Annotated in this window: 52 protein-coding genes, 2 tRNA genes and 4 pseudogenes (2 of these 58 only partly in view); 22 read left to right on the top strand and 36 right to left on the bottom strand. The window is 75.1% G+C overall.

What is annotated here, in order from left to right:
- Both AB0910_RS15950 and AB0910_RS15945 read left to right on the top strand, forming a co-directional pair.
- Window positions 1-97 carry the final stretch of a CDGSH iron-sulfur domain-containing protein gene (locus tag AB0910_RS15950; RefSeq protein ID WP_366745183.1) on the top strand. Its footprint begins 158 nt before the window's first position, so 97 of the gene's 255 nt are visible here — the last part of the coding sequence; the start codon falls outside the window, past its left edge; its stop codon occupies window positions 95-97.
- The gene (locus AB0910_RS15945) at window positions 94-1,110 is read left to right on the top strand and encodes an iron-containing redox enzyme family protein (RefSeq protein WP_366745182.1); all 1,017 of its coding nucleotides are present in this window, start codon (window positions 94-96) and stop codon (window positions 1,108-1,110) included. Before AB0910_RS15950 ends, AB0910_RS15945 begins: the two co-directional genes overlap by 4 nt.
- A gap of 87 nt (window positions 1,111-1,197) precedes the next feature.
- Here the strand turns inward: AB0910_RS15945 and AB0910_RS15940 are convergent, their stop codons facing one another.
- The 3 genes from AB0910_RS15940 to AB0910_RS15930 all read right to left on the bottom strand — a co-directional run bounded on the left by AB0910_RS15940 (window position 1,198) and on the right by AB0910_RS15930 (window position 3,810).
- The gene (locus AB0910_RS15940) at window positions 1,198-2,817 is read right to left on the bottom strand and encodes an NAD(P)/FAD-dependent oxidoreductase (protein ID WP_366745181.1); all 1,620 of its coding nucleotides are present in this window, start codon (window positions 2,815-2,817) and stop codon (window positions 1,198-1,200) included.
- A gap of 61 nt (window positions 2,818-2,878) precedes the next feature.
- Window positions 2,879-3,334, bottom strand: coding sequence for an SRPBCC family protein (locus tag AB0910_RS15935; protein ID WP_366745180.1), 456 nt, complete (start codon window positions 3,332-3,334; stop codon window positions 2,879-2,881).
- A 104-nt stretch (window positions 3,335-3,438) separates the two neighbouring features.
- The gene (locus tag AB0910_RS15930; RefSeq protein WP_366745179.1) at window positions 3,439-3,810 is read right to left on the bottom strand and encodes a VOC family protein; all 372 of its coding nucleotides are present in this window, start codon (window positions 3,808-3,810) and stop codon (window positions 3,439-3,441) included.
- Window positions 3,811-3,888: 78 nt separating this feature from the next.
- On the opposite strand from AB0910_RS15930, the gene AB0910_RS15925 reads away from it, so the two are divergent.
- Window positions 3,889-4,350, top strand: coding sequence for a MarR family transcriptional regulator (locus AB0910_RS15925; protein ID WP_366745178.1), 462 nt, complete (start codon window positions 3,889-3,891; stop codon window positions 4,348-4,350).
- An 85-nt stretch (window positions 4,351-4,435) separates the two neighbouring features.
- Here the strand turns inward: AB0910_RS15925 and AB0910_RS15920 are convergent, their stop codons facing one another.
- The 10 genes from AB0910_RS15920 to AB0910_RS15875 all read right to left on the bottom strand — a co-directional run bounded on the left by AB0910_RS15920 (window position 4,436) and on the right by AB0910_RS15875 (window position 13,626).
- The gene (locus AB0910_RS15920) at window positions 4,436-4,609 is read right to left on the bottom strand and encodes a DUF6126 family protein (protein ID WP_366745177.1); all 174 of its coding nucleotides are present in this window, start codon (window positions 4,607-4,609) and stop codon (window positions 4,436-4,438) included.
- 59 nt (window positions 4,610-4,668) lie between these two features.
- Window positions 4,669-6,171, bottom strand: a complete 1,503-nt coding sequence (locus AB0910_RS15915; RefSeq protein WP_366745176.1) for an NADH-quinone oxidoreductase subunit C — start codon at window positions 6,169-6,171, stop codon at window positions 4,669-4,671.
- Window positions 6,172-6,173: 2 nt separating this feature from the next.
- Complete coding sequence (locus AB0910_RS15910; RefSeq protein ID WP_366745175.1) at window positions 6,174-7,667, bottom strand: proton-conducting transporter membrane subunit; 1,494 nt, start codon at window positions 7,665-7,667, stop codon at window positions 6,174-6,176.
- Window positions 7,667-8,326 (bottom strand): hypothetical protein, encoded by a 660-nt coding sequence (locus AB0910_RS15905; protein WP_366745174.1) that lies wholly within the window; start codon window positions 8,324-8,326, stop codon window positions 7,667-7,669. Before AB0910_RS15905 ends, AB0910_RS15910 begins: the two co-directional genes overlap by 1 nt.
- 2 nt (window positions 8,327-8,328) lie before the next feature.
- A complete protein-coding gene (locus AB0910_RS15900) occupies window positions 8,329-9,282 on the bottom strand; it encodes an NADH-quinone oxidoreductase subunit H (RefSeq protein WP_366745173.1) in 954 nt (317 codons plus the stop codon).
- A complete protein-coding gene (locus tag AB0910_RS15895; protein WP_366745172.1) occupies window positions 9,279-11,297 on the bottom strand; it encodes a proton-conducting transporter membrane subunit in 2,019 nt (672 codons plus the stop codon). The genes AB0910_RS15900 and AB0910_RS15895 overlap by 4 nt, the downstream gene beginning before the upstream one ends.
- The gene (locus tag AB0910_RS15890) at window positions 11,294-11,791 is read right to left on the bottom strand and encodes an oxidoreductase (RefSeq protein ID WP_366745171.1); all 498 of its coding nucleotides are present in this window, start codon (window positions 11,789-11,791) and stop codon (window positions 11,294-11,296) included. The genes AB0910_RS15895 and AB0910_RS15890 overlap by 4 nt, the downstream gene beginning before the upstream one ends.
- A 58-nt stretch (window positions 11,792-11,849) precedes the next feature.
- A complete protein-coding gene (locus AB0910_RS15885) occupies window positions 11,850-12,200 on the bottom strand; it encodes a metalloregulator ArsR/SmtB family transcription factor (RefSeq protein ID WP_366745232.1) in 351 nt (116 codons plus the stop codon).
- A gap of 14 nt (window positions 12,201-12,214) precedes the next feature.
- Entirely contained in the window at window positions 12,215-12,412 is a 198-nt protein-coding gene (locus tag AB0910_RS15880; protein ID WP_366745170.1) for a hypothetical protein, read from the bottom strand.
- Between the two features lie 176 nt (window positions 12,413-12,588).
- Window positions 12,589-13,626 (bottom strand): LacI family DNA-binding transcriptional regulator, encoded by a 1,038-nt coding sequence (locus tag AB0910_RS15875; protein WP_366745169.1) that lies wholly within the window; start codon window positions 13,624-13,626, stop codon window positions 12,589-12,591.
- Between the two features lie 370 nt (window positions 13,627-13,996).
- On the opposite strand from AB0910_RS15875, the gene AB0910_RS15870 reads away from it, so the two are divergent.
- The 4 genes from AB0910_RS15870 to AB0910_RS15855 all read left to right on the top strand — a co-directional run bounded on the left by AB0910_RS15870 (window position 13,997) and on the right by AB0910_RS15855 (window position 18,924).
- Window positions 13,997-15,325 (top strand): extracellular solute-binding protein, encoded by a 1,329-nt coding sequence (locus AB0910_RS15870; RefSeq protein ID WP_366745168.1) that lies wholly within the window; start codon window positions 13,997-13,999, stop codon window positions 15,323-15,325.
- Window positions 15,326-15,507: 182 nt separating this feature from the next.
- Window positions 15,508-16,506 (top strand): sugar ABC transporter permease, encoded by a 999-nt coding sequence (locus AB0910_RS15865; RefSeq protein ID WP_366745167.1) that lies wholly within the window; start codon window positions 15,508-15,510, stop codon window positions 16,504-16,506.
- A gap of 14 nt (window positions 16,507-16,520) precedes the next feature.
- A complete protein-coding gene (locus tag AB0910_RS15860) occupies window positions 16,521-17,399 on the top strand; it encodes a carbohydrate ABC transporter permease (RefSeq protein ID WP_366745166.1) in 879 nt (292 codons plus the stop codon).
- A 64-nt stretch (window positions 17,400-17,463) separates the two neighbouring features.
- Window positions 17,464-18,924, top strand: a complete 1,461-nt coding sequence (locus AB0910_RS15855; RefSeq protein ID WP_366745165.1) for a GH1 family beta-glucosidase — start codon at window positions 17,464-17,466, stop codon at window positions 18,922-18,924.
- 219 nt (window positions 18,925-19,143) lie between these two features.
- Here the strand turns inward: AB0910_RS15855 and AB0910_RS15850 are convergent, their stop codons facing one another.
- On the bottom strand, window positions 19,144-20,634 hold the full coding sequence (locus AB0910_RS15850) for a HAMP domain-containing sensor histidine kinase (protein WP_366745164.1): 1,491 nt from the start codon (window positions 20,632-20,634) through the stop codon (window positions 19,144-19,146).
- Entirely contained in the window at window positions 20,631-21,341 is a 711-nt protein-coding gene (locus AB0910_RS15845; RefSeq protein WP_366745163.1) for a response regulator transcription factor, read from the bottom strand. Before AB0910_RS15845 ends, AB0910_RS15850 begins: the two co-directional genes overlap by 4 nt.
- Window positions 21,342-21,403: 62 nt before the next feature.
- Between AB0910_RS15845 and AB0910_RS15840 the strand changes: the two genes are divergently transcribed.
- A complete protein-coding gene (locus AB0910_RS15840) occupies window positions 21,404-21,931 on the top strand; it encodes a hypothetical protein (protein WP_366745162.1) in 528 nt (175 codons plus the stop codon).
- 14 nt (window positions 21,932-21,945) lie between these two features.
- On the opposite strand, the gene AB0910_RS15835 is transcribed toward AB0910_RS15840, so the two are convergent.
- Window positions 21,946-22,821 carry a fused MFS/spermidine synthase gene (locus tag AB0910_RS15835; protein WP_366745161.1) on the bottom strand — a complete coding sequence of 292 codons (876 nt, stop codon included), beginning with the start codon at window positions 22,819-22,821 and terminating at the stop codon, window positions 21,946-21,948.
- Window positions 22,822-22,957: 136 nt separating this feature from the next.
- Window positions 22,958-23,290, bottom strand: coding sequence for a hypothetical protein (locus AB0910_RS15830; RefSeq protein ID WP_366745231.1), 333 nt, complete (start codon window positions 23,288-23,290; stop codon window positions 22,958-22,960).
- 344 nt (window positions 23,291-23,634) lie between these two features.
- On the opposite strand from AB0910_RS15830, the gene AB0910_RS15825 reads away from it, so the two are divergent.
- The gene (locus AB0910_RS15825) at window positions 23,635-25,008 is read left to right on the top strand and encodes a tetratricopeptide repeat protein (protein ID WP_366745160.1); all 1,374 of its coding nucleotides are present in this window, start codon (window positions 23,635-23,637) and stop codon (window positions 25,006-25,008) included.
- Window positions 25,009-25,020: 12 nt separating this feature from the next.
- Here the strand turns inward: AB0910_RS15825 and AB0910_RS15820 are convergent, their stop codons facing one another.
- The 4 genes and pseudogenes from AB0910_RS15820 to AB0910_RS15805 form a co-directional block, all read right to left on the bottom strand.
- Window positions 25,021-26,400: an AAA domain-containing protein gene (locus AB0910_RS15820; RefSeq protein WP_366745159.1), complete on the bottom strand. Its 1,380-nt coding sequence runs from the start codon at window positions 26,398-26,400 to the stop codon at window positions 25,021-25,023.
- A 229-nt stretch (window positions 26,401-26,629) separates the two neighbouring features.
- Window positions 26,630-28,207, bottom strand: a pseudogene (locus AB0910_RS15815) (hypothetical protein); the annotation flags it as partial.
- Entirely contained in the window at window positions 28,207-29,427 is a 1,221-nt protein-coding gene (locus AB0910_RS15810; RefSeq protein WP_366745158.1) for a hypothetical protein, read from the bottom strand. The pseudogene AB0910_RS15815 and the gene AB0910_RS15810, both read right to left, overlap by 1 nt.
- Window positions 29,324-30,247 carry a phosphatase PAP2 family protein gene (locus AB0910_RS15805; protein WP_366745157.1) on the bottom strand — a complete coding sequence of 308 codons (924 nt, stop codon included), beginning with the start codon at window positions 30,245-30,247 and terminating at the stop codon, window positions 29,324-29,326. Before AB0910_RS15805 ends, AB0910_RS15810 begins: the two co-directional genes overlap by 104 nt.
- 297 nt (window positions 30,248-30,544) lie before the next feature.
- Between AB0910_RS15805 and AB0910_RS15800 the strand changes: the two genes are divergently transcribed.
- The 4 genes and pseudogenes from AB0910_RS15800 (at window position 30,545) to AB0910_RS15785 (ending at window position 32,622) form a co-directional block, all read left to right on the top strand.
- A complete protein-coding gene (locus AB0910_RS15800) occupies window positions 30,545-31,141 on the top strand; it encodes a histidine phosphatase family protein (protein ID WP_366745156.1) in 597 nt (198 codons plus the stop codon).
- 172 nt (window positions 31,142-31,313) lie between these two features.
- Window positions 31,314-31,664 carry a hypothetical protein gene (locus tag AB0910_RS15795; protein ID WP_366745155.1) on the top strand — a complete coding sequence of 117 codons (351 nt, stop codon included), beginning with the start codon at window positions 31,314-31,316 and terminating at the stop codon, window positions 31,662-31,664.
- Between the two features lie 197 nt (window positions 31,665-31,861).
- Window positions 31,862-32,558: pseudogene (locus AB0910_RS15790) on the top strand (bifunctional DNA primase/polymerase).
- Window positions 32,549-32,622: transfer RNA gene (locus AB0910_RS15785), tRNA-Lys, on the top strand. Before AB0910_RS15790 ends, AB0910_RS15785 begins: the two are co-directional and overlap by 10 nt.
- A gap of 73 nt (window positions 32,623-32,695) precedes the next feature.
- Here AB0910_RS15785 and AB0910_RS15780 read toward each other — a convergent pair.
- Window positions 32,696-33,874: a M6 family metalloprotease domain-containing protein gene (locus AB0910_RS15780; RefSeq protein WP_366745230.1), complete on the bottom strand. Its 1,179-nt coding sequence runs from the start codon at window positions 33,872-33,874 to the stop codon at window positions 32,696-32,698.
- Window positions 33,875-34,386: 512 nt separating this feature from the next.
- Here AB0910_RS15780 and AB0910_RS15775 point away from each other — a divergent pair.
- Complete coding sequence (locus AB0910_RS15775; protein ID WP_366745154.1) at window positions 34,387-36,360, top strand: bifunctional diguanylate cyclase/phosphodiesterase; 1,974 nt, start codon at window positions 34,387-34,389, stop codon at window positions 36,358-36,360.
- Window positions 36,361-36,404: 44 nt separating this feature from the next.
- Here the strand turns inward: AB0910_RS15775 and AB0910_RS15770 are convergent, their stop codons facing one another.
- Window positions 36,405-36,806 carry a MerR family transcriptional regulator gene (locus tag AB0910_RS15770; RefSeq protein ID WP_366745153.1) on the bottom strand — a complete coding sequence of 134 codons (402 nt, stop codon included), beginning with the start codon at window positions 36,804-36,806 and terminating at the stop codon, window positions 36,405-36,407.
- 88 nt (window positions 36,807-36,894) lie between these two features.
- Between AB0910_RS15770 and AB0910_RS15765 the strand changes: the two genes are divergently transcribed.
- Window positions 36,895-37,878, top strand: a complete 984-nt coding sequence (locus tag AB0910_RS15765) for an aldo/keto reductase (RefSeq protein WP_366745152.1) — start codon at window positions 36,895-36,897, stop codon at window positions 37,876-37,878.
- A 26-nt stretch (window positions 37,879-37,904) separates the two neighbouring features.
- Here AB0910_RS15765 and AB0910_RS15760 read toward each other — a convergent pair whose 3' ends face one another.
- Window positions 37,905-38,993, bottom strand: a complete 1,089-nt coding sequence (locus tag AB0910_RS15760) for an esterase-like activity of phytase family protein (RefSeq protein ID WP_366745229.1) — start codon at window positions 38,991-38,993, stop codon at window positions 37,905-37,907.
- Between the two features lie 219 nt (window positions 38,994-39,212).
- The gene (locus AB0910_RS15755; protein WP_366745151.1) at window positions 39,213-40,307 is read right to left on the bottom strand and encodes an LLM class flavin-dependent oxidoreductase; all 1,095 of its coding nucleotides are present in this window, start codon (window positions 40,305-40,307) and stop codon (window positions 39,213-39,215) included.
- Between the two features lie 346 nt (window positions 40,308-40,653).
- On the opposite strand from AB0910_RS15755, the gene ehuB reads away from it, so the two are divergent.
- From ehuB to AB0910_RS15725, 6 genes are all read left to right on the top strand, one after another.
- Window positions 40,654-41,556 carry an ectoine/hydroxyectoine ABC transporter substrate-binding protein EhuB gene (gene ehuB / locus AB0910_RS15750; RefSeq protein ID WP_366745150.1) on the top strand — a complete coding sequence of 301 codons (903 nt, stop codon included), beginning with the start codon at window positions 40,654-40,656 and terminating at the stop codon, window positions 41,554-41,556.
- 22 nt (window positions 41,557-41,578) lie between these two features.
- Window positions 41,579-42,325 (top strand): ectoine/hydroxyectoine ABC transporter permease subunit EhuC, encoded by a 747-nt coding sequence (gene ehuC / locus AB0910_RS15745; protein WP_366745149.1) that lies wholly within the window; start codon window positions 41,579-41,581, stop codon window positions 42,323-42,325.
- On the top strand, window positions 42,322-42,966 hold the full coding sequence (ehuD, locus tag AB0910_RS15740) for an ectoine/hydroxyectoine ABC transporter permease subunit EhuD (protein WP_366745148.1): 645 nt from the start codon (window positions 42,322-42,324) through the stop codon (window positions 42,964-42,966). The genes ehuC and ehuD overlap by 4 nt, the downstream gene beginning before the upstream one ends.
- The gene (gene ehuA / locus AB0910_RS15735; RefSeq protein ID WP_366745147.1) at window positions 42,956-43,807 is read left to right on the top strand and encodes an ectoine/hydroxyectoine ABC transporter ATP-binding protein EhuA; all 852 of its coding nucleotides are present in this window, start codon (window positions 42,956-42,958) and stop codon (window positions 43,805-43,807) included. The genes ehuD and ehuA overlap by 11 nt, the downstream gene beginning before the upstream one ends.
- Before the next feature lie 205 nt (window positions 43,808-44,012).
- Window positions 44,013-44,777, top strand: a complete 765-nt coding sequence (locus AB0910_RS15730) for an IclR family transcriptional regulator C-terminal domain-containing protein (RefSeq protein WP_366745146.1) — start codon at window positions 44,013-44,015, stop codon at window positions 44,775-44,777.
- Window positions 44,778-44,837: 60 nt separating this feature from the next.
- Window positions 44,838-44,911, top strand: a tRNA-Lys gene (locus AB0910_RS15725).
- Window positions 44,912-44,969: 58 nt separating this feature from the next.
- Here the strand turns inward: AB0910_RS15725 and AB0910_RS15720 are convergent.
- From AB0910_RS15720 to AB0910_RS15690, 7 genes are all read right to left on the bottom strand, one after another.
- Window positions 44,970-46,730, bottom strand: a complete 1,761-nt coding sequence (locus AB0910_RS15720) for an SPFH domain-containing protein (protein ID WP_366745145.1) — start codon at window positions 46,728-46,730, stop codon at window positions 44,970-44,972.
- A gap of 11 nt (window positions 46,731-46,741) precedes the next feature.
- The gene (locus tag AB0910_RS15715) at window positions 46,742-48,058 is read right to left on the bottom strand and encodes a peptidoglycan-binding protein (RefSeq protein WP_366745144.1); all 1,317 of its coding nucleotides are present in this window, start codon (window positions 48,056-48,058) and stop codon (window positions 46,742-46,744) included.
- Between the two features lie 344 nt (window positions 48,059-48,402).
- Window positions 48,403-49,152 carry a class F sortase gene (locus AB0910_RS15710; protein WP_366745143.1) on the bottom strand — a complete coding sequence of 250 codons (750 nt, stop codon included), beginning with the start codon at window positions 49,150-49,152 and terminating at the stop codon, window positions 48,403-48,405.
- 10 nt (window positions 49,153-49,162) lie between these two features.
- Entirely contained in the window at window positions 49,163-49,747 is a 585-nt protein-coding gene (locus AB0910_RS15705; RefSeq protein WP_366745142.1) for a hypothetical protein, read from the bottom strand.
- Between the two features lie 119 nt (window positions 49,748-49,866).
- The gene (locus tag AB0910_RS15700) at window positions 49,867-50,646 is read right to left on the bottom strand and encodes an HAD-IIA family hydrolase (protein WP_366745141.1); all 780 of its coding nucleotides are present in this window, start codon (window positions 50,644-50,646) and stop codon (window positions 49,867-49,869) included.
- A 230-nt stretch (window positions 50,647-50,876) separates the two neighbouring features.
- The gene (locus AB0910_RS15695) at window positions 50,877-51,116 is read right to left on the bottom strand and encodes a ferredoxin (protein WP_366745140.1); all 240 of its coding nucleotides are present in this window, start codon (window positions 51,114-51,116) and stop codon (window positions 50,877-50,879) included.
- Complete coding sequence (locus AB0910_RS15690) at window positions 51,113-52,333, bottom strand: cytochrome P450 (protein ID WP_366745139.1); 1,221 nt, start codon at window positions 52,331-52,333, stop codon at window positions 51,113-51,115. Before AB0910_RS15690 ends, AB0910_RS15695 begins: the two co-directional genes overlap by 4 nt.
- A gap of 194 nt (window positions 52,334-52,527) precedes the next feature.
- Here AB0910_RS15690 and AB0910_RS15685 point away from each other — a divergent pair, with 194 nt between their 5' ends.
- A complete protein-coding gene (locus tag AB0910_RS15685) occupies window positions 52,528-53,109 on the top strand; it encodes a TetR family transcriptional regulator (RefSeq protein ID WP_366745138.1) in 582 nt (193 codons plus the stop codon).
- Between the two features lie 91 nt (window positions 53,110-53,200).
- On the opposite strand, the pseudogene AB0910_RS15680 reads toward AB0910_RS15685, so the two are convergent.
- The 4 genes and pseudogenes from AB0910_RS15680 to AB0910_RS15665 form a co-directional block, all read right to left on the bottom strand.
- Window positions 53,201-53,479, bottom strand: a pseudogene (locus AB0910_RS15680) (FAD-dependent oxidoreductase); the annotation flags it as partial.
- A pseudogene (locus AB0910_RS15675) lies at window positions 53,478-53,735 on the bottom strand (GntR family transcriptional regulator); the annotation flags it as partial. The pseudogenes AB0910_RS15675 and AB0910_RS15680, both read right to left, overlap by 2 nt.
- Before the next feature lie 41 nt (window positions 53,736-53,776).
- The gene (locus AB0910_RS15670) at window positions 53,777-54,673 is read right to left on the bottom strand and encodes a hypothetical protein (protein ID WP_366745137.1); all 897 of its coding nucleotides are present in this window, start codon (window positions 54,671-54,673) and stop codon (window positions 53,777-53,779) included.
- A gap of 126 nt (window positions 54,674-54,799) precedes the next feature.
- Window positions 54,800-55,166, bottom strand: partial view of a TetR/AcrR family transcriptional regulator gene (locus AB0910_RS15665; RefSeq protein WP_366745136.1) — the 3' portion only. Its footprint extends 356 nt past the window's final position; only the last 367 of its 723 coding nucleotides appear in the window; its start codon lies beyond the right edge, outside the window — the gene reads right to left on this strand; it ends in the stop codon at window positions 54,800-54,802.

The following is a 55,166-nucleotide window of genomic DNA, read 5'->3' as shown; positions in this document are numbered from 1 at the left end:
CCCGTGGTGCGACACCAGCCACCGCCGCCGCGCCCGGCGGCCGGGCGGCGGGCAGCGGGACGGCCGGGAGCAGGCCGCGGACGGCGGCGCGGCGTGACCGCCCCGTACGCGGCGGGTGCGCCGCGGCTGCCCGAGCCGAGAGGGCCGCTGTCGGCCGCGGTGACCGGGCTGCTGGCGCGGGGCGGCGAGCTGCCTCGGGACGGCTGCGCGGGGGCCGCGGCCGCCGACCCGTACGGCGAGGACCTCCAGCTCGCCCTGTACGTGCTCTACGAGCTGCACTACCGGGGCTTCGCGGGCGTCGACGACGCGTACGAGTGGGCGCCGGAGCCGCTGCGGCTGCGCGCCGCCATGGAGCGGGTCTTCCTCGACGCGCTGCGGGACGGGGCGGCCCAGCGGCTGCCCGCCTCCTCGGTGGAGGAGGCGATGGCGGAGCTGCTGGTGGAGCCGGTCGGGGACGACGGGACCAGTGTCAGCCACCATCTGGCCCGTGCGGGCACGCTCGACCAGCTGCGCGAGCACGCGGCGCTGCGGTCCGTCTACCACCTCAAGGAGGCCGACCCGCACCTGTGGGCGATCCCCCGCCTGCGGGGCCGGGCGAAGGCCGGGATGGTGGCGGTCGAGTACGACGAGTACGGTGCGGGCCGCGCGGACGAGATGCACCAGTGCCTGTTCGCCGACCTGATGGCCGACCTCGGGCTCGACACCGCGTACGGGCGCTATCTGGACGCGTGCCCGGCCGAGATGCTCGCCGTGGCCAACCTGATGTCCCTGCTGGGGCTGCACCGGGCGCTGCGGGGTGCGCTCGTGGGCCACTACGCGACCATCGAGGTCACCTCCTCCCCCGGTTCGCGCCGCCTCGCGCAGGCGATGCGGCGGGTGGGCGCGGGCCCCGCCGCGGTGCGCTTCCACGACGAGCACGTGGAGGCCGACGCGGTGCACGAGCAGCTGATGCGGCACGAGGTGGTCGGCGGCCTGCTCGCCGAGGAACCCGACCTGGAGAAGGACGTGCTCCTCGGCGTCGGCGCCACGCTCCTGCTGGAGGACCGCTTCTCCGCCCTGCTCCTCGGCGCGTGGCGCGCGGGCCGCAGCGCGCTGCGGGTGCCGCTGTAGCGGCGGGTGGGCTGCCGTGGGCGGAGGCCGCCGCCGTGCGGCCCGCTCGGTGCGGCCCGCCGGGTTCGGCCCCTCAGCACGGTCCGCTCAGTGCGGGCCACGGCTCCTGCCGCCGAGGCGGCGCTGCGCGCCCGACAGTACGCGGCGACCCAACGCCCGCGCGTGCAGGGCGGCTTGGGCCGCGTTGGCACCCGGCGCTCCGTGCACACCGCCGCCGGGGTGCGCGGAGGCCGAGGCGAGGTAGAGGCCGGGCACCGGGGTCTCGGGGCGGCCCGCGCCCGGGACGGGGCGGAAGACGAGCTGCTGGTGGAGGTTGGTGGTGCCGCCGTTGATGGCGCCGCCGTGCAGATTCGGGTCGAGCTCCTGGAGCGTGTGCGGGGTGAGGACGCGGCGCGCCCCGATGCGGCGGCGGAAGCCCGGCGCGTACCGCTCGACCTGTTCCTCCACCCGGTCGGCCATGGCGTCCGCCTCCCGCTCGTCCCACGCGCCGGTCACTCCTGCGCCCCCCGCGTCGCCGGTGATGCGGTGGGGGACGTGGGTGTACGCCCAGGCGGATTCGGTGCCGCGCGGGGAGCGCGCCGGGTCGGCCGTGGTCATCTGCCCCATGAGGGCGAAGGGGCGGTCGGGCACCTGCTTCATCGCGATCTGGGCGGCGAAGCGCGTGAGTTCGTCCACGCCTTCGGCCAGGTGCACGGTGCCCGCGCCCGCCGCGGGTGGCGCGCTCCACGGCACCGGCGCGTCGAGCGCCCAGTCGACCTTGAAGGTCGCGAAGTCCCACTGGAAGCGCCGCAGGTCGGCGAAAATACCGGGTGGCACATGGGCCCGGTCGAGCAGACGCGTGTACAGGTCGGGCGCGCTGACGTCCGCGAGCACGGCCCTGCGGGCGGGCACGGCGTCGCCGTCGGCGGTCCGCACGCCCACCGCGCGGCCCCCGCGCACCACCACCTCCGCGACGGGCGCCGCGCGGTGCAGCACGCCACCGCGCCGTACGAACCTGCGGACCAGCGCCTCGATCAGCGCGCTCGACCCGCCCGCCGGCACGGGGAAGCCGTGGGTCTGGCCCAGCATGGACATGAGCCAGCCGAAGCCGCCGCTGCCCGCGGCCTCCGGGGAGAGGTCCGCGTGCAGCGCGTTGCCCGCGAGCAGCAGCCGCCCGCCCTCCCCCTCGAACTCCTCCTCGCCGAAGCGGCGGGTGGGCAGCAGCATCCGCCGGGCGAAGCGCAGGCCGCCCGCGGCACGCAGCCGCGCCGCCAGCCTGGCCCCGGCCAGTACCGGCGGGAACGGGGCGAAGAGGGTGGCCATGAGGTCGTGTTCCAGGCCGTCCCACAGCTCGCACAGCGCGAGCCAGGCGTCGCCGTCGCCCGGCGCGAACGACGCGAGCGCCTCCGCGGTGACCCGGCGGTCCCGGTCGAGCACGGCGCACCGGCCGTCGAGGAGCGGGTGCGCGAGGACGTGCGGGGCGTGGCGCCAGCCGAGCCCCTCGCGTTCCAGGCCGAGCGCGGCGATCACCGGCGACGCGGCGGCCAGCGGGTAGAAGGCGCTGAACACGTCGCTGACGTAGTCGGGGTGGACGCCGCGGTCGCTGCGCACGGCGCCGCCCGGCTGGTCGCGCGCCTCGAAGATCTCGACGCTCCACCCGGCGTCCACCAGCAGGTTTCCCGCCACGAGGCCGTTGGGGCCCGCGCCGATGACAACGGCGTCCGTCATGTACGCCTCCTTGCCGTGTGCCGTGCGCTGCTCGCCGTACGCCCTGGGTGGCGACCCGGTTTCAGGCGTCGGCACCGCGGCGTACGGGCTCGGCCTCCGCGGCGCAGCCGAGCCTGTTCAGCATGTGGCGGTGCCTGAGCTGCACGAACCGGTCCACCAGACCGTTGTGGGCGCGTCCGCCGATGCCGCGCAGCGGGTGCTCGTCGAGGATGAGCAGGGTCCCGTCGCCCCAGTCGCGGATGTCGAAGGCGATGCGCGCGGTGCCGAGCGGACCGGCGTGCGCCTCCAGTTCGAGGATGCCGGGCGGCTCGTGGCGGCGCACGACGGTCGTGCCCTGGAACTCCTTGGTGCCGAGGCGCACCGTGTAGTGGAGGCTCGACCCGGTCTCGGGCCAGTCGCCGCCCGCCGGGGCGGACGACGCGGTCCCGACGACCCACTCGCCGAAGCGGCAGGGGTCGCTCAGGACGGCCCACACCGCGTCGCGCCCGCGGTCGATGTAGTGGTGGCGCAGTGCCATGCCGACTCCCGGATTCGTGAGGCTGGAGCGCCGGGTGCCCGTTTCGCGGCACGGCACACCCGGTGCGCGGCGGAGCCGGGCCCCGGGTGGAAGGGGGCGGGCCCTCAGCCCGCCTGGTGCGCGGTGAGCGCGTAGCCCTCGGGTCCCGCGAAGGAGAACATCGCGCCGAACGGGCTCTGGGTGACCGGGGTGAGGATCTCCACGCCGTTGGCGCTGAGCTGCTCGTGGAGGGCGTGTGCGTCGGGGGTGGAGAACCAGAGGGCGACGCCGAGCCCGGGGCGCCCCGCGTCCAGGTCGGTGCCGGGGAGCGGCTCGCGCACGGCCATCGGGCAGGGCTTGGTGTCGAAGACGACCGCGCCGGGCGGCGCGGCGGGGGTGCGGCGCAGGCCGAGGTTCTTCTCGCAGAACTCGGCGGCGGCCGCCACGTCGCGCACCTGGAGTGCGATGAAGTCGGGGCCGTCGATGGCGATGGGCATGGGGTCCTCCGCAGTTCAATGTCAGGACTTTGACATCTCCAACCTAGGACCGCCGCACGGAGATGTCAAAATATGGACATGCCAGAGAACGCAGGGCCCCCGCCGCCCCACCCCGCGCAGGACGTGTTCGGCCACCTCGGGTACCAGCTCAAACGCGCGCACGCCGCCCTTCGCGCGGCCATGGACCAGGCGCTGCGCGCGCACGGCCTGACCGTGCCGCAGTACTCCTGCCTCGAAGTGCTCGCCGCCCGGCCCGGCCTGTCCAACGCCGACCTCGCGCGCGCCACCTTCGTCAGCCGCCAGTCCATGAACGTCGTGCTGCGCGGCCTCCAGGACGCGGGGCTGCTCACGCGCCCCGCCACCGTGGAGACGGGGCGCGCGCGCCCTGCCACCCTCACGGGCGAGGGGCGCCGCCGCCTGCGCGCGGCCCAGGAGGCCGTCTACGCGATCGAGGCGCGCCTCGTCGGCGCCCTGCCCGAGGACAGCGTCCCCGGCCTGCTCGCGGACCTCGACCGGATGGCGCGTGCGCTCGCGGACTGACAGACGGCGCGGCCGCCGCGCGGAGGCGGCGGCGCCACCGCGGAACCACGAGAACCGGCGAGGCGCAGGGCCCGGCCCGCACGGGCTACTTGTGGGCGTGGCCGCCCACGTAGAAGAGCAGCCAGATGAAGCCGGCGAAGAGGTGGGTCACGCCGATGTAGAGGAACAGCCGCAGCAGGACGCCGCGTTCCTTCCACCGCTCCAGGTCGAACTCCTGGCGGCGCTTCTCCTTGCGGGCCGTGCGGCCGGCTCTGGTCATGGGGCTCCTCGCTGTCCTGTCCGCTCCGACGCCGGTGCGCCGCGCGGGAGGGCCGCCGGTCACAGGTCGTTGCCCGCGTAGGAGAGGTTGAAGCTCTTGTTGGTGAGGGGGAAGTCGGGGACGATCGTGTCGGCCAGCGCGACGGGCAGCGCGGGCCAGTTGAAGAAGGACGGGTCGACGGGCTTGACGCGCGTCAGCAGCCCGTCGGCGCCGAGTTCGACCCGGGTGGCGATCGTGCCGCGCCAGCCCTCCACCAGGCCGACGCCCGAGGCCCCGGGCCCGGTCGGCGCCCCGAGCGGCACAGTGGCGTCGCCCGTCCGCAGCCCCGCCGCCAGGTGCCGGGCGAGCACGACAGAGGCGGCGGCCTCCTCCGCGCGCACCCGGAAGCGTGCGAGTACGTCCCCGGTGAGGTGGACGGGGACGGACAGGGCGTCGCCGAGGTCGTGGAAGGGGTGAGAGAGGCGGGCGTCCGTGTCGAGGCCGCTCGCGCGGGCCACGTAGCCGAGGCAGCCGAGGTCGCGCGCGGCGGTGGGGGTGAGGCGCGCGGTGCCGGTGAAGCGGTCGCGGACCGTGGTGTGGCGCAGGGCGAGCGAGACGACCTCGGCGATGTCGGCGCCGACGGCCTCCAGGTCGGCGCCGTCCGGCAGCCGCCTGAGCCGCGCGCCGCCCGGCACGACACCGCCGCGCAGCAGCCGGTGCCCCGTCACGGAGTCGTTCAGGCGCAGGAGTTGCTCGCGGATGCGCAGGGCGTGCGCGTTGAGCACACCGTGCCCGACGTCGTTGCAGAGGGCGCCGATGTCGGTGACGTGGTTGTAGAGGCGTTCGAGTTCGAGGAGGAACGCCCGTGCGCGCTGGGCGCGTTCGGGTACGGCGGTGGCGGTGGCCTCCTCCACGGCGAGGCAGTACGCGAGGGCGTGCCCGACGGCCGTGTCCCCGCTGATCCGCTCGGCGAGGGGCAGGCCGCGCTCCGGTGTGCGGCCCTGGAAGAGGCGCTCGATGCCCTTGTGCACGTACCAGAGGCGGGCCTTGAGCTTGACGATGGTCTCGCCGACGACGGAGAAGCGGAAGTGGCCTGGCTCGATGAGCCCGGCGTGGACGGGGCCCACGGGGATCTCGTACACGCCGTCGCCCTCCACTTCGAGGAAGGGGAAGGGGCCCTCGGGCTCGGCGAAGGCGGGCGGGGGCGGCGCGTCGGGCCGCATCGGGTACCAGCCGCGCGGCCAGTGGTCGTGGCGTACCAGGCGGCGGGGCAGCGGATGGCCGACCGGTGTCACACCGTGCAGGTCGTGCATCTCCCGCTCGAAGCGGCCTGCGGGAAACGAGATCCCGGCCAGCGTGGGCAGGTGGGGCGCCTCGGGGTCGAGTCGCACATGGAGTTCCGTGCGGCCGCCGGCGGCGTCGTCGGCGAACAGGTGGACGACGCGCAGCGCGTCGGCGTCGTGGTGGGCGGCGACGAGGGCCAACCGGTGCCCCTGGCCGAGCAGTTCGCCCGCCCGGAAGACCAGCTTGTCGGCGCCGACGTCCTCGGAGGTCCTGATGTCCTGAAGGGGTGCGGGACGCATGCTCAGTGACCTCCGACGAGTGCGGCGGCGCGGTGGAGCAGGCCGGTCAGCGGCCCGGTGGTGACGCCGAGCGCCGCCGCGGCGGTCAGCCCGAGCACCAGGGGCGCGGCGGCGGCCGCCCCGATGCGGGCGGGGATCGCGGGCGTGCCGGGGCCCTGCGGGAGGGGGCCGAGCACCATCCGCCCGGTGCGCAGCGCGAGCGCCGCGAAGGCGACCAGCACGAGGAGCAGCGCGAGCGCGGTCGCCCAGGCCATGCCGCCGGCGAACCCGGCTCTGACGATGCCGAGTTCGGAGGCGAACAGGCTGAAAGGCGGCATGCCGAGCAGCGCGAGCACGGCCACGCCGAGCGCGGCGCCCACCGCGGGGGCGCGGGCCAGCAGGGCGCGCACCCGGCCGATGCGGGTGGTGCCGCGGAGCTGGAGCACATGGCCGGCCGAGCAGAACGCCACGGACTTGGCGAGGCCGTGGCCCGCGATGTGCAGCAGCACCGCGGTGATCGCGAGCGGGCTGCCCACCGCGGTCCCGAGGGCGATCAGGCCCATGTGCTCCATGCTGGAGTAGGCGAGCATCCGCTTGTAGTCGCGCTGGGCCTGGAGGAGGCACGCGGCGAGCGCGAGGGTGAGCAGGGCGGTGCCGCCGAGCACGAGCCGCACGAAGCCGGTGCCGAGCGCCGCGTCCGCGATCACCTTGTAGCGCAGGACGGCGGAGAAGGCGACGGACAGCAGGACCCCCGACATCAGTGCGGAGACGGGCGCGGGCGCCTGGCTGTGCGCGTCGGGCAGCCACGCGTGCAGCGGTACGAGGCCCGCTTTGGTGCCGAAGCCCAGCAGGACGAGGCCGATGCCGAGGCGGGTGACGCCGGGGTCGAGCCGGTCCGCGTGGGCGGCGAGCGTCGGCCAGTCGAGCGCCGCCGACTCGGAGAGGCCCGCCTGCCGGGCCGCGTAGAAGACCAGCACCGTGCCGAGCAGCGCCAGGGCGATCCCGGCCGAGCAGATCACCGTGTACTTCCAGGCCGCCTCGACGGACGCGCGGGTACGGCGGTGGCCGACGAGGAAGGCGGTGACGACGGTGGTGGCCTCCACCGCCACCCACAGGACGCCCAGGTTCTCCGCGAGGACGGCGGCGCTCATCGCGGCGACGAAGAGGTGGACGAGCTGCCAGTAGCGGCGCACGTCGCGCTCCTGCGCGCGGCCCGCGGCGCGCTCCGCCGCGAGGTGGGGCGGACCGGCGGCGCAGGCCAGGGTGGCGACGGCGCCCACCACGAGCAGCAGCCACACGGCGAGCGCGTCGGCGCGCAGCAGGTGCCCGTACGCGGTGGGCGCCGCGCCCCCGGGCCGCGCGGCGAGCAGCGCGCCGCAGGCCAGGACGGTGAGCGGCGAGAGCAGGCCGAGCCGTCCCGTGACCGGGCGGCGCGCGGGCAGCAGGTGGGCGCACGCGGTGAGCAGCGGCACCGCTACGGGCAGGGTGAGCAGCAGGTCGTCGGTGGTGCGTGTCATCAGTCCCGCAGCTCCCGCAGGTCGTCGATGTCGGTGCCGCCGAACGCGAGGCGCATCCGTCCGGTGAGCAGGTGCAGGACCAGCACGGCGAGCAGCAGGTCGAAGGAGATGCCGAGTTCGACGATGAGCGGCACCCCGGAGGTCGCGAGGAACGCGGTCATGGTGATGCCGTTGTCGAGGCTGAGGAACCCGACGGTCTGGGCCGCCGCGCGCCTGCGGGTGACCAGGGTGAAGAAGCCGATCAGGACGACGGCGAGGCCGACGGGCAGGGCCCTGGTCGCGGGGGTCGGGTCGAGCGCCACGAGCGGCCGGGCCGCGGCGTAGGCGAGCAGGGTGAGCACGGCGGCGGCCAGCAGGGACGCGGCCACGTTCACCAGGGGCCTGCCCTCCCTGCGCTGGCCGCCCGCGGCGAGCGCCCGCCACAGCAGCCGGGGCAGCACGACGGCGCGCAGCACACCGACGCCGAGGGCGACCACGACGAGGTCGGTGCGGTGGGCGTGCACGCCGAGCACCGCGCCGACCGCGGCGAGCGCCACGCCCTGGAGGGCGAACACCTTGACGATGGCGCCCAGTTGGCGGAACCACAGCACGAGGACCGCAGCCAGCAGGAAGCATCCGCAGGCCAGGTCGAGGAGTTGGGTGTACAGGGCGGTGGGCACGGTCACTCTCCGCTCAGGAAGTAGGAGGCGGCGACCGCGAGGAGCGCGAGGAGGAAGGACCCGGCGAGGAGTTCGGGCACCCGGAACAGGCGCACCTTCGCCCAGAACACCTCGGCGGCGGCGAGCGCGCCGCCGAGCACGGCCACCTTGGCGGCGAACAGCACGAGGCCGAGCGCCACGGCGAGCAGTCCCGTGCCGGTCGCGGTCCCCCAGGGCGCGGCGAGCGAGGCGACGATGCCGAGCAGGACGGTCAGCCGCATCTGCGCGCCGAGTTCGACGAGCGCCAGGTCGGGGCCCGCGTACTCCAGCACCATCGCCTCGTGGACCATGGTCAGTTCGAGGTGGGTGGCCGGGTTGTCGACGGGGAGCCTGCCGGCCTCGGCGAGCACCACCACCGCGAGGGCGACCACGGCGAGCAGGCTGGAGGGCGAGGCGACGCCGGCCGGGTCGTGGATGCGGCCGGCCACGATGCGGGCGAGGTTGGTGGAGCCGGTGCTGACCGAGAGGGCGAGCACCGAGAGCAGGATCGTCGGCTCGACCAGCGCCGCGACGGTCATCTCCCGCGACGCCCCCATGCCGCCGAAGGCGGTGCCGGTGTCGAGGCCCGCGAGGGCGAGGGAGACCGTGCCGAGGGCCAGCAGCCCGACCACGACGAGCAGGTCGGCGCTGCCGCTGAGCGGGGTGGCCGTGGAGGCGAGCGGCACCAGCGCGGCGATGACCACCGCTGTGGTGACGAGCAGCAGCGGCGCCACCCGGAAGGCGGGCCCCGAACCCTCCGCCGTGATGGGCTCCTTGCGCAGCAGCTTGCGCGCGTCGCGCCAGGGCTGGGTGATGCCCGCACCGGCCCGCCCTTCGAGTACGGCGCGCACCTGGCGCATCAGGCCGGTCAGCAGCGGGGCGCCGCCGACGACCAGCACGACCTGCGCGGCCACGGCGGCCCAGCCCGCGGCGCTCACCGGGCCACCGCCAGGGCGGCGAGCAGCACCACGAGGCCGAGGAAGCCGTAGCCGAGGTAGACGTGGGCACTGCCCGGCGCCAGTCTCCTCGCCCGCTGCCCGGTGCGTTCGAGGGCCGTGAACACCGGCGTGTACAAGCGGTGTTCGACCCGGTCGGGGACCCGGGTCGCGTAGCGGGCGCGCGCCACCAGGTAGCGCGACTCCTCGACATGGGTGATGTCGAGGTCGTGCTCGGGCGCGAGCACGTCGTCGAAGACCCGCTGGAGCGGCTCGGCGAACGACGTCGCCGTGTACGCCATGCGGGGCGTGGGCGCGCCGCCCCCGCAGTCCCACACGGCGGCGGCCCTGCGGCGGCGCCGCCCCGCGAGCCGGGCGAGCGCCGACACCGCGAGGACGCCCGCGGCGAGCGCCGCCGCCACCCACAACGGCGAGAAGAGGGCGGGGAAGTGGGCGAGGCGCAGCCGCAGCGGGTCCTGCGCGAACGCCCGGCCGCCGCCGAGCCCTGCGGCCGAAGCCGCCCGCGCCAGCGGCCCCGCGAGCAGCTGCGGTACGAGCGCGAGCGCCACGCACCACAGGCCGAGCAGCCCCATCCCCGCGAGCATCGCGGGCGGTGCCTCGGCGGCCCGCCGCGCCCCCTCGCTGCGCGGCCTGGCGAAGAAACCGACGCCGAGCGCCTTGACGAAGACCGCGGCGGCGAGCCCGGCCGACAGGGCGACGGCCGCCACCGCGACGGGCAGCAGGACCGCCGTGGACACGCCGGGCACGGAGAGCCCGTGGATCAGCGACTGGAACAGCAGCCACTCGCTGACGAAGCCGCCGCCCGGCGGCAGCGCCACCGCGCCGAGCGCGGCGAGCGCGAACAGCCCTGCCGTCACCGGCATCCGGGCGCGCAGCCCGCCCAGCAGGTCGAGGTCGCGCAGGCCGGTCGCCTTCAGCACGCTGCCCGCCGCGCAGAACAACAGGGCCTTGAAAGCGGAGTGGTTGACCACGTGCAGCAGGGCGGCGGCCAGCGCGAGCGACGCGAGGGCGGGCCTGCCGCTCGCCGCGAAGAGGCCGGCGGCGCCGGTGCCGACCAGGACGAGCCCCATGTTCTCCGCGGTCGAGTACGCGAGCAGCCGCTTCAGGTCGTGCGACACCGCGGCCTGGAGGATGCCGTACACCGCGGACAGCGCGCCCACGGCGAGGGTGAGCAGCCACCACCAGCGGGGGCCGCCGCCCAGCAGGTCGAAGCCGACCCGCAGCAGGCCGTAGACGCCGAGGTTGACCATGGCCGCGCTCATCAGCGCGGAGACGTTGCTCGGCGCCTCCGGGTGGGCGCGGGGCAGCCAGGCGTGCAGCGGCGCCATGCCCGCCTTGGAGCCGAACGCCACGAGCGCCAGCAGGAAGACCGTGTCGCGCACGGCGGGCGACAGGGACGCGCCGGCCGCGCGCAGGTCGGCGAAGCTCTCGCCGCCCGCGTGCGCGGCGAACAGCGAGAGCGCCACGAGCAGCGCCACCAGGCCGAGATGGGTCATCACCGCGTACCACTGCCCGGCGACGGCGACCTCGGGGCGCCGCCGGTGCTCGGCGAGCACCAGCAGCAGCGAGGTGAGCGCCATCAGCTCCCACAGCGCGAGGAACGCCGACACGCTCGCCGCCGCGGGCACCAGTACCAGGGTCGCCGCGAACACCGGCAGCGCGGCCTGCGCGCCGCGGGCCTCGCCGCCGTGCCCCGCGTACCCGATTCCGTACAGCGAGACCGCGCACACCACCACGCCTGCGACGGCCATGAAGAGACCGGACAGCGCGTCCACGCCGAGGTGTACGCCGACCGGCGGCAGCACGCCCGGCAGGGACAGCGACCACCGGGCGCCGCCGAGCGCCGCGCCGCCCGCGACCGTGCCCGCGGCGCCGACGAGCACGCCGCACCAGCCGGCCGCGGCCACCCGGGCCCGCTCGGGCAGGAAGGCGCCGCCGGCCGCGCCGGCCGCGGCGAGCGCGGCCCCCGCGCCGAGCGCGGGACCGATCACGCTCACCGGCCCGTCACCGACCGCAGGGCCGCGACGATGTCCTCGGGGCGCGGCGGGCAGCCGGGCACCCGCACGTCCACGGGCACGACGTCGCCGACCGCGCCCTCGACCCCGTAGGCGCCCGCGAACTCGCCCTGGTCCAAGGCGCAGTCGCCGAGCGCGACCACCAGGCGCGGCTCGGGCATCGCGGCGACCGTGGTGCGCAGCGCCGCGGCCATGTTGCGGGTGACGGGCCCGGTGACCAGGGCCACGTCGGCGTGGCGCGGCGAGGCGACGAGCCGCGCGCCGTAGCGCTCGGCGTCGTGGACGGGCCCGAAGGCGTTGCCGATCTCGATCTCGCAGCCGTTGCAGGACCCGGCGTCCACGCACCGCACCTGGGCCGAGCCGCCGAGTTCGGCGGCCCGCTCGCGCACCTCGGGGGGCAGCGCGTCGGCAGGGGGCGGGGGCGGCGCGGGCTCCGCCGTCCTCCCGGTGGCACGGATCTTCCGCAGCAGCGACATCGGTCGTCCTCAGGGGCTCTCGTGTGGTTCGTGCCGGGCCCGCGCGCCCCCGGCACCGTCAGCGTTCCGGGACCGTCGCGCGGTCGGCGTCCCGCAGTTCCGCGAGCAGGTCCTGCTGCCCGGCCAGCATCTCGGTGAGTATCCGGCGGGCGGCCCTGAGCAGGTCGGCGACGTCGGGACCGGCCAGCGCGTACACCACGGTGTCGCCCTCGCGCGCCGACGTCACGATGCCCGACCTGCGCAACACGGCGAGCTGCTGCGACAGGTTCGAGCGCTCCACCTCGATCTCGGCGAGCAGTTCGCGCACGGGGCGCGGCCCGTCCTGGAGCAGTTCGAGCACCCGGATGCGGACCGGATGCCCCAGCATCCGGAAGAACTCCGCCTTGGCCTGGTACAGCGGAACCGGCACCGCGCTCAACCCCTTCACTCGTCCACCTCGGACACGTCGCGCTCATCATCCCGGGGGACGTCGATCCCGCGCTTCCAGGCCGCGCGCACGGCATCCTCAAGATCGTCCATCGCGGGACCCACCGCGGCCGAGCCACCGGCGGCGAGCGCGTCGCGCACCGAACGCCGCGCGGCGCGCACCCGCGCCACCACACTGCGTGTGTCCTCGTCCACGCGCCCGACCTCCCTGTCGGCCGGCCCTGTACGCGGCCGCGGGGACGCCGGTGCCCCGGTGCGGCCGGGAGCATCATGCCGTCGATTGAAGAATTTTTCAATTCGTGGATACGGGAGGGGGCGGCCGGGCGCGCCGGGACGCCCGGGGCGGCGCACACCTGCCCGCCGCCGTCACCTCACGACGACTCGCGCACCACCAGCTCGGTGGCGAGGGCGACATGGCGGTGGGGCAGGCCGGGGTGGGCGATCTCGTCGAGCAGCATGTGCGCCATCGTGCGGCCCATCTCCTCGATCGGCTGGCGCACGCTGGTCATCGGCGGGTCCGTGTGCCGGGCCACGATCGAGTCGTCGAAGCCGACCACCGCCACGTCCCGCGGCACCCGCAGCCCCGCCTCGCGCAGCACCTGCAGCGCGCCGGCGGCCATCACGTCGGAAGCGGCGAACACGGCGTCGAGGCCCGGTCTGCGTTCAAGGAGTTCACGCATGGCGAGCGCCCCGCCCTCCTCGGTGAAGTCGGCGTGCGCGACCAGCGCCTCGTCGGGCCGCGCGGCGCCGTGGGCGGCCCGGTAGCCGTCGAGGCGGGCGCGCGCGACCTCCATGTCGAGCGGCCCGGTGATCGTCGCGACGGCGCGCCGCCCGCGGCCGAGCAGGTGCTCGACGGCGGCGCGCGCGCCCGAGGCGTTGTCCGCGTGCACATAGCTGAGCGGCTCGCGGTCGGAGCGCCTGCCGCCGAGCACGGCGGGCAGGTCGAGGGTCTCCAGCAAGGTGGGCAGCGGGTCGTCCTCGTGCACGGACACCAGCAGCACCCCGTCCACCCGCTGCGCGGAGAGGTAGGCGGCGAGCCGCTCCCGCTCCTTCGCGGTCCGCACGAGGATCAGCAGCAGCTGCATGTCCGTGTCGGCGAGGCCCGCGGTGACCCCCCTGATGGTGTCCGAGAAGTAGGGTTCGGCGACCAGCCGGGTCTCGGCCTCGGGTATGACGAGGGCCACCGCGTCCGTTCGACTTGTGACGAGAGTGCGCGCCGCCCTGTTCGGTACGTACCCCAGCTCGGCGATCGCCTTCTCCACCGCGGCCCGCGCCTTGGCGCTGACCCCCACGGAGCCGTTCACGACCCGGGACACGGTGCCCCTGCCGACCCCCGCGCGCGCCGCCACGGCCTCAAGGGTGGGGCGGGCAGGACCCCTGGCCTCGGGGTCCTTCTCGGCTCGGCTCATCGTTCACCTTCCAGCTCTGTGCGCGCCCCGTACGGGCGGGACGGCCTCATTGTGACCACGGCCCGACGGCCATGGTCCACCTCGTGCGCCCGGCCCGCCCGGCGGCGCCCGGCGGCCCGCAGGACACACTCCCGCAACGGAACCGACTTCACGTATTGACAGGTCGCCCCTCGGGGCGTGAGTCTTCGAGCAGCATCGGATTGGGAGCGCTCCCAATCCGTCTCAGGACACCACCGTACGCCGGGCACGGCACGCGCCGATCCGCACCGGCCCCGCCGCCGGCCGCGCGCCGGCCACCGCACCGGCCAAGCGCCGGCCACCGCCGGACCCCGCAACCGGGTCCTTCGTCCCGGAACCAAGGAGTAGTGGAATGCGCATCACCCGCACTGTCGGCAGCCGCCGAGGCAGAAGGGGCGCGGCGGCCGCCACGACCGCGGTACTCGCCGCCTCCGCGCTGCTGCTGACGGGCTGCAGCAGCGGCACCAGCGACGGCGGCTCGGACGCGGCGAACGGGCAGATCACGCTGACCGTCGCGGACTACGGCCAGTTCGGCTACAAGGAAGCCGGGCTGTTCGCCCAGTACCACAAGCTCCACCCGGACATCACGGTCAAGGAGGACGTCACCGCCGACGAGACCGTCTACTACCCGAAGCTCCTGCAGGAGCTGAACTCGGGCAGCGGCCTCGCGGACGTGACGGGCATCGAGGTCGGGCGCATCAAGGAGGTCGTCGACACCAAGGCGGACTCCTTCGTCGACCTGGCCAGGACCATCAAGCCCTCGGACTGGGTGAGTTGGAAGGAGGCCCAGGCCACGACGCCGGGCGGCCAGGTGATCGGCGCCGGCACGGACATCGGCCCGATGTCGCTGTGCTACAACCGCGACCTGTTCGCCAAGGCGGGCCTGCCCACGGACCGCGACAAGGTCGCGCAACTGGTCGCGGGCGGCTGGGAGGACTACCTGAAGCTGGGCGAGCAGTACCAGAAGAAGGCGCCGTCCGGCACGTACTTCATGGACTCGGCGAGCGCCATGTACAACGCGGTCGTCAGCTCCAGCCCCCAGCAGTACTACGACAAGGACGGCAAGGCGGTCTACAAGACGAGCGCCAGCGTCAAGGAGGGCTGGAACCTCGCAGCCGAGGCCGCGAGCAAGAAACTGAGCCAGGGCCTCGCCCAGTTCAACGACCCGTGGGTGGCCGCGCTGCGCAAGGGCACCGTGGCGACGGTGGTGTGCCCCGCGTGGATGGCGGGCCAGATCTCCACCAACGCGGGCCCGTCGTTCAAGGGCAAGTGGGACATCGCCAAGGCGCCGGGCGCGGCGGCGGCCAACTGGGGCGGCTCCTTCCTCGCGGTGCCCAAGAGCGGCAAGCACGTCAAGGAGGCGACCCAGCTGGTCAAGTGGCTGACGGCGCCCGCTCAGCAGGCCGCCACCTTCAAGGCCATCGGGGTGTTCCCGTCCAACCAGGGCGCGTACACGCTGCCCGCCGTGCAGAACGCGACGCTGCCTTACTTCAACAACGCGCCGATCGGCACGATCTACGCGCAGGAGGCGGCCTCGATCCCGGCGGCGGTGCTCGGCCCGAAGGACGGCGTCATCAAGGACACCATCTCCAACGAGATCAACAACATGGAGCAGCGCGGCACCAAGCCGGCCGACGCGTGGGCGGCGGCGACGAAGACCATCGACAAGGTCATCGGCTGACTGTGCGGGCCGGGGACCGGTGCGGGGCCCGGCGCCTCGGGGCCCCGCACCGGTCCCCGGCCCCCTCCCCCGCCGGGAAGCCGGGCCCGGGGCCCGCCGGGCAGGGCAGCGGACCGCCAGGACCCGGCCCCGCGAGACAGGGCAGACGCGGACCCCACAGGACAAGGAAGAGGACTCCGACCGTGGCCACTTCGACACCCACAAGGGACGCGCACGTCCCGCCGCCCCGCGGGGCCGCAGCTCCGCCGCCTGCCGCAGGCCGCGGGTCCTGGCGCAGCCGGCTGTGGCGCTTCGACGACAAGGCGTCGCCGTACGCCTACATCGCCCCGTTCTTCCTCGTCTTCGGCGCCTTCGGCCTCTTCCCGCTCGTCTACACCGGCTGGATCGCCCTGCACCGCGTGGAGATGACGGGGCTCGACCAGATGGAGTGGGTCGGCTGGGCCAACTTCGGCACCATCCTGCACGACAGCGAGTTCTGGACCGCGGTCGGCAACACCTTCGCCATCGGTGTGATCTCGACCGTGCCGCAGCTGCTGATGGCGCTCGGACTCGCGCACCTGCTCAACTACCGCCTGCGCGCGAGCACGTTCTTCCGCACGCTCATCCTCACCCCGTACGCGACCTCGGTGGCGTCGGCGGCGCTGGTGTTCGCGCTGGTCTTCCGCGCCGACGGCGGCATCCTCAACTGGCTGCTGCACTTCATCGGGCTCGGCCACACCAACTGGGCCAACGGGCACTGGACTTCGAAGATCGCCATCTCCGCCATCGTGATCTGGCGGTGGACTGGCTACAACACCCTGATCTATCTGGCCGCGATGCAGGCCGTGCCGACCGACCTGTACGAGGCGGCCTCGATCGACGGCGCCAACCGCTGGCAGCAGTTCCGCAAGGTGACGATCCCCTCGCTGCGGCCCACGATCCTGTTCACCATCGTGATCTCGACCATCGGCTCCATGCAGCTGTTCGGCGAGCCGCTGCTGCTCGAAGGCGGCACCGTGGGCGCCACCGGAGGCAACGAGAACCAGTACGAGACGCTCAGTGTGTACCTCTACAACTACGGCTGGAAGCTGGGCCACTTGGGGCCGGCGGCCGCCGTCGCCTGGGCGATGCTCGCCCTGTTGCTGATCATCGCAGGGATCAACCTGCTCGTCGGCCGCCTCGTCCGCAAGTCCGCCGCCTGAGGGAGCGCTCCGCCATGACCACCACAAGCCCCGCACCCCGCGCGGAGCGCGGCAGGCTCCGCGTCGGCGCGGGACGCCAGCTGCACGCGGGACCCTTCACCTACGCCGCGCTCGTCGTCGCCGGCATCCTGTCGATCCTGCCGCTGTACTGGACGCTCGTCGCCGCGTCCCACACGCAGAACGAGGTGCTCGCGCTCACCCCGCCGCTGCTGCCCGGCGGGCGGCTGTTCCACAACATCGCGACCGCCTGGCAGCAGGCCAACCTCGGCAAGGCGATCGTCAACAGCGTCGTCGTCTCCGGCTGCATCACCGCAGCCACCCTCTTCTTCTGCACACTGGCGGGGTACGCCTTCGCCAAGATGCGCTTCCGGGGCCGGGGTTGGCTGATGACCGCGGTCATCGCCACCCTGACGATCCCGCCGCAGCTCAGTGTCGTGCCGCTGTTCATGATGATGTCCGACATCGGCTGGGGCGGGCACCTGGAGTCGGTGATCTTCCCGACGCTGGTGAGCGCGTTCGGTGTGTTCTTCATGCGCCAGTACCTGCTGGAGGCGCTGCCGTACGAGCTGGTCGAGGCGGCGAAGGTGGACGGCGCCAACAACTTCCGCATCGTGCGCAGCATCGTGCTGCCGGTCGCGCGGCCCGCGATGATGGTGCTCGGGATGCTCACCTTCGTGCAGGCGTGGAACGACTTCTTCTGGCCCTACCTCGCGCTCAGCCAGCAGAACCCCACCCTCCAGGTCGCACTCGGCCAGCTCAGCGCCTCGTACACCCCCGACCAGTCGATCGTGATGGCGGGCGCGCTGATCAGCGCGCTGCCGCTGCTCGCGGTGTTCGTGGTGTTCGGCAAGCAGATCGTCGGCGGCATCATGTCCGGCGCCGTGAAGGGATGAGCGCCGGGCGCCCCGCCCCTCCAGGTCCCCCCGCCCGTACGCACACTCATGGGAGCGCTCCCGAATGACCGCACTCCAGCCCGAGACCGGCGCCCGCACCACCGCATCCCCCGCCACCGCACCCGCCGGCTTCCCCACCGGTTTCACCTGGGGCGCGGCGACCGCCGCCTACCAGGTGGAGGGGGCCGCGGCGGAGGACGGCAGGACGCCCTCCATCTGGGACACCTTCGCCCACACGCCGGGCCGGGTACTGGGCGGCGACACCGGCGACACCGCCGCCGACCACTACCACCGCTACCGCGACGACGTCCGGCTGATGAGCGAACTGGGCCTGACCGCCTACCGGTTCTCCGTCTCCTGGCCCCGGGTGCAGCCCACCGGGCGGGGGCCCGCGGTGCAGCGAGGACTCGACTTCTACCGCCGCCTGACGGACGAGCTGCTCACGGCGGGTATCACCCCGGTCGCCACGCTCTACCACTGGGACCTGCCGCAGGACCTGGAGGACGCGGGCGGCTGGCCGCACCGGCCCACCGCCGAGCGGTTCGCCGACTACGCGGCGCTGGTCGCCGAGGCGCTGGGCGACCGGGTCCCGCTGTGGACGACGCTCAACGAGCCGTGGTGCTCGGCCTTCCTCGGCTACGGCTCGGGTGTGCACGCGCCGGGCCGCACCGACCCCGCGGTCGCCCTGCGCGCCGCGCACCACCTGAACCTCGCGCACGGCAGGGCGGTCGAGGTGCTGCGCGCCGCGCTGCCGACGGACGCGCGGATCTCCGTCACGCTCAACCTGCACCAGGTGCGCCCGCTGGGCGAGGGGCCCGGGGACGCGGAGGCCGCCCGGCGCATCGACGCCGTGGGCAACCGGATCTTCACGGGACCGATGCTGGCGGGCGCCTACCCGCAGGATCTGCTGGCCGACACCGCACGCCTGGTGGACTGGGCCGCCCTCGTGCGCCCCGGCGACCTGGAGACCAGCTCCCGGCCGATCGACCTGCTCGGCGTCAACTACTACACCCCGACCGTCGTTTCGGCCCCCGTGCCGGGCGGAGCCGCCGCCCGCACGCACGGCGGCCACGGCGCGAGCGACCACTCCCCCTGGCCGGGCGCCGAGGACGTCGTCTTCCACCTGCCCGAGGGGCGCGACCGCACGGCGATGGACTGGGCGATCGACCCGGACGGCCTGTACGAGCTGCTGGTCGGCCTGCACCGCGACCACCCGGACCTGCCGCTGATGGTGACGGAGAACGGCGCGGCCTTCGACGACCGCGTCGGCGCCGACGGCCGGGTGGACGACCCCGGGCGCATCGCCTATCTGGCGGGTCATCTCGCCGCCGTACAGCGGGCGTTGGCGGCCGGAGCCGATGTGCGCGGGTACTTCCTGTGGTCGCTGCTCGACAACTTCGAGTGGGCGTACGGCTACAGCAAGCGCTTCGGCGTCGTGTACGTCGACTACGCGACCCAGCGGCGTATCCCGAAGGCGAGCGCGCGCTGGTACGCGGAGGTCATCAGGGCGAACGCGCTGCCGTGAGGCGGAGGCCCCCGCGCCGTGCGGCCCGGGGTGGACCGGGGTCCGGCCGGGCGCCGGGCCGGCCGGTGGGGCGGTCGGCTGCGGCGCCCGCACGGCCGGACCCGGTCCGGTCCCGTGGGGGGACACTCAGCACGCTAACCGCTCACGCCCGGCGGTGGCGGTGGTTCCGTTTTCTCGGTGCCACCTTTAGGACCCCGTTAAGGAATCGATCGGAACCGCTTAAGTGAATGACCGCGTCCGATCGCCGCGATTCCGCCGATGACCGCTTCGGCGCCCCAACCCCCGGGCGCCCCAGCCTCGGACGTCCAGGCTCCGGACGCCCCACTTCCGGGGGCCCGACCCCCGGCCGCCACCGGTACCCCGGCCGCCGGCCACCGCTCCCCCACCGCGCTGCGGGGCGCCGACGCCGAGCCAGATCCGTATCTCCGCGCCGCCGAGCACCGAGCGGCCGATCCGCACGTCGCCGCCGGTGGACGCGGCGACCCGGTGCGCGATGTCGAGGCCGAGGCCGGTGGAACCCGGCCTGCCGCCGCTGTTGCCGCGGGCGAGCGCGGCCCCCGGATCGTCGATGCCGGGGCCCGCGTCGGAGACCAGCACGATCACCGCGTCCCTGGCCTGGTGCACGTCGACGGCGAACGCCGTGCCCTCGGGCGTGTGCCGGAACACGTTGCCGAGCAACGCATCCAGCGCTGCGGCGAGTTCGGGCCGCGCCACCTGCACGCGCGCGGGCGTCCCGACGCCCGCGACGCGGACCGCGCGGTTCTCGTCCTCGGCGAGCGCCGACCAGAAGTCCATGCGCTCGCGCACCACTTCGCTCACGTCGCAGCCGGTCACCGTGCCGGGCGCGCCGGTGCGCGGCTTCGCGGCGCGGGCGGTGCGGATGACGGTGTCGACCTCGCGTTCAAGCCGGGCCACGGCCTCCCGGGTGTGCTCCGCCGCCGGACCGTCCCCGAGCGAGGCGGCGTTGAGCCGCAGCACGGTCAGCGGCGTGCGCAGCCGGTGCGACAGGTCGGCCGCGAACTCCCTTTCGGCGTCCAGCAGTTGCACGACCTGGTCCGCCATGGCGTTGAACGCGGCGGCGGCCGAGCGCAGTTCGGGCGGCCCCTCCTCGGGCACCCGGGTGCCGAGCGCGCCCTGTCCGAGGGCCTGCGCCGCGTCCGCGAGCCGCCGCGCAGGACCCACCGTACGGCGGCCGAGCCGGTCGGCGAAGACCACGGAACCCGCGACCAGCGCGCAGCCCACGCCCGCGAGGACCAGCCACGCGGTGGCCACGCCCCGGGCCACGTCGGCCTCCGGCACGTACACCTCCACCACGGCGGTCACGCCGGAGCCGAGCGCCGTCGGCTGGAGCAGCGCGAAGCCGCCGCGCACCGCGGAGATGGAGGCGCGGCCGACCCGCTCCACCGTGCGGATGTCGGCGGCGCCGGCCCGGCGCTCACCGAGGTCGAGGGCGGCCGCGCCCCCTCCCGCGGGCACGTGCACGGCCATCCGGCCGTCGGAGCCCGCCTGCGTGGAGAGCATCGCGCGCTCCAGCATGGACCGGTCCGTGGTGATGGCGAGGGCGGGCCCGATGGTCGCCGCCTGCCGCTCCGCGTTGGTGAACACCCGGTCGCGCGCCATCTCCTTGACGACGAGCCCGAGCGGCACGGCGAACGCGACGACGACCATCACGCTCACCGCGAGCACCACCTTGGCCAGCGCCCACCTCATCGGGCGAGGGGCCCGGCGCTCGGCGGCTCCAGCTTCACCCCGACGCCGCGCAGGGTGTGCAGATAGCGTGGGCGCGCCGCCGTCTCGCCGAGCTTGCGCCGCAGCCAGGACAGGTGGACGTCGATGGTCTGGTCGTCGCCGTACGACTGCTGCCACACCTCGGCGAGCAGCTCCCTGCGCGGCACCACCACGCCAGGCCGCCCGGCGAGGAACGCCAGCAGGTCGAACTCGCGCCGGGTCAGGTCGAGTGCGGTGCCGTCCAGGGTGGCGTGGCGGCGCAGCGGGTCGATGGCGAGGCCGCCGACCTCGATCAGGGCGCCCGGCGCCCCGCCGTCCGCCGGGCCGAGGCGGGAGCGGCGCAGCACCGCGGCCATCCGCGCGGACAGCACCTCCACGGAGAACGGCTTGGTGAGGTAGTCGTCGGCGCCCGCGTTGAGCAGCCGGACGATCTCGCTCTCCTCGTCGCGCGCGGTGGCGACGATCACCGGCACCTCGGTGATGCCGCGCAGCATCTTCAGCGCCTCCGAGCCGTCGAGGTCGGGCAGCCCGAGGTCGAGGATCACCACGTCGAAGGCGAAGTGCGCCACTTCGCGCAGGGCTTCGAGCGCGGTGCCCACGCTGCGTACGGTGTGGGACGCCTCGGTCAGATGCCGGATCAGTGCGGAACGCACAAACTGGTCATCCTCGACCACGAGCACTCGTGCCATGGGCCGCACCGTACGCCATCCGGGTGAGCCGGGTGCCGGGCCGGTGGTGCACCATGGCGGTGATGCGCCAGGCACTCGTACCCGTCGTCGCGTGGTCGCTCGCCACCGGGGCCGCGGTCACGCTCTCGTGGTGGGGCGTCCACTCGGTGATGGCGGGCACCGCGTACGATCCCCCGCGCGCCGTGCCGCTCACCGCGGCGGGCCCCACCGCCGTGTCCACGCCGCCGCCCCTGGTCCCCGCGACCCGGCGCCCCGAGCCCTCCTCGCCCCCGCCCGCCCCGACGCCGTCCGCGACGCGTTCCGCCCCGTCCCCTTCGCCGCCGGCTCCCACCGGTGCGCCCGCTTCGAGCCCCGCCCCTGCGCACGCGGCGCGGCTGCGGAGCTACGAGATCACCGGCGGCCGCGCCGTCTTCTCCGTGACCGACACCTCGGCGTCCCTGGTCTCCGCCACCCCCGAGGCGGGCTGGCAGGTGCAGACCTGGTCCCAGCCCGAGTGGGTCCGCGTCACCTTCACCCGGGGCACCCAGGAGTCCTCGGTCTTCTACACCTGGAACGGCCACGCCCCGACGGTCCAGTTCGACGCGCGCTAGCGGGACCGCGGCGCTCAGTCGAAGGTGCCGGGCGGCGGGAACGGGGAGGGCCTGGCGTCGGTGTCGCGCACGACGGCGGCGCCGCCGGCGAAGTCGGTGAGGGAGGGGCCGTGTGCCACCCGGCCGGCGTGCGGGTCGGTGGCGACGCGGCGGGTCAGCTCCGCCACGGGCAGCGGGGCACAGGCCGCGAGCAGGACCGCGTTGCCGAAGCGGCGGCCGCGCAGGACGGCGGGGTCGGCGGCGAGCGCCAGGTGCGGGAAGACCGTCGCCGCCGTGGCGACCTGGCGGCGCAGGTGGGCGAGGGGCGGGCCGTCCGCGACATTGGCCGCGTACCAGCCGCCCGGCGCGAGCACCCGCCGCGCCTCGGCGAGGAATTCGGCGCTCGTGAGGTGCGCGGGGGTGCGGGCGCCCGCGAAGACGTCGGCGATGACGAGGTCGGCCCAGCCGTCCCGTACGGCGGCGAGTCCCGCGCGCGCGTCCGCGGTGCGCACCCGGACGCGGGCCGCCGGGTCGAGCGGCAGATGGGCGCGGACGAACGCGACCAGCGCGCCGTCCGCCTCGATGACCTGCTGGGTGGAGCGCGGCCTGGTCGCCGCGGTGTAGCGGGCGAGGGTGAAGGCACCGCCGCCCAGGTGCAGCACCCGCAGCGGCTGCCTCGGGGGCGCCAGCAGGTCCACGGCGTGGCCGAGCCTGCGCTGGTAGGCGAAGTCGAGGTGGCCGGGGTCGGCGAGGTCGACATGGGACTGCGGCGCGCCGTCGAGCAGCAGCGTCGCCGCGCGCGGCCGCTCCCGGTCGGGCACGAGTTCGGCCGTGCCGCCGCCGACCGCCTCCCGCACGGCGAGCGCCCCCGGGGCCCCCGCGCGCCCGCCCCTGCGTGACTGTCTGCCCATGCCCCCATTGTCGCCGGACGGGAGACGGGCGACCGCGGGGGCCCGGTCCGTGGGCCGCGCCGACCCGGCCGGGGCCCGCGCGGCCCGGTCCGTGGGCCTCCTGCGGGCCGGGCCCCGGGACCGGCGGGCGGCGTGCTCAGCTGCGGCTGTCCGCCGCCTCGATGGTGCGGGCCGCCTCGTCAAGAGCGCGGCGCAGGCGGGCCGGGTCGGTGACGGGGGCGCCGCTCGCCGCGCCCGGCGGGAGCAGCCAGCCGGTGCCGACGACCGGCGGGTCCGAGGGGAGCTTGATGCCCCGGCCGTCCGTCTCCGTACAGGCGCTGCCCGGCACGTCCCAGCCCTCGGCGGTGCCCGGCGGCACGAGGAAACCCAGGGTGTCGCAGGGCGCGTCGTGGATGACCGGGCCGACGGCGGGCTCCCCGCCCCTGCGCAGGATGTCCACCGCTTCGAGGCCCTGCCGCGCGGGGACCATGACGAGGTCGCACGGCGCCGCGGCGTCCCCCTCCCCTGCCGTCCCCGCCCGGCGCCCGCCGGTCCCGCGAAGCTCCTGGCTGGCTTCCATGCCGAACTCCACCTCCACCTCGGACAAGGCAGACCTCCTCGTCTCGTCCACGCGCGAGTCGTCGAGCGGGACACGCCGCACGTGTCCTGTGGGTTCAACGCGCGAGGGCGTCAACGGCTACGGCGGCACGCCGCCGCAAAGGATGGCACTTCATGGCAGATCGCGGGTGAGATATCCGGTTTGCAGCCAAACGCTGTGTGCGCGCTCCGTCACAGCGGGTACGTTCTTGCCCCGTACGAAGAGAGGGTTCGGCCATGTCGACGTCACCGGCGGTTCCCAACGCGGCGTTCCGCGCGCTGCGCGGCTCGCGCTCCCCCGCGGAGTTCGCCGCGGCCGTGCGCAGGGCCGCGCGGGAGATCGGTGAACAGGTCGCCTGCGACGCGCGCTACGTCGGCCGCGTGGAGTCGGGCGAGATCCGCTGCCCCAACTACGCGTACGAGCGGGTCTTCCTCCACATGTTCCCCGGGAAGTCCCTGGGGGACCTGGGCTTTACCGCGCGCGAGGCGGTACGCGGCCGTGGCGCGCGCGAGTCCGCCGCGGCCCCGGCCCCGCCCGAGCCGCCCGACATGCCCGACCATCCGCCGACCACCACCCGCCGACCGGACGAGGAGAGCGACATGCTGCGCCGTGTGTTCATGACGAGCGGCAGCGCCGGTGTGGCGTGCGCGACCCTCGGCGTGCCCGTCCCGCGCCGGGGCGCGCACGCGGGCGCGGGCCGGGCCGGCGAGCCCGAGGTCCGCGCGGTCGAGGAGGAGGTGCGGCGCATCCGCCTGCTGGACGACAGGCACGGCGCCGACGGGCTGTTCAGGCGGGCCACCGAGCCGCTGCGCGCCGCGTACGCGCTGCTCGACTCCGGCCGGGTCTCCCAACAGGCGCTCTGCGCGCGGCTGCACGCAGGCGCGGGTGAACTCGCCGTCTCCGTGGGATGGCTGGCGCACGACTCGGGCCGCTTCGAGCAGGCGCGGTCGCACTACGCGGAGGCGCTGGCCACCGCGCGCGTGGCGGACGACCCCGCGCTGGAGGCGCACGCCTTCTGCAACACGGCGTTCCTCGCGGACGACGCGGGCAAGCACCGGGAGGCCGTACGGGCGGCCCAGGCGGGGCTGCGGGCCGCGCGGCGGCTGCCGTCGCCGCGGCTGCGCTCGCTGCTGCACCTGCGGGAGGCGGCAGGCTGGGCGGGGCTCGGCGACCGCGCGGCGGCGACGGCGGGACTCGGCCGGGCGCACGACCTGTTCGCGCGCGGCCCCTCGGACGACGACCCGGAGTGGATGTCCTTCTTCGGCGAACCGGAACTCGCCTGGCAGGAGGCCCGCTGTCACGCGGCGCTCGGCGACTGGCCGCGCGCGGCCCGCCACGCCTACCGGGCGACGGCGCTCCAGGACGGGCACTTCGCCCGCAACCTCGCGCTGTACCGGGTCGAACTGGCGCTGTGCCTGGCCAAGTCGGGCTCGCCCGACGAGGCGGCCGCCGCCGGGCACGCGGCGCTCGACCTGCTCGACCAGGTCACCTCCTCCCGTATCCGGGGGATAGTGACGACGACGGCCCGGGTGATGCTGCCGCAGCGGCGCGCGCGGGGCGTGCAGGACTTCCTGGCGCGCTCGGGCGCGGGCACCGGCCGCCCCCTGTGAGGTGCACGCCGCTCAGCCGGGCACCCGGTGCTCGGCGAGGTGGGCGAGGACCGCGTGGTTGGCCTCCCAGCCGTCGGGAAACTTCACCGTGACCCCCAACTGGACGGGCTCCGTGGACGGATGGTCGTCGAGCAGTTCGGCGACGCCCGCCCTGCACACCACGACGCACGCGTGGCGGTGGCGGGACGCGAGGACGCACAGGCGGCCGGTCTCCAGATGGAAGGCGGTGGCGTCGGGGCGCCCCGACAGCGGGTGCAGCACCACCGTCACGTCGAACTCGCGGCCCTGGAGGCGGTTGGCGGTGTCGACGGCGACGCCCCGCACGCCGAGCTCCGCGAGGGCGGCGCGGACCGCCGCTGCCTGGTCGCGGTGCGCGGTGCCGACCGCGACCCGGTCGGCCGTCACCGGCACGGGCCCCTCGGCCCGTTCGCTGGTGGCGGCGCACCCCCGGTCGAGCAGCCTGCGCACGATCCCCGCGACGGCCCGCACCGCCTCGGGGTCCGTGCGCGGCGTGCGCCGTGCGGGCAGTTCGAGCAGGCCCCAGCCCGACGCGGCCGCCTCGTCCAGCACCCGGTCGGCGCCCGAGCCGTCGGATGCCGTGGCGAAGGAGAGCGTGCGGTCGCCCGGCCCGGTGCCGCTGCGGAACGGGGTGTACGGGTAGAACGCGCCGGACACCAGCGGCGCGGCCGAGGCGGGCAGCCGCCAGGACACCGGCAGCCGGTGCTGCGGCAGGTCCGGGTTGTGCGCGAGGAGCGTGGAGACGGCGCTCGCCGAGGGGTCGTACGAGAGCCCCGCCCACTGCTCGGCGCCGACCACGCTGAACGGGTCGAGCTGGCCGGGGTCGCCGACGAACAGCGCGCGCTCGAACAGTCCCGCGACGGCGAGCAGTGCGTCCGAGCGCATCTGGTACGCCTCGTCGACGATGGCGTGCCCCCACGGCTCGACGCCCTGCACGTGCGCCCACTTCGCGGCCGTCGAGACGACGACGTCGAGCCCGGCCAGGTCGGCGGCGCGGGAGGACGTGCGGACGCTCTCCAGGGCGTCGAGCGCGGGGTCGTACGGGTCGGAGTCGCTGCTGTGCAGCCGGCCGACCGGCAGGTCTGGGTCCTTCTCCGCGAGCCGCAGCACCAGGTCGTCGACCTGGGCGTTGGTCTGCGCGACCACCATCAGCGGCCGTCCCGCGGCGGCCAGTTCGCGGGCGGCCCGCACGACGAGCGTGGACTTGCCCGCGCCGGGCGGCGAGTCCACGACGACGCCGCGGCGGGTGCCGTGCAGGGTGTCGCGCAGGATCGCCCCGGTGGCCAGGGCCGCCGCCCTGCCGGGGTCCTCGCCCGGGTCGGCGACCGGCCCCGCGCTCCCCGGGTGCGGGGCCTGCCCCGCGCGGCCGGTCATCCGGCGCGTCCGTCGCGGCGCGCGGCCTGGCGCGGTCCTCCGCGGGCGCGGCGCGCGGCCGGCCGGGCGTGCGGCCGGCCGCCGCGTCGCACGGGAAGTCGACGTCTCACAGGAAGTCCTCCTCGGTGACCGGGTCGGGCTCGGGCGGCGTCCTGCGGGCGGCGTCCTCGGCAGCGCCGGACTCCGCCGCGGCGCCGGTGCCGGGGAGCGCCGGCCGCGCGGCGCCCTCCGGCGGGCCGCCGTGGGTCCACGGCGTGTCCTCGGGGTCCGGCAGCTTCGGGCCGCCGCGCACGTCGTGCTCGAACAGGGTCCACGCGATCACGTCGCCCTTCTCCGGCACCGAGCCCTCGGCGGGCGTCTTCGCACGCCCCATGCGGTCGGTGACGCGCAGCACCACCGTGCCGCGCGGGTCGCCGCGGCCCCCGTCGTCGGCGCCGCCGCCCGGCTCGGTCCCGTACCCCGCGAACACCGCGGTCTGCGCCTTGCCGTCGAGCGAGCGGAACACCTTGGCGCGCTCGCCGAGCTGCGGCGCGTCGTCCGTCCTGAGCGTCACCAGCGGGCGGGGTGCGGGGCGCTTGCCCTCGCTGTACTCCAGGACGACGTCCACCACCTCGCCGACGAACGCCTGCCCTGCGAGCCGGTGCGCGGCGAGCACCAGCGGGTCGTCGAGCGCCTCCGCGGCCTCCAGCTGGGCCTGGGCGGTCTCCCGCGCGGCGAGCTTGCGCGCCGCGGTCACCGCGTCGTCCGTGCGCGGCTGGGGCGGCTCACCGGCCCGCACCCGGTCCCGGTGGCCGGTGTACGACCAGCGGTCCCTGGTCCAGCGGTCGGCGACCCTGGAGCCCTCGGGCAGCTCGCCCAGCAGGTCGATGCCGCGCCACACGGCGTCCCAGGTGGGCCGCAGCACCTCGGCGAGCGCCCGCCTGATGTCGCGCTCGGCCGCCGTGGCCCTGGCGAGCTGCTCCTCCGCGTACGCGCCGTCCTGCGCCGCCTCGTGCGCCCTGCGGGCCAGGTCGTAGCGCTCGACGGCCGGGGCGAGCACGCGGTTGTCGAACGCCGGGTCGGTCGCGGGTCCCGCGGGCGGGCAGAGCAGCTGTCCTTGCGCGTCCCTGCCGGTCTCGGCGCGCAGCGCGGCCTCGGCCCCGGTGAGCCCTGCGGGCGGTTCGAGCCAGGCGAGGAGGGCGCCGAGGTGCTGGTCCTCCAGGTGGGACTGGCCGGTGGCCCAGTGGCGGCCGAGGAGGTCCGTCATGGCGAGCAGCAGGCAGGAGCCGGGGACGCGGGCCCGCTCCCCGTAGTGGGTGAGCCAGCGGCCGAGCAGCGGGACACGGGGCGGCGCGGGGTGGGCCGCGCCCGGGTCGTCCTCCGCGGTGCGCCGGAAGCGCATGGACCTGCCGAGCAGCCGCAGGAACTCGACGCCCGGCCCGTTCGGCACGATCAGCTGCGGCGCTTGTGCGCACAGCTCGACCTCGACCTTGACGCGCTTGCCGGTCTCCGGGTCGGTCTCGCCGCGCTCCGCGGGCTCCACGTCGTCCGCGTATGCCTCGATGACGGGCAGGACCGCGTCCGCGAGCTCGGCGAGGAAGGCGAACCGCAGGTCGCGGTCGCGCGGCTGGGCCACCGTCAGCAGCCGGGGCGCGTCCCTGTCGGTGCCGACGAGCGCGCCGAGCGGCGCCCCGGCCTCGCCCGCCGTGGTCAGGGGTACGAGGACGAGCGGGCGGTGCGCGAGGTGGCGGTGGCGGACGGTCGTGAGCGGCGCCGCCCTCCCGGTGTCGACGGCTTCGAGCCGTGCCAGCGTGCCGATCAGGGACATCAGGCACCTCCGGCGGCGGGCGCGTCCGCGCCGCGCCGGGTCCCGGCGAGCGCCTGCGTCCGCAGGGCCGCGGCCCTGCGCAGCGCGGCGACCGCGGGGTCGGCGGGGTCGCCCGCCTCGCCGCGCGCCGCGGCGAGGACCGCGCCGACGGTGGTGAGGCCGCCGAGGTCGCCCCGCACGCTCCGGCCGAGGGACTCCACGAGGCCCGCGCCGCGCGCCCGCTGCCTGCAGTGGAACGCCAGCTCGCAGGCGGCGAGGCACTCCGGCGCGTACGCGGCGGGCAGCGCCTCGACCGCGGCGGACAGCTCCTCGCCCGAGCGTCCCGACACGTCGAAGGACGCGCCCTCGGGCAGCGCGTCGGCGATGTCCTCGATCCGGGTGAGCCGGTCAAGCTGGCGGCGCGTCACCGCGAGCTGCTTGCGCACGTCCACGACGGACCCGGTGGGCAGGTTGGAGAAGTCCTTCGGGCACACGAGCAGCGCGCGGTCACCGGTCCGCGCGCCCTCGGTGCGCAGCGCGACGCGCTCAAGCGCGAGCACGTAGACCGCGGACTGGCGGGCGGCGGCGCCGACCTTCGCGGCGTCGGCAGAGCCGTCGATCACCGGGAACGACTTGATCTCGACCACCGTCCAGCGCCCGCCCGGGTCCACCACGACGGCGTCCGGCTCCAGACAGGCGGGCGAGCCCGCCACATCGAGCGCGAGCAGCGGATGGTCGAGCAGGGTCCATGCGCCCTCGTCCGCCGCCGCCCGGGTGGCCTCGCGCAGCGCGAGCGCCGTGCGCGCGACCCGGCCCTCGGGCCCCGCTGCCGCGAGGTCGGGCACCCGCGCGGCCTCGCCGTCCGCCGCCTCTCCCGGCGCGCCGAGGTGCTCCCGTACGAGCGCGAGCAGGGGGCGCCCGCCGTCCCCCTTGACCCGCGCCTCGAACGCGTTGCCCCGGGCGAACGCGAACTGCGACTGGCCGAACGGCGCGGGCGAGCCCAGCGCGTCGGCGAGCGCGCCCTTGTCCACGCCCGCGCCGTCGAGCAGCGCGCGGCGCCTGCAGCCGGGGTTGGCGGCGAGGGCGGCGAGCGCGCGTGCGTCGAGGGGGCGCGCGGCCACGCCGGGGCCGCGCAGCTCAGCGAGCCGGTGCCGCAGTGCCGTCGGTTTCGGCCCGTGCGCCGCGCTGCGCGCCTGCGGAGGTACTGCCGGTGCGGGTCCGCTGCCCTGGGAATCGCTCACCCGGCGAAGTCTCGCACCCGCCACGGACAATCGTGCCGCCCCGGCCCCCGGGGCGGGTCGTGAGACGGGCGAAGGCCGTCCGCAGCGGGTCGGTGAGCAGCGCGCCGACGGCCATCACGAAGACCCCGGCGACGGCGTCGAGCAGGTAGTGGTTGGCGGTGCCGACGACGACGAGCGTGATGACGACCGGATAGGCGGCGCCGAGCCACCGTACGGCCGGGGTCTTCGCGTGCCGCCACAGGACGGCGCCGCACCACAGCGCCCAGCCGACGTGCAGGCTCGGCATGGCCGCGTACTGGTTGGTGATGCCGCCGAGGCCGCGGGGCGCGCTGGCCTGGCCGCCCCACCAGCCGTAGGAGCTGTAGTGGGCCATGGTGTCGACGAAGCCGTACCCGGTGCCGAGCAGCCGGGGCGGCGCGGTCGGCACGAGGGTGAAGCCGATCAGGCCGAGCATCGTGGAGAGCATCAGCCAGGTGCGGGCCCTGCGGTAGTGGGCGGGCCTGCGGCGGTAGAGCCAGAGCAGGACGGCCGGGGTGACGACGTAGTGCAGGGAGGCGTAGACGAAGTCGGCGGGGACGCCGAGCACGGCGGTGCGGGTGAAGACGTGGTTGAGCAGGCGCTCGGGGTCGATCCGCAGGTGCTGCTCGATGTGGAGTATCGCGAGGCCGTGGTGGACGGCCCCGGATATGTCGCCCCGTACGAGGAGCCGGCCCGCGGAGTACGCGGCGTACACCACGGCGAGCAGCAGGATCTCGATCCACCACCGGAGCCCGGGGCGGTGTGCCCCCGGCCGGTCGGTGCCGCTCAGCGCGTACGACATTCGGACGTCTCCATGATGTTTTCATCTGCTTTTCGACCGCCCTTCAACCTACGGGGCGGACGGGCGCGCCGTGGGCCGGGGGGCGGGTACCGCCCGTGCGCCCCCTGTGGCGCGCGGGGCCGCGTGGCGGAGGACGCCGGTCGGTGCGTACGGGTTGCCCGGGACGGGCCGGGGGCTGCGGGACTGCGGGTGACGCAGGGCGGGTGGGGGGATGGCGCGTGGGTGGGTGGGGAGTGCCGCCTGGGCGGGTGGATGATGAGGGGACGTATGCCCACGATTTCCGGGAGAAGCCCTCGTATGCGCCTGTTCCTCGTCCGGCACGGCCGGACGGCCTGGTCGGTGTCCGGACAGCACACCGGGAGGACGGACGTCCCGCTGCTCGACGAGGGGCGCGCGGACGCGAAGGCGCTCGGCGCACGCCTGCACCGGGCGCCGTGGTCGGGGCTGCGCGGCGCGGAGGTCCGTACGAGCCCCCTCGCACGGGCCGCCGAGACCTGCGAGCTCGCGGGGTTCGGCGACCGGGCCGCCCGGTGGGACGCGCTGATGGAGTTCGACTACGGCGCCTACGAGGGCCGCACGCCCGCGCAGATCGCCGAGGCGCGCCCCGGCTGGTTCATCTGGCGCGACGGCGTGCCGGACGGCGAGAGCCTCGCGCAGGTCGCGGACCGCGCCGGCCTGGTGGTGGAGTGGGCCAGGTCGAAGGAGCGCGACGCGGTGGTCTTCGCGCACGGGCACATCCTGCGCGCGATCGGCGCGCGCTGGCTCGGCGAGCCGGTCGCGTTCGCCGCGCGGGTCCGGCTCGCGCCCGCCTCCCTCTCCGTCCTCGGCTGGGCGTACGGGGCCCCCGCGATCGAGGTGTGGAACGACACGGCGCACCTGGAGCAGGGCGCCTGAGCCCCGCCGCGGCCCACGGCCCTGACGCCCTCTTGCGCGGCGCGGGACAATGGACGGCGGTCCCCGGCGGACCGGGCGCGCCCCGGCACCTCCGGCGGTCCTGCACAGCGCGCGTGCGCACGGCGCAGAAGTGCGCACGGCGCAGAGGCACGACGAAAGGCATGGGCACACCATGGCGGATGCCGCCCCCGGCCGGCGCCGTATGAAGCCGGCTCCGCTCCTCTTCGAGCCCGCGGCTGCCGCCGCCGACCCGGACCGCTTCTTCGGCCTGGAGTCGATGGACGACCCGGCCGAGCTGCTCGACCGGTCGACGGAGCTGACGCTGTCCTTCCGCGCGGCGACGGACCGCGCCGTGGAGTTCCAGGCGGTCGCGGCGGCGCAGCTCGCCGACCCGCGCAGGTTCGACCGGCTGACGGCGGCGGCCATCGCCGAGCGCGCGGGCTGGACCGAGGACTACGCGAAGAAGATGGTCGAGTTCGGCCGCGATCTGCTCACCGGCACGTCCCCCGCCGACGAGGACTGAACCGGGGCCGTACGAAGGGGACACGGCGCGCGCCGCGCAGCCCCCGGCCGCGCGCCCCGTGCGCGCCCCCGGTGCACGTGCATCCGTACGCGCATCCGGCATATGCGGGTGGGCAGATTACGCCGCGTCCGCCGCGCCTGTCCCGGTTTTGCGCAACTCACGGCCACCTGCCCGTCACTCCAGGTAGACCTGGGTGCATGACCGCATGGCCGCGCACCGAGAAGCCCCTCGCCCACCGCCGCACCGACCTGCTGTCCTTGCTCGGCGAGGCCGAGCGCCAGCACACCGAGCGCGTCACCCAGGACGGCGCCGCCTGGCTGGCCTCGGCCGCGGCCTCGCCGCGCTCCGCGCTCGCGCTGTGGAACGCCCGTCCCGAGGCGCCGGAGGTGCTGCCCTGCGGCGCGGTCTTCGACGTCGTGAACCTCCCCACGGTCTTCGCCCGCCGGGTGCTCGACCGGCTCTGGTCCGAGGGCCCGGGCTCCGGCCCGGTGGCCGCGCACCGGGGCCGGGTGCTGCTGTTCGCGGCGCCCGGCACCGCGCAGCGGCTGCCCGCGCTGATCGGCTGGGAGGAGTGGGGCGGCACGGAGCGCACGGGCGGCGTGCCGCCGCTGCTGTGCCACGGCGCGGGCGACGCCGTGACGGTCCCGCCGCTCGCCCCTGCGCCGGGCCAGGGGCCGCGCTGGGTGGTCGCGCCCGACACCAGGGGGCCGTGGCTGCCGGGGCCCGAGGTGCTGCTGTGGGCCTGTGTGGGGGCCGCCCGCGCGACCTCCCGCGCCGCGGGCGGGCGGCCGGGCGCCGCGGCACGGCGCCGACCTGCTCCTTCGCCGTCCCGTATCGATTTTTCCTCGCACCGATCCGGGTGCTAAGGTCTACGACGTCAGCAGGCGCCGCTAGCTCAGTTGGTTAGAGCAGCTGACTCTTAATCAGCGGGTCCGGGGTTCGAGTCCCTGGCGGCGCACAGACAGCGAGAGGCCCCCACCGTGCGGTGGGGGCCTCTTGTGCGTGTCGCCGACCGGCCCCCTGCCGGGGCCCTACGCCCCGGCGCCGGTCGTGATCTTCACCGTCCACGCGCCGCTCGGGGTGCGGTCGGCCGCCTCGACGGTGACCCGCTCCCCCGGCACCGTGTAGGTCTCCCCGACGCCGAGGGGCGCGTCCGCGAGCGGCGGGTAGACGGAGGATCCCGCGCAGGCCGAGGTGTGCGGGTGGGTGTCGTAGACCTTCACGGGCCCGTCGCCCGACTCGGTGCCGCCGCGCACCCGGTAGATCAGTACGCCCTCGGTGCACGTGGTGGCGTCGTTGCCGACGGCCGCGCGCGCCTCCACGGCGATCGCGGAGTCCTCGCCCGTCCTGATCACGGCGAGCCGGGTGCCCGCCCGGCCCGCCACGGACCGGGGCGCGGAGACCGGTTCGAGCGTGAGCATGGTGGCGCCCGCACTCTGCACGCACCGCACCTGCCGGTCGTCCAGCCAGCCGAGCTTCCACTTCATCCAGCCGAAGAGGTCGGGCGCGAGGCCGAACTGGCTGCCCATCACGTCCCAGTCGCCGACGTAGGTGTCCCAGTCGCCCTTGCCGTCGGTGGGGCGGTGGTAGAGGTCGGGCAGGTCGAAGACGTGGCCGGTCTCGTGCGCCAGGACGTTGCGGTCCGGCGGATGGTGTTCGAACACGGTCACGATCCGCCCGATGTCGGTACCGTCCGCGCGCATCGGGCGGCTGAAGTTGACCACCTTGGTGGCGTCGGAGTCGACGCCCGGCGCGTCCGGGTCGGCCACGAGATAGACGACCTGGTACTTGGCGAAGTCCACGACGGGGTCGGCCACGCGCAGCGCGTCCCGCAGGTACATGTCGCGCCGCGACGGCGCCCAGTACCGCGTCATGCGGTAGGCGGTGGACGGGCGCGGCATCCGGAGCCAGTGCGCCCTCGGGTGGTCGCGCAGGACGAACCTCCCGTACGAGGAGCGGTTCCAGAAGACGCTGGTGGCGGGGAAGTGGTCGGCGGCCAGCTCGCGCGGGGTCGTGCGCGGCGTCGCGTCGGGGAACGACAGGAAGATCATCACCGCGTCGACGGGGTGGTCGGGGCGCACGTAGGAACCGTTCCAGGAGTCGAGGCCGAGGCTGTGGTGCGCCGCGGTGCGCGGCAGGGCGCACGCGGCGGGCGAGGCGGCGGCCTCCACGGTGGGCCCGGTGACCAGCGAGGTGGTGGTGAGCGCCATCAGCGAGGTGAGGGCGGCGGCCGCGCGGCGCAGACGCGGCCCGCCGACCCGCGGCGTGCGCGCGGGGCCCGGCTCCGATGCCCGGTGACGCTCCACAAGGACCTCCGGCCGTGGAAGGCGTGTGACGTCACCACCCTGTGATGTTCTGTGATGAGATGCCCGCTCAGAGGAACCAGGCGGGTGAGGGAACGGCCGTCCGTACGCCACTCGCACGGGCGCGTGCACGAGGGGGCGCGCGCCGGGGCAGCCGCGCCACCGGGACGCGACCAGTGACCCCCCGACCCGATCACGGAACGTCACAAACCGTCAGGACACGTGTGACCTGCGTCGCAGATATGCAGAAACGGTCATCCGGAGGACGGCCCCGCGCCGGATGGTCTCTCTGCGTTCCCGCGCCCGCCTCCCGGCAGCTGGAACGGCCCCCCGCGCGGGCTCTATGATCGGCTCACTTTCCCGGCCCGACCGTCCCAGACCCGTCCCTGTCCGACACGACTGCACCGCGGGAGCGAGCCGTGAGCGCAACCTCCGAAGAACCGCGATCGACGGCAGTCGCGGCGGACGGCGCCGCGCGCCCCGCGGACCGCACGGTCACGGATCGTCACCCGGTCGGCGGAGCCCGCCGGTCGGCGGGGCCAGGCGACTACCGGGCCGCCTTCCGCGCCGCGCGGCTCGCGATGGCCGTGCTCGACCGCGAGGGCACGGTCCTCAGCGCCAACGACGCCCTCGCCGAACTGCTCGGCGCCGCCGGCGCCCACCTGCCGGGGCAGGCGGCGGCCGACCTGGTCGACCTGGCGTCCGACGCCCGCACCTGGCACGCGTACCGCGAGGTGCTCCGCGGCGGCAGACGCCGGCTGCGTTGCACGCGCCTCATCAAGCACCCGGGCGGGCGGGCGGTGTGGGCCGAGGTCACCGTCGACCCCGTGCCGGAGACCGGCGGCGGTGCGCTGCTCGCGGTCACCGACATCAGCGACCGGCGCGAGCTCCAGGCGCGGCTGCGCCACCTGCAGATGCACGACCCGGTGACGCGGCTGCCCAACAGGGCCCTGTTCTTCGAGCGGCTGACGGCGGCTCTGGAGCCCGCCGGGCCGACGCGCGGCGCCGTCGGCACGGCGGTGCCCACGCCCGGCCGCCGCGCGGCCTGCGCCACGGGCCGCACCGCCGCAGCGGCCGCACAGGGCCGTCCCGCCGTGCCGGGCACCGACGACGATCCCACGGAGCGCGGCACCGGCCGCATCGGCCTGCTCTATCTGGACCTCGACGGCTTCAAGGCCGTCAACGACACCCTCGGCCACCGCACCGGCGACCGGCTGCTCGCCGCCGTCGCGCAGCGCCTCGTGGACTGCGCCGAGCACGCGGACCGCACCGGCGGCGGCCATCTGGTGGCGCGGCTCGGCGGCGACGAGTTCGCCGTCCTGGTGGAGGACTCGACCGGCACGGACCAGCTGACCTGCCTGGCGCGGAGCGTGCTCGACTGCCTCCAGCTGCCGTTCGACCTGGCGGGGCAGCGGCTCGCGCTGTCCGCCTCCATCGGCGTCGTGGAGCGCCCCTGCGAGTCCACCACGCCGACCGGCCTGATGCAGGCCGCCGACACCACGCTGTACTGGGCCAAGGCGGACGGCAAGGCCCGCTGGACGCTGTTCGACCCGGAGCGCAACGCGCACCGCATGACCCGTCAGGCGCTGGCGTCCTCGCTGCGGCCCGCGGTCGGGCGCGGCGAGTTCCGGCTGGAGTACCAGCCGCTGGTGCGCATGGCCGACAGCGCGGTGAAGGGCGTGGAGGCGCTGGTGCGCTGGCAGCACCCGCAGTTCGGCACGCTGACGCCGAATCGGTTCATCGGTCTGGCCGAGGAGGACGGCTCGATCGTGCAGCTCGGCAGCTGGATCCTGCGCACGGCGTGCCGGCAGGCGCGGAGCTGGCAGCTGGCGCATCCGGAGGCGGAGCCGCTGTTCGTCAGCGTCAACGTGGCGGTGCGGCAGGTGTGGGACTCCGACCTGGTGGCCGAGGTCGCGGACGTGCTCGCGGAGACCGGGCTGCGGCCCGAGCTGCTCCAGCTGGAGCTGACGGAGTCCGCCGTGATGGGCTCGGCAGGCCGCCCCCTCCAGGCGCTCCAGGCGCTGAGCGAGATGGGGGTGGGGATCGCCATCGACGACTTCGGCACGGGCTACTCGAACCTCGCCTACCTCAGCCGCCTGCCGGTGTCCGTGCTGAAGCTGGACGGCTCGTTCGTCCGGGGCTTCCGCTACGACGAGGGCGGTGCGCACCAGAGCCCGGCCGACGAGATGATCGTCGAGGCGCTGGTGCAGCTCGCGCACAAGCTGGGCCTGACGGTGACGGCGGAGTGCGTGGAGACGTCGGTGCAGGCCGAGCGGCTCCAGCAGATCGGCTGCGACACGGGCCAGGGCTGGCTGTACTCGCGCCCGGTGGCGCCCGAGCGCATCGGCGACCTGCTGGCCCGCCGCGCGACGGGCCCCGGCCTCTGCGGCTGACCGGACCGGGCGGCGCGCGCCGTCCCGTACGCCCTGGTAGCGACCTATGCCGATACCGCGCGGTAGGCGTCGATCTTCCGCTCCAGGGCGGCGAGGTGGCGCGTGGTCTCCTCCAGGCGGGCGACGACGCGGTCGCGGTGGGCCTCCAGCAGGCCGAGCCGCTCGGCGACGCTCGTCTGGGCGCGGTAGGCGGCCGCGTACTCCCTGATCTCCTGGATGGTCATGCCCGTGCCGCGCAGCATGGCGAGGCCCGCGAGCCAGGCGAGGTCGCGCGTGCCGTAGCCCCTGCGCCCGCCGGGGTCGCGGCGCGGCCGGGTCAGGGTCAGGCCCTCGCGCTCGTAGTAGCGGATGGTGTCGACGGTCGTGCCGAGCAGCTCGGCGGCGCGGCCGACGGGCACGCCCTCGGGACCGGCCTCGGGGACCGTGGGCAGCGGTACGCCGTCCATGCCCCGAGTGTCGCACTTGACCTGGAGCGCGGACCAGGTCGCAGGCTGGGGGCAGCGGCGTGGGAGGCCATGCCGGGGAAAGGACGAGATGAAACAGGTTGCTCTCGGGTCCCAGGGGCTGCGCGTCTCCGAGCTCGGTCTCGGCTGCATGGGCATGAGCGCGTTCTACGGCGACCGCGACGACGCCGAGTCGGTCGCGACGGTCCGCCGCGCGCTCGACCTCGGTGTGACCCTCTTCGACACCGCCGAGGTGTACGGGCCGTTCAGCAACGAGAAGCTGCTGCGCGAGGCGCTCGGCAGCCGGCGCGACGAGGTCGTGGTCGCCACCAAGTTCGGCCTGCGGATCGAGGACGACGGCACGGTGGTCGGGCCCGACGGGTCCCCCGCCTACGCCAGGCGGGCGCTTGAGCGGTCGCTGCGGCACCTCGGCACGGACCACGTGGACCTGTACTACCTGCACCGGGTCGACCCCGGCGTGCCGATCGAGGAGACAGTCGGCGGCATGGGCGAGCTGGTGGCCGAGGGGAAGGTCCGCCACATCGGCGTCTCGGAGACGTCGGCCGGGACGCTGCGGCGCGCGCACGCCGCATTCCCCGTCACCGCGATCCAGTCCGAGTACTCGCTGTTCGAGCGGGACGCGGAGCACAACGGCGTGCTGGACACCGCGCGCGAGCTCGGCATCGGCTTCGTGCCGTTCTCGCCGCTCGGCCGCGGGTTCCTCACCGGGACCTTCCAGACGCAGGCCGACCTGCCCGAGGGCGACGCCCGCCGCGGGCTGCCGCGCTTCGGCGAGGAGGCGATCGCGGCGAACCTGCGGGTCGTGGAGGCCCTGAGGCGGATCGCGGACCGCAAGGACTGCACCACCGCGCAGCTGGCGCTCGCCTGGACGGTCGCGGCGGGCACGGTCCCGATCCCCGGCACCAAGCGCCGGGCGCGGATCGAGGAGAACGTCGCGGCGACGGAGATCACGCTGACCGCGGAGGACCTCGCGGAGATCGACGCGGCCTCGCCGCACGGCGTCGCCACCGGCGCCCGCAACGTGGAGGCCGCGCTGGCCCGCGACCGCCGCTGACCTTCCGGCGGCCGCCGGCCCGCGGCTCAGCGGCGCGGCAGCCGCGCCGTCAGCGTGTACAGCCTGGTGGTCTGCGCCGCGTTCTGGTTGTCGTCGCTGACGAGCAGCAGCCGCAGGCGGCCGCCCGGCGCGCGGCCCGTGACGGCCATGCCCTCGATGTTGTCGAGCAGCGGGTTGGGCTGCGGCTGCTTCGCGGTGGCGCCGAGCGGCGGGCAGTCGCCGATGTCGGCGAGCAGGGTGCGGTGCACGGGCCGCACGGCGCGCTGCCCGGTCAGGTCGGTGATCCCCGAGGTGTCGGTGGCGCCCGCCGGGTCCGCCAGGTAGAGCCGTACGGTGTTGCCGACGCCCTCGGTGAAGCCGCGCTCCAGCACGAGCAGCCGCCCGTCGCCGGTGGGCGCGATGTCGGAGACGCCGAGCGGCTTGCCCGCCGCGTCGGTGTCGACCTGGAGTGCGTACTGCGGGCCGAGCCTGAAGTCGCCGTGGACGCGCGGCCGTTGCCAGGTCTGGAAGCGCACGAGGTCGGCCCGGTCGCCGCTGAGCGCGCCCTCCATGGAGGCGACGAGCGTGCGGCCGCCCGGCTGGAGCGCCAGGCCCTCGAAGGTCAGGTTGCCGGTGGCGCGCCCGGCGGGCGCGACCCGCAGCGGCGCGGGCACGGGCAGGCTGCCGAGGATGCGGGAGCCGTCGCGGCTGTAGCGGCGGACGGAGGGCTCGGTCTCGGAGGTGATGAGCCGGGTACCGTCGCGGTCGACGGCCAGGGCCTCGGAGTCGAGGGGCTGCCCGTGCTCGTCGGCGAGGGGCACGACCTTCGTGGGGCGCAGCGTCCTGGCGTCGAGGGTGAAGAGGGCGGAGCGGTCGGAGAGCGCGTCGACGGTGCCGTGCGCGTCGACGGCGAGCGCGGAGAGGTTGCCGACGAAGGCGGAGCCGAAGGTCGTCTTGTCGAGGTCGTCGGAGAAGCCGTCGATCCCGACGTCCGCGGAACAGGCGTGCCCCGCACCGGTGTCGGGCGGCAGGTGGCCGCCGCGCCCGTGCGCCTGGGCCGTGGTACCCGCGGCGGTGAGGCAGGCTGCGGTGGTCAGGGCGAAGGTCAGCCGGGCGAGGGCTCGGGGAAGGCGCACGGTCGGCACTTGGGCACTCCACGGTGGGCGGGCGGACGGACGCGTCCGACCACGGTGGGCGGGCGGACGCGTCCGATTCTGCGCCACCCGCCAGGGCCCCGGGGTGAACTCCCGGCGACCGGGGCCGAAACCGCGCCCGGCGCCGCCCCGGTGCGGGGCGCGTCGGCGGGCGCTCCTGCGGCGCGGTGGCGGTGTCGGGCCAGGGGTACGGTGGCGGTGTCAGGCCACGGGTGCGGCGCCGGGCAGTCCGTACGCGTCGGCGATCAGCTCGTAGCTGTGCAGGCGCACGGCCGCGGTGTGCGCGTTGGCGGTGATCATCAACTCGTCGGCGCCGGTGCGCTTCTGGAGGTCGTCGAGGCCGTCGCGCACCGCGTCGGGCGTGCCGTACACGATGTTGGTGAGCCAGCCGTCGACGAAGTCGCGCTCCATCTCGCTGAACGCGTACGCCTCCGCCTCCTCGGGCGTCGGGACGAGGCCGGGGCGGCCGGTGCGCAGCCGCACCATGGACAGGGCGCCCGTCATCACCTGGCGGTGTGCCTCCGCCTCGTCCTCGGCGGCCAGCGCGGCGACGCCGATCAGCGCGTACGGCTCCGACAGCACCTCGGAGGGGCGGAACGAGCTGCGGTACAGGTCGAGCGCGGGGACGGTGTTCTGCGCGGAGAAGTGGTGCGCGAAGGCGAACGGCAGGCCCAGCATGCCGGCGAGCTGCGCGCTGAAGCCCGAGGAGCCGAGCAGCCAGATCGGCGGGCGCCCCGCGGGCCCCTGCACGGGCCCCGGCACGGAGTGGATGCGGGCGTACGGGTGCCCGTCGGGGAAGGCGTCGTCGAGGAAGCGGGTCAGCTCGACCAGCTGCTGCGGGAAGTCGTCCGCGCCCTCGTTCAGCCGGTCGGTGCGGCGCAGCGCGGCGGCGGTGGCGCCGTCGGTGCCCGGGGCCCTGCCGAGCCCGAGGTCGACGCGTCCGGGGGCGAGGGCCTCCAGGGTGCCGAACTGCTCGGCGATCACGAGCGGTGCGTGGTTCGGCAGCATCACACCGCCGGAGCCGAGCCTGATCCTTTCGGTGTGCGCGGCGAGGTGCGAGAGGATCACCGCGGGCGAGGAGGACGCGATGCCGGGCATCGAGTGGTGCTCGGCGATCCAGTGGCGCAGATAGCCGCGCCGCTCGGCGAGCCGCGCCAGGGCGACGCTGTTGCGCAGCGCGTCCGTCGCGGTCGTGCCGGCGCCGACCGTGACCAGGTCGAGCACGGAGAGCGGCACGGGCGCCGTGCCCTGCGCCGTGCCTCGGATCGCGTCGGCTGTGGTGGCGTCGTCCGTCACGTTCGGGTCCTCCAGAGTGAGCCGTTCCTTACCGGGCGGCAGCGGAGGACGTCTCCGTTTTATTCCCGGTCCGCCGCCCCGGAGGTGCCCCCGGCCGCCGCGGCGGCCCGCAGGCCGACGCGGGCGACGGGATCCCGCCGCCCCACGGGCGTCTCGAATCCGCCGGGACATACCGCACAACACAAGGACACAGCACCCCAGCCGCACCACTTCCGGCCACCGGAACGTCTCCTTCCGGACACCGTTGGATTACAGCCGACGAGGCGGCCGCATAGAAGCCCGGGAGCGGGCAGGCGCCTGGCGAAGTCTGTCCGATCCCGAACACCGCCGAGGAGAATGCGAACCCATGGCTGATTTCCCGAACCTGTCCCGCCGGGGCTTCCTCAGCCGGTCCGCCGCCGTCGGCGGACTGCTCGTGGTACCCGGTGCCCTGGCCGCGTGCAGCAAAACCAACACCTCCGCCGGGTCGGGCGACGACGTGCTCGCCACGCTGCGCAAGCAGGGCTACGTGCGGGTCGCGTACGCGGGCGAGGCACCGTACGGCTACACGGAGGGCGGCGTCCTCAAGGGCGAGGCGCCCGCGCTGCACGCCCGGATATTCAAGGCGCTCGGCGTCGACAAGCTGAAGCCGACGCTCTCCGACTTCGACAGCCTGATCCCCGGCCTCCAGGCGGGCCGCTACGACGTGGTCAGCGCCGGCATGGCGATCACGCCCGAGCGGTGCGCCAACGTCCTGTTCTCCGAGCCGGAGTTCATATCCCCGACCGCCATCATGGTGAAGAAGGGGAACCCGAAGAAGATCACCGACCTGGCCTCGGCCAAGGCCGCGGGCGTCACCATCGGCGTGATGGCGGGCGCCGTCGAGGCGTCGTACGCGAAGGCAGCCGGCATCCCCGCGTCGAAGATCAAGACCCTCCAGAACCAGCAGGACGGCGCCGACGCCGTCAAGGGCGGCCGGGTGGACGCCTTCGTGCTCACCGGCATCTCGCTGCGCTGGCTCGCCAAGACCAACCCCACGCTCGAAGTGACGCCGACCTTCGTGCCCACACTGGACGGCAAGAAGCAGTTCAGCCCCGGCGGCGCCGCCTTCCAGAAGGGCAACGAGGCGCTGCGCGACGCCTTCAACACCCAGCTGAAGAAGATCACCTCGAACAGGTCCGCGTACGTGGGCCTGCTGAACCCCTACGGCTTCACCGCCGCCGAGATCCCGCCGGCCACCCTCAAGACCGCCGACCTGTGCAAGGGCTGACCGGCACGGGACCGGAGGCGACATGAACACCTTCTTCACGGCTTTCTTCGACAATCTGCCGCAGGTGGTCTCGGGGCTCGGCGTGACCGCGGAGGCCACGGTGCTCGGCGCGCTGTTCGCGTTCGTGCTCTCCTTCGTACTGGGACTCGCGGCCGGGCACCGCAACATCGTCGTGCGCGGCGTGTCCCGCACGATCGTGGAGTTCTTCCGCGGCACCTCCCTCTATGTCCAGCTGTTCTGGCTCTACTTCGCGCTGCCGCTGCTCACCGGCTACCAGCTGACCGGCCTGTTCTGCGGTGTGGTCGCGTTCGCGCTCAACTTCGGCGCGTACGGCTCCGAGGTGGTGCGGGGCGGCATCAGCGCGGTGCCGCGCGCCCAGTGGGAGGCGGCCGTCGCGCTCAACCTCAGCCCGTACCAGCGGATGCGCCGGGTGATCCTGCCGCAGGCGCTCGCCCAGATGATCCCGTCCTTCACCAACCTGCTGATCCAGCTGCTGAAGGCGACGCCGCTGCTGTGGCTGATCTCCGCGGCCGACCTGATGACCGTGATCCAGCAGCTGCGCGACCGCACCGGTGAGTCGCTCGTCGCCTATCTCACGCTGCTGGTCTGCTACTTCGTCATCGCCTCGGTGCTGACATTCCTGATGAACCTCCTGGAGAAGGCCGCCAAGGCGCGCCTCGGCCAGCACACCGGCGCACGCGGCCTGTTCCGCAGCCGGAGCGCGGCCGCGGCCGAGTCCACGGCGGTGGCGGGGACTGGTGCGATGTGAACGGCGCTGCCTTCGACTGGGGCGCGGCGGGCGACGTACTCCCGCTGCTGCTCGACGGATTCCTGACCACCCTGCTCGCCACGGCGCTCGGCATCCTGCTGGCGGCCGTGCTCGGCCTGGTGATCGCGGTCGCCCGGCGCGGGCCCACCGCGCTCTCCGCACCGGTGCGCGCCGTCATGGAGTTCATCCGCGCCACCCCGCTGCTGGTGCAACTCGTCGGCGCGGCAACGGTGTTCTCCAGTGTGGACCCCTTGGTCATCGGTGTGGTCGTGCTCGGCATCCACTACGCCACCTACACCTCGGAGGTGTACAGGGCCGGCATCGACGCCGTGCCGAAGGGGCAGTGGGAGGCGTGCCGGGCGCTGTCGCTCTCGCCGCGCCGCACCTGGCAGGCCGTGGTCCTGCCGCAGGCGGTGCGCAACGTCCTCCCGGCCCTGGGCAACTACGCCATCTCGATGTTCAAGGAGACGCCGTTCCTCGCCGTCATCACCGTCGAGGAGATGGTCTTCAAGGCCCGGCAGTACGGGTCCGAGCACTTCGCGTACACGGAGGCGTTCACGCTCGCGGGGCTGATCTTCCTGGTCGCGAGCTACCCCACGTCGCTGCTGATGAGAAAGCTGGAGAAGCGCCTTGGCCACTGACCCGACGCAGAAGACGACCGACGCGGGCGGCCCCCTCGGCAAGGCGGCGCCCGCCGCCGCGCCGCCGCGCGCCGACACCCCGATGATCCGCTTCGAGGAGGTGGAGAAGCGCTACGGCGACCATCTTGTCCTCGACAAGCTGGACTTCGAGGTCACCCGGGGCGAGCACGTCACCCTGATCGGCCCGAGCGGCTCGGGCAAGACGACCATCCTGCGGCTGCTGATGACGCTGGAGCGGCCGAGCGGCGGGGTGATCTGGGTGGACGGCGAGCCGCTGTCCCACGCCAGGACGCCGGGCGGCGGCCTCAAGCCCGCCACCGAGAAGCAGCTGCGGGAGTCCCGCCGGAAGATCGGCATGGTCTTCCAGCAGTTCAACCTCTTCCCCAACATGAACGTGCTGCGCAACATCACCGAGGCGCCGGTCACCGTCCTCGGCACGGACCGCGGCGAGGCCGAGGCCCGCGCCATCGAGCTGCTCGACCTGGTCGGGCTCGGCGACAAGGTCGACGCCCACCCGACCCAGCTCTCCGGCGGCCAGCAGCAGCGCGTCGCGATCGCCCGCGCGCTCGCCATGCGCCCCGACGTCCTGCTGCTCGACGAGGTCACCTCGGCGCTCGACCCCGAGCTGGTGGCGGGCGTGCTCGACCTGCTGCGGCAGATCGCCCGCGACACGGACATCACCATGCTCTGCGTCACCCACGAGATGAACTTCGCGCGGGACGTCTCCGATCAGGTACTGATGTTCGACTCGGGCCGGATCGTGGAGCAGGGCCCGCCGGAGAAGATCTTCTCCGACCCCGAGCACCAGCGCACCCGCGAGTTCCTGAACGCGGTGCTCTAGACGCCCCTGCCCCGGGCCCGCCCGTCAGGGCGACGGGCGGGCGGGCCCGGGGCGCGGCGCGCCCGAGGGCGCCCGCGGGCCCAATTCACCGTTCGCCACGGCCCGTCGGGGCCGCCCGTGGTTATCGTTGACCCCTGGCGCGCCGCGGGGCCGAAGGCCCTGGGCACGCCGGCGGCAGAGGACAGCGGGCAGAGGGGGGAGCACGGTGGTCGCACCGGAGCCGGTCGTGCCGTTCCACTCGGTGCACTACGTGCTGCGCGTACTGGAGGCCGTCTTCCGGCACCCGGACGGCGCCACCAGGGAGCAGCTGGCACGCGAGTGCGGGCTGCCCGCGGCACACCTGTCGCCGCTGCTCGCGCTGTTGTGCCGCGAGGAGTACGTGGAGCGGCTGGCCGACGACACCTATGCGGCGGGCGACGCGCTCGCGCTGCTCGGTTCGGGCAGCGGGCGCGGCATGGCGGGCAGGCTCCAGGAGGCGCTGGCCAGGCTGCGGGACTCGCTGGGCGCCGCCGTCTACATCAGCCGCTACATCGACGGCGAGATACGGGTCACGCAGATGGCCGCGGGGCCCGGCACGCCGCCGGTGCGCGAGTGGGTCGAGTTCAGCGCGGCCGCGCACGCCAGCGCGGTCGGCAAGTGCCTGCTCACCCAGCTCGACCGGGAGAGCCGCAGGGACCATCTGGCCCGGCACAAGACGGCGCGGCTCACCTCGCACACGATCACCAGCGAGCAGGCGCTCCTGTCCCGCCTCGAAAGCCGGCCGCCCACGGCCCCGGTCCTCGACCTCCAGGAGTACGCGGTCGGCACGGTCTGCGCGGCCGTCCCCCTGGCCGCGGGCCCCGCGGTCGGCGCGCTCGCCCTGTCCCTGCCCGTCGAGCGTGCACACCGGCTGCGCGCCGCCGCTGCCGCGCTCCACCGCGAGGCGGCGCCGCTCGCGCTGACCCTCACCGTCGCGGGCGCCTCCGCCTGAGGCCGGTCGGCCGTGGTCACGAGCACCCCCGGGGACCAGGTAGGATGACTATGTCAGCACGCGCCGCTAGCTCAGTTGGTTAGAGCAGCTGACTCTTAATCAGCGGGTCCGGGGTTCGAGTCCCTGGCGGCGCACTGCACGGCGAGGGCCGTGGACCGGGTCACCGGTCCACGGCCCTCGTGGCGTTCCGGGTCAGCGCTCGCCCGGCCCCCCGGCCCGCCCGGTGCAGAACGCCACCGTGAGGTCCTTGACCAGCGCCTTGCGCTCGTAGTCGTCCAGCTCGACGAGGCCGCGCGCGGTGAGCCGGTGGACCGTCTCGTCCACCGCGTCGACCACGGCGGTCAGCACGGTGTCGCGGTGCCGGGCGTCGAGCGCGGCGATCCGGCTGCGCTGCATCGCGTCCGCGATCTCCGGCGCGTACTCGATGCGGGTGGGCTGCGCGGAGAACACCTCGATCCCGGCGGGCCTGCACTCGGCGCCCAGCACCCGGGTCAGCGAGTCCCCGACCGCCTCCGCGTTGCGCAGCGTCGGCGAGGCGCCGTGGAACGCGTCGGCGGGCAGCTGCGACAGCACGCGCGCGAGCGCCGCCTCGACCTGCTCGCGCAGGTACTCCTCGTGGTCGCGGATGCCGAGCGTCGCGCGCACGGTGTCCCGTACCCGCCACACCACGAGGACGACGACGCGCAGCGCGGTGCCGTTGGCGTCCATCGCCGGCATCGGCTCCGAGCGCCAGTGCCGCAGCCGCACGTCGACCCTGCGGCGCAGCAGCAGCGGGCTGATCCACAGCAGTCCGGTGCGGCGCACGCTGCCGCGGTACTCGCCGAACAGGGTCAGCACCAGCGCGTGCCCGAGCCTGCCGCGGCTGAGGCCGCCGAGCGTGAACAGCAGCACGACCACGCCGAGCGTCAGCAGCAGCCACCGCCCGATGCCGATCCCCGCGTACGGGTGCGGGGCAAGCCCCGCCATGCCGGTCAGCACGTCGGGCAGGGCGCCGGCGCGCCACAGCAGCGCGAGGCAGCCGGACAGGGTGAGCGCCCCGGCGAACGCGGCGGCCCACCCCGGCAGCACGGGCCCCGGGCGCTCGGTGATCCCGGGGTCGACCGGCGGCCCTGGCCGCGCCGGCGCCCCGGTGCGGCGGATCCTCGGCTGCTCCCCGGTGCCGAGGCGCCGCCCGACGACGGTGGGTGCGCGGCGGGCCGCCGGGTCGACCTCGTCCCTGAAGAGGAGGTGCACGGGGATCTCGTGGGTGGCCTCCCCCACGATGAGCGGGCTGCGCCGGGGCCCGCCGGCCTGCCTGCCGTGCCCGCCGACCGCGCCGACCAGCGCTTCGCCGTCGCCCGGCCGGTCGGCGAAGGCCCAGTCGCCCGCGCCGGCCCGCGCGGGCCCGTCGGGCGCGGGGTCGGGCGCGTCAGGCGCGGGATCGGGCCCGTCTGGCGCGGAGTCGGGCACGTCGGGCGCGGGATCGGGCGCGTCGGGCGCGGGATCGGGCGCGTCGGGCGCGGGATCGGGCGCGTCGGGCGCGTCCACCGCGGCCGCTTCCCCAGGCCTGTCCGCCACCACAGGCCCGTCCGCCACCACGCCGGAGTCAGCGGGCGCGCCCGCGGGCCCGGGTACGGCGGCCTGCCCGCCCGCGGCCGCGTCGGCTTCCGGGTGCGGGGCCCCCGGGACGCCGGGGGCCTCGTCGCCGCCCGCCGGGTCCGTGGCGGCGGGGGCTTCCGCCACCGCCCCCGGTACGCCGGAGGCCGCGGGGGCCCGCCCCGCCGATCCCGCACCGGCCGGTCCCGAATCCGCCGGGGGCGGCGTGCTCACGGCCGCCGCGGCGGCGGGCCCGGCGCCGCCCGCGTGCTCCTGGCGCGGCGCCGTGCCGTCCGCCGGGCGCTCTCCGTCCGCGGGTGCCGCAAACACGGGGGACTCCGGTGGCGGGGTGTCGCCGGGCGGGGTGGTCGTCGTCATGCTTTCCTCCGTCACGCGAACAGTCGTCGCCATGTCTCGGGGCCCGGGTAGCCGTCCGCCGCGCTGCCGGTCCACCCCAGCGCCCGCTGGAACGCGGCCGTGTTCCTGCGGTCGGCCTCGCCCCACGTGCGGCTCGGGCCCTCGGTGTACGCGGCGCCGAAGCCCCGCTTCACGAGCTGCCTGCCGAGCTGCTCCACGTACGCGTTGGACTGCCCCGGCCTGAAGTACCCCTCGCCGGGGAAGGACGGCGCCTCGGGCGCGGCGGCGGGCGCGGGCGCCGCGTGGCCCGCGTGCGCCGCGGTGCCGCCGACGGCGGGGATGTCCTTGCCGAGGCCGAGGACGAGCAGCCGCCAGGTCGCGGGTCCTGGCAGCCCGTCCGCCTCCTTGCCCCGCCACCCCTGCGCCTGCTGGAACGCCTGGGTGGCGCGCCGGTCCGCCTCGCCCCAGCGCGGCCCCGGGCCCGTGGTGTAGAAGCGCTTGCCGCCGCGCGCCACGAGCAGCTCGCCGAGCCGGGTGACGTACGCGTTGTCCTTGCCCGGCCCGAACTTCGACGCGCCGGGGAACGCCGCCGACACCGCGGAGGCCGCGCCCGCCGTCTCCTCGACGACCCCCTTGTAGCGGTAGGCGACGTACTTGTCGGAGTTGGTCCAGTACGCCATGGGCGTGGTCTGCGCCCGCGTGTGCGGCGGGGTCTGCTCGTACGCCAGGTAGGAGTCGTGCGAGGCGTCGGCCCAGCCGCCGAAGACGGTGACGTGCGAGCCCTTGTTGGGGTCGGCGGGGTTGTGGAACAGCAGGATGTCGCCGGGCCTGAGGTCGGCGCGGTCGATCTTCACGCCGTACGCGGCGAGGCTCCCCGTCCACTCGTTCTTCGGCAGGTTCCACGCCATGGAGACATAGCCGGAGCAGTCCTGGCGGTAGCCGTCGGTCCAGTACTTGGTCATGCTGTACGGCACCTGCGCGTCGACCCACCTCTTGGCGCGGTCGATGATCTCCGCGCGGGTCGTCCTGCGCAGGTCGTGCGACGTGCCGTTGCCCTCGGGCCTGCCGTGCAGCGGGCCGCTGCCGCCCTGCGGGGTGTCGTAGTCGGTGTCGACCGCGCGGCTGTGCGGCACCGCGGCGCCCGCCGGGAGGTGCGCGGGGGCGGCGGAGGCGGCTGCGGCGCCGCAGCCCCAGGCGAGGCCCACCGCCGTGGCGAGGGCGACCGCACGCTGGGCGCCTGGCGCGCCCTCGCGGCCGACGCCGCAGGCCCGCTCCCTGCGTGCCTGCGCGCATCCCGCGCAGGGGCAGTCGAGAGCGGGCTCGTACTCTTCGAAGACCGGGACGGCCATGCGATCCCCTCCACGCTCGTCAGATGATGTGTGACGCGGTATCAAGAGCGTCAGTGTCTCAACTGCCCCAATACGTCGCATTCTGACGGATCAAAGGTAGTAAATCCGCCTTTGACGGGGCGTGGCACGCGGCAAAAGGCCCGGTTTGCCCAGGAAAGAGGCGTAGAGTGCGGACACCCCTCTGCGATACCGGCTGACGGCCCGTCGGCCGGCGGCCGGCGGCGCACCGCGTGCCGCACCCGTCCCGGCCGCGGCGCACGGCAGACACCTGGAGGCCCCCGCGCGGTGTGCGCGGGGGCCTCGCGGTCTCTGCCGCCGGGCGGGTTCCCCGGCGGGCGGCGCGGTCAGCGGGCGGCGGCCGTCGTGGTCCGCTCCCCTGCCCCGCGGCCCTTGCCCGTCCCGCCGCCCGGTGCCGCGTCCGTGACGCCGGTCAGGTACGCCGAGACGACGACGTTGGCCGTGTACTGGCGGGTCTTGCGGTCGAAGGTCCCCCCGCAGGTGATCAGCCGCAGGTCGGCCCTGGTCCGCTGGGCCGCGCCGTAGACCTTCGCGGCGTCGAAGTGCTTGCGCGTCACGACCTCCACGTCGTCGACGGTGAACTCGGCGACCGAGCCGTCGGCCCGCGTCACGCGCACCTTCTCGCCCGCCTTCGCCGCGCTCAGCCCGTAGAAGACCGCGGGCCTGGTCTCGGTGTCGACATGGCCGACGAGGACGGAGGTACCGACGGCGCCCGGCTGCGTACCGGCCTCGTACCAGCCGACCGTGCCGGGGGTGGAGTACGGCGGCGGGTCGACCGCGCCCGCGGCATCGAGCCCGCGCCCCGACACGGGCGCCGCGATGCCGAGCGCCGGGATGTCGAGGCGCCGGGGCAGTGCGGGGTCGAGGGGCCGGTGGGCGGGCGGCAGGGGCACGCCGAGCGGCCGGCCCACGGCGGCGATGTCGCCCGTGGCGGGCGCCGAGGCGCCGCCCGACGAGCCGTCGGCCGCGCCGCGGCCCCACATCCACAGGCCGAGCAGCAGCACGGCCCAGGCGACCCCCGTGATCAGGCGTCCGCCGCCGCGGCCGGGGGCCGCCGCGCCCTCTCCTTCGGACACGGTGGCCGCCTCAGTCCGCGTCCCGGGCGGCGGACGCGGCCGCGCGCCTGCGCTGCGTGGTGCGGTACGCCACGGTGACCGCGGCGACCGAGGCGAGGGCGAGCCCCGCGAGGGTGAAGGGGGTACCTGGGCCGGACTGCGTGGCACCCTCGGCCCGCGCGTCCTCGGCGTCGGCCGCGACGACCGCCGTGCCGCCGCCGCCCGCGTGCACCGGCGCGTGCGGGACCGGGTAGTCGTGGCCGCCGCCGACCACCTGGAAGTGGCCGACATTGCCGTGATGGTGACCGTCGCAGTCGACGCTGATGTCGTAACCGCCCGCGGCCATCCAGGACTTGACGGAGACGTCGCCGTACATGGTGTGCTGTGAGCCGCTGACCGTGACCGCCTGGGCGAACGCGCTCGATGTGACCTTGGCCCGGCCGTCCCGGCAGCCGTCGACCTTGATCTGGACCCGGCCCTGCGCCGCGATGGCGGTGGGCGTGACGGTGGCGGTGACACCGTCGTGCGCCTGGGCCGACGTGGCCCCGCAGACCGGGGCCGCGACGAGTATGACGGCCGCACTGGCGGCACGGAGAGCGAGCAGTCTTGAACGCATCGTGAACCTCCTCCTGACAGGAAGACTCACCCGCGCGCCGGGTTTCCGCATCCGCAGGGCCGTGGGCGCCTCACCCGTACGGCCCCGCGGTCACGGCGCCGACCTGGCCGTACGCCGCCTCAGACCAGGTCGATGAGGTCGGCGATCGAGTCGACGGTGTTCGACGGCCTGAAGGGGTACTTGTCGACGTCCTCGCGGGTGGTCACACCGCTCAGCACGAGGAACGTCTCGACCCCCGCTTCGAGGCCCGCGAGCACGTCGGTGTCCATCCGGTCGCCGATCATCGCGCTGGTCTCGGAGTGGGCGCCGATCGCGTTGAGGCCCGTGCGCATCATCAGCGGGTTGGGCTTGCCCGCGAAGTACGGCTCCTTGCCCGTGGCCTTGGTGATCAGGGAGGCCACGGCGCCCGCGGCGGGCAGCGGCCCCTCCATCGAGGGGCCCGTCGCGTCGGGGTTGGTGCAGATGAAGCGGGCGCCGCCGTTGATCAGCCGGATGGCGCGGGTGAGCGCCTCGAAGGAGTACGTGCGGGTCTCGCCGAGCACCACGTAGTCGGGGGCGTGGTCGGTGAGCACGTACCCGATGTCGTGCAGGGCGGTGGTCAGGCCCGCCTCGCCGATGACGTAAGCGGTGCCGCCGGGGCGCTGGTCCTCCAGGAACCGCGCGGTGGCGAGCGCCGAGGTCCAGATGTTCTCCACCGGCACCTGGAGCCCCATCCTGGCCAGCCGCGCCTGGAGGTCGCGCGGCGTGTAGATGGAGTTGTTGGTGAGGACGAGGAAGGGCTTGCCCGATTCGCGCAGCCGCTTCAGGAACTCGGCGGCGCCCGGGATCGGAACCCCTTCGTGCACGAGGACACCGTCCATGTCCGTGAGCCACGACTCGATGGGCTTGCGCTCTGCCACTGGCCTGATCTCCGCTCTGCGGTGGAAACGACACGCCCAGCCTAACGAGCCGGGAATCCTTCCACGATCGCCCTCCCGCGCAGGTCGTGCTCGCGGCGCGGGCCGTCGGCGGCCGGGGCGCACCGCCGCCGGCGCGCGTGGGGGTGCGCGCCGGAGCCGGTGCCGCAGGGGGCGGGGCGGCGCCGGGTCCCGTACGGCCGCGGGCTCTGCGGTGCTGGGGCCCGGCGGTGTTACGGGCGGGGCCCGACCACCTCGCCCGACGCGCCGTCCGTCACGGTGATGGCGGACGAGGGGCAGGAGTCGGCGACGTCGAGCAGCGCCTCGTCCTCGGGGGCGTCGCCCGCGTCCGGTGCGACGGTGGCGGTGGGGCCCTCCAGAGCGAAACGTTCCGGCGCGAGCGCCGCGCACATGCCGGAGCCGATGCAGACGTGGTCGTCGACCTCGATGTGCCAGCCGGCCACCCCGCTCACCACCCCACCGGCAGCGTGCGCGCGCCGCGCACCAGCATCTTCGACTTCCACTCCGGCTCTCCCGCGATCCGCAGCTGCGGCACCTTCGTCACCAGCGCGCGCAGCGCCTCCTGGAGCTCCATCCTGGCCAGCTGCGCGCCCAGGCAGTGGTGCACGCCGTGGCCGAAGCCGAGGTGCTGGTTGGCCGGGCGGTCGAAGCGGAGGGTGTCGGGGTCCTCGAACTTCGCCGGGTCCCGGTTGGCGGAGCCGAGGGAGACGAGCACCGGCTCGCCCCTGCGCACGAGCACCCCGCCCACCTCGATGTCCTCCTTCGCGTACCGGGGGAAGAAGCCGCCGGACGCCAGCGGGATGAACCGCATCAACTCCTCTACGGCACTGGGCACCAGGTCCGGGTCGTCGACCAACCGCTGCCACTCGTCGCGGTGTTCGAGCAGCGTCCACACCATGTTGGGGATCTGGGAGGCCGTGGTCTCGTGCCCCGCGACGAGGATCGCCAGGCAGAGGTTGGTCATCTCCTCCTCGCTCAGCCGGTCCTTGGCGTCGCGCGCCTCGATGAGCCCGGAGATCAGGTCGTCGCGCGGCTCGACGCGGCGCCGGGCGATGTACGTGGCGAGGTAGGACGTCAACTGCTTCTGGTTCTCCAGGAGTTCCTCGGAGCTCAGCCGGTCGGTCGACATCAGCGCGTCGCTCCAGACCCGGAACTTGGGCCGGTCCTGCGCCGGGACGCCGAGCATCTCGCAGATCACGGCGACGGGCAGCGGCAGCGCGAACGCGTCGACCAGGTCGGCCGGCGAGCCGGCCGCGACCATCCCGTCCAGCAGGTCGCCGGTGAGCCCCCGCACCCACGGGCGCAGCCCCTCGACCTGGTGGCGGGTGAAGGCCCGGGAGACGAGGGTGCGCAGCCGGGTGTGGTCCGGCGGGTCCATCGACAGGATGCTGGGCCGGGAGACGGCCGGGTTGTAGCGCGGCTCGCCCTCGTCGCCCACAGCCATGGCGCGGGAGAACCGCAGGTCGCCGAGGACGAACCGGGCGTCCTCGTAGCGCGTCGCGAGCCACGCGGGTCCGCCGTGCGGCAGCCGGACCCGGATCATCCCGGCGCCCTCCCTGGCGTCGGCGTACGCCTCGTGCAGTTGGAGCCCGCCGCCCTCGTTGAACGGGTACGGCACGGGCTCGGGAACGGAGACAGAGGCTGAGGTGGGGGGTGTGGTGCTCGTCAAGGCTCTCTCCCACGTGAACGTGGCGGACGGTGTGGACGGCCGCGCGGCACCCGGGAGGGCTCTTCGCACTCTCCGTGGCGCTCCGGCGACCGAACGTCTTGCAAGCAGACGCTTACAAGCTAGGCAGCCGCGCTCGCGGCAGTCAAGGCGTGCTCCGCACACCGCGCGGGGATACGGTGTGCGCGGGAGGACTTGTGGCTGAAACCGGACGCCCCGCGCGCCCCCGGGCGCGCGACGCGGCGGCGACGCGCAAGGCGCTGCTCGACGCCGCCGCCGAACTCTTCTTCGAACGCGGCTTCCAGCGCACCACGGTGCGCGACATCGCCGACCGCGCGGGCGCCAACCAGGCGCTGATCTTCCGGTACTTCGGCTCGAAGGCGGCGGTCTTCGAGGCGGTCGCCGCCCGCCTCGGACACGAGCAGCTCGACCGGACGCCGGTGGAGCGGCTGCTCGAAACCACCCTGCGCAGCATGGTGCAGGGCGAGCCGGGCAGGCGGCGCGACCACACGATGGTGACGTTCCTGCGCTCGCTCGGCACGGACGGCCCCGCGGCCGACATCGCCGAACAGCTCGGCGACGACTACGCCGCGGCCCTGGCGACACTGACCGACGCGCCGGACGCGCGGCTGCGCGCACAGCTGGTGCTCGCGTGGCTCGTGGGCATCGGGCTGGTCAGGGACGTGAGCCGGATCGAGCCCCTCAAGACGGCGAGCGCCGACGAGGTGGCGGACCTGTTCCTGAAGGCGGCGCGCACACTGCTCGAAGGAACCGATTAACTCCCGCGCCCGCGCGGCGGGTTCGGTGCGGCGCGCCGGGTCCTGAGCGCCGGGCGCGGCCCCGTCGCCCACGGCCGGCGCATGCGCTCGCGCGCCGCACGGGCAGTTCGGGGGCGAGCTCGCAGACGAGCCCGCCGAGCCCGCCGAGCCCGCCGAGCCAGGCGCCGGTGCACAGCACGGCGGCGTCGCAGGTGTGGGTGTCACCGTGGTCGTCGCGCACGGCCGTGCCGCCACCCGGCAGGTCCGCCACGTCGCGCACCTCGCGGCCGCCAAGGAAGGTGTATCTGCCGGTGGCGAGCAGCGCCTGCTTCAGGGCGAGTTGGGCGGTGCGCGGCTCGACGGCCGCGTCCCTGCGGCACCACAGCGCGGCCGCGGCCCTGCCTCCGCAGCCGCCCTTCGAGGAGCAGTTCGCACAGCGCCTGTCGCACCGTCTCGCGCGCCGCGCCGTACCGCGCGGCGAGGTCCCGTTCCGTCGGCAGCGGCTCACCCTCGCGCCACGCGTCGAGGAGCGCGGAGACCTGGGCCTTGACGGCGTAGTACTTGGGGACGCGGCCGTGCTCGGGGACCCCGGCGCGCACCGGCGCGCCCGGCGAGTGCAGATGGTGGGAGTCGAGGGGGTGTTCCACCGTGGGATGGTCGCACGCGCCGCGGCGGCGGCAGCGGCGGGTCAGCTCCTGCGGGTACGGCGCCGCTCCACCAGGACGACGATCCCGGCGCCCCCGGCGATCAGCCCCACGGCGGCGCCGGTACGGGCCAGGACCCCGGCGGCACCGGTCGCCGCGAGCTGCGGGGGCAGCGGCAGCGGGGACGTCCACGGGTCGGTGCCCGGGCCCGCGGGCATGCCGGGGGTGGCGGGGGCGGTGGAGCCGCCGGGTTCCGTGGAGCCCGCGGGGGCCGTGGGGGCGCCCGGCGTGGCCGGGGTGCCCGGCGGCCGGCCGCTCCCGCCGGGTGCGGTGTCCGCGTCTTCGCCGCCCGCCACCACGCGGAGGCGGTACGGCGCGGACGCGCCCACCCAGCCGCCGTCGTTCCCCTCGCGCTGCACGGCCGCGGCGCTTACGGTCACGGGTCCCTCGGGCGCGTCCCCGGCGAACGCGAGGCTCGCCTCCAGGCTGACGGTGCCGCGCGCGGGCACGGTGAGCCCGGTGGTGTCCCGGTCGACGACCCCGATGACCTCGTCCTCGTCCGAGGTGTGGAGCGGGAGGGTGCGCGGCACGCCGTGCCCGTCGGCGAGGCGGAGGGTGATCTGGGCCGCCGTCAGCCGGCGCCCGGCGCCGGTGACGACGAGGACGGGGTGCACATTGCGGCAGGCGCGGCGGGTGGTGTTGACGAGGTCGACGTACCAGGTCTGCGCGCCGCCGCCCGCCCGGTAGACGGCGGGGCCGCCGCGCAGCCGCGCCCGGATCGGGAAGTCGCGGGCGGCCGCCGCGCCGCAGAGCGGCACGGGGGCAGGCGCGCTCGCGACGGCACGCGCGGCCGGGGCCGGGTGCGGGGCCGCGGCCACGTGCGCCGGCGCGACGGCGGCGGCGAGACCGAGGGACAGGACGGCGGCACGGCGCAGGCGCATGGCAGCGTCTCCTCCACGGATCGCGGGCGGGACCCAGACGCTGCCACGCGGCGCAGGACTCCCCCGGCCACCACGACCACCAACGGCCCGAAAATCATACGAATAGGCCCCTTGGGGGTGGCCGGGTCAGCGGCGGGCGAGCCCGTCGATCATCAGCCCGAGGGTGAAGTCGAACCGCTCGTGCGGCTCGCCCGCGGTGAGCTCCGCCGCGTGCCGGGTGGTGTGCGGGAAGTCCGCCGCGGACAGCGCGGCGAGCCTGCCGCGCAGCTCCTCGCGGTCCCGCACCCACACCGTGTCGTCCTGCCCGGCACGCTGCCGCACGACCGAGAGCTCAAGGCAGTAGGCGGCCACGTACAGCAGGAGCGCGTCGGCGGCCCACGCGGCGGCACGCGGCGCGACGCCCCCGGCGAGCAGGAGCGCGAGCAGCCCCTCGCTCACCCGCAGGGCCGACAGGTCGGTGGGGGCCATGGCGAGCGCGGCGCGGGAGATCCCC

Origin of the sequence: Streptomyces sp. NPDC047002, from assembly GCF_040704505.1 — a bacterium.
GTDB lineage: Bacteria > Actinomycetota > Actinomycetes > Streptomycetales > Streptomycetaceae > Streptomyces.
The sequence above is the reverse complement of the archived record's forward strand: the minus strand, read 5'-3'. Positions and strand labels throughout refer to the sequence as shown.

Excerpts from the sequence above, each read along its gene's own strand:
- AB0910_RS15940 (WP_366745181.1), bottom strand. The coding sequence starts at position 2,817 with ATGACGGACGCCGTTGTCATCGGCGCGGGCCCCAACGGCCTCGTGGCG.
- AB0910_RS15935 (WP_366745180.1), bottom strand. The coding sequence starts at position 3,334 with ATGGCACTGCGCCACCACTACATCGACCGCGGGCGCGACGCGGTGTGG.
- AB0910_RS15930 (WP_366745179.1), bottom strand. The coding sequence starts at position 3,810 with ATGCCCATCGCCATCGACGGCCCCGACTTCATCGCACTCCAGGTGCGC.
- AB0910_RS15925 (WP_366745178.1), top strand. The coding sequence starts at position 3,889 with ATGCCAGAGAACGCAGGGCCCCCGCCGCCCCACCCCGCGCAGGACGTG.
- AB0910_RS15920 (WP_366745177.1), bottom strand. The coding sequence starts at position 4,609 with ATGACCAGAGCCGGCCGCACGGCCCGCAAGGAGAAGCGCCGCCAGGAG.
- AB0910_RS15915 (WP_366745176.1), bottom strand. The coding sequence starts at position 6,171 with ATGCGTCCCGCACCCCTTCAGGACATCAGGACCTCCGAGGACGTCGGC.
- AB0910_RS15910 (WP_366745175.1), bottom strand. The coding sequence starts at position 7,667 with ATGACACGCACCACCGACGACCTGCTGCTCACCCTGCCCGTAGCGGTG.
- AB0910_RS15890 (WP_366745171.1), bottom strand. The coding sequence starts at position 11,791 with ATGTCGCTGCTGCGGAAGATCCGTGCCACCGGGAGGACGGCGGAGCCC.
- AB0910_RS15875 (WP_366745169.1), bottom strand. The coding sequence starts at position 13,626 with ATGAGCCGAGCCGAGAAGGACCCCGAGGCCAGGGGTCCTGCCCGCCCC.
- AB0910_RS15870 (WP_366745168.1), top strand. The coding sequence starts at position 13,997 with ATGCGCATCACCCGCACTGTCGGCAGCCGCCGAGGCAGAAGGGGCGCG.
- AB0910_RS15860 (WP_366745166.1), top strand. The coding sequence starts at position 16,521 with ATGACCACCACAAGCCCCGCACCCCGCGCGGAGCGCGGCAGGCTCCGC.
- AB0910_RS15855 (WP_366745165.1), top strand. The coding sequence starts at position 17,464 with ATGACCGCACTCCAGCCCGAGACCGGCGCCCGCACCACCGCATCCCCC.
- AB0910_RS15850 (WP_366745164.1), bottom strand. The coding sequence starts at position 20,634 with ATGAGGTGGGCGCTGGCCAAGGTGGTGCTCGCGGTGAGCGTGATGGTC.
- AB0910_RS15845 (WP_366745163.1), bottom strand. The coding sequence starts at position 21,341 with ATGGCACGAGTGCTCGTGGTCGAGGATGACCAGTTTGTGCGTTCCGCA.
- AB0910_RS15840 (WP_366745162.1), top strand. The coding sequence starts at position 21,404 with ATGCGCCAGGCACTCGTACCCGTCGTCGCGTGGTCGCTCGCCACCGGG.
- AB0910_RS15835 (WP_366745161.1), bottom strand. The coding sequence starts at position 22,821 with ATGGGCAGACAGTCACGCAGGGGCGGGCGCGCGGGGGCCCCGGGGGCG.
- AB0910_RS15830 (WP_366745231.1), bottom strand. The coding sequence starts at position 23,290 with ATGGTCCCCGCGCGGCAGGGCCTCGAAGCGGTGGACATCCTGCGCAGG.
- AB0910_RS15825 (WP_366745160.1), top strand. The coding sequence starts at position 23,635 with ATGTCGACGTCACCGGCGGTTCCCAACGCGGCGTTCCGCGCGCTGCGC.
- AB0910_RS15820 (WP_366745159.1), bottom strand. The coding sequence starts at position 26,400 with ATGACCGGCCGCGCGGGGCAGGCCCCGCACCCGGGGAGCGCGGGGCCG.
- AB0910_RS15805 (WP_366745157.1), bottom strand. The coding sequence starts at position 30,247 with ATGTCGTACGCGCTGAGCGGCACCGACCGGCCGGGGGCACACCGCCCC.
- AB0910_RS15800 (WP_366745156.1), top strand. The coding sequence starts at position 30,545 with ATGCGCCTGTTCCTCGTCCGGCACGGCCGGACGGCCTGGTCGGTGTCC.
- AB0910_RS15795 (WP_366745155.1), top strand. The coding sequence starts at position 31,314 with ATGGCGGATGCCGCCCCCGGCCGGCGCCGTATGAAGCCGGCTCCGCTC.
- AB0910_RS15780 (WP_366745230.1), bottom strand. The coding sequence starts at position 33,874 with ATGGCGCTCACCACCACCTCGCTGGTCACCGGGCCCACCGTGGAGGCC.
- AB0910_RS15770 (WP_366745153.1), bottom strand. The coding sequence starts at position 36,806 with ATGGACGGCGTACCGCTGCCCACGGTCCCCGAGGCCGGTCCCGAGGGC.
- AB0910_RS15765 (WP_366745152.1), top strand. The coding sequence starts at position 36,895 with ATGAAACAGGTTGCTCTCGGGTCCCAGGGGCTGCGCGTCTCCGAGCTC.
- ehuB (WP_366745150.1), top strand. The coding sequence starts at position 40,654 with ATGGCTGATTTCCCGAACCTGTCCCGCCGGGGCTTCCTCAGCCGGTCC.
- ehuC (WP_366745149.1), top strand. The coding sequence starts at position 41,579 with ATGAACACCTTCTTCACGGCTTTCTTCGACAATCTGCCGCAGGTGGTC.
- AB0910_RS15720 (WP_366745145.1), bottom strand. The coding sequence starts at position 46,730 with ATGACGACGACCACCCCGCCCGGCGACACCCCGCCACCGGAGTCCCCC.
- AB0910_RS15715 (WP_366745144.1), bottom strand. The coding sequence starts at position 48,058 with ATGGCCGTCCCGGTCTTCGAAGAGTACGAGCCCGCTCTCGACTGCCCC.
- AB0910_RS15705 (WP_366745142.1), bottom strand. The coding sequence starts at position 49,747 with ATGCGTTCAAGACTGCTCGCTCTCCGTGCCGCCAGTGCGGCCGTCATA.
- AB0910_RS15670 (WP_366745137.1), bottom strand. The coding sequence starts at position 54,673 with ATGCGCCTGCGCCGTGCCGCCGTCCTGTCCCTCGGTCTCGCCGCCGCC.